Source organism: Polyangium sp. y55x31 (assembly GCF_029946505.1).
Classification (GTDB): Bacteria; Myxococcota_A; Polyangia; order Polyangiales; family Polyangiaceae; genus Polyangium.
In genome coordinates, this window is the sequence record NZ_JARZHG010000040.1 from 1 (window position 1) to 57,671 (window position 57,671).

Sequence of the window (57,671 nt, forward strand, 5' to 3'; positions counted from 1 at the left end):
GAAGGGGGCTGTCCGCCCCCTTCACCCCGGACCAGGCACGGCCTGGACCGAGGGCCGAGAAACCGCGCGATGCGCGGTTTCTCGGACGGCCCGTGGCAAGATCACGAGCGGCGTTGCCCATCGAGACAGCAGCGCTGCCGTCTCGGCGGGCCAGGCCTCGCCAGTCTTGCCGCGGCCTGTTCGATGAACTGCGCGTTGCGCAGTTCATCGACCCCGGGTCCAGCGCTTGCGCTGGTCCGGGTGCAGGGGCGGATAGCCCCTGCTCGGGTCCGGGGTGAAACCCCGGCGCTACGGCCTCCCTCAGGGGTGGAGCGGGCTGTTCTTGAACCGCTCGATCAGTGCGTCGAGCGCGGCTTGATCTCCTGGGCGAGCGCTGCGCTTCGCGGCTTCCACGAGTGCTGGCGTCGACGGGTGATCCACCATCAGTACGGCCTTCGTGATGACCGTGCGCGCCTCGCCTTCGTACCGCAGGTAGGACTCCACGAGCGCTTGGGCTGCGGTCCTGCGCACGGACTCTTCCTCGCCGCTCGCCGCGATGATTGGCGTCTTCCAGGCCCATGCGGAGCCCACGTCGCCGAGGGATCGCGCCACGAGGATCGCCGTCTCTGCGTTTGGGTGCGCGGAGAGCGCGGATGCGAGTGCCTCGGCTGCCACGAGCCTTCGGCAATCGCCCATCCCTGCGAGCACGCCCTTCTGCTTCGGGCCTTCCTTTTTCGCCAGCGCCACGAGCTTCTGCGCGGCTGCGTCCGTGCCGAGCTTGCCGAGTGCGGAGGCTGCGGCGCGCACGAGATCCGTGTCCATCTCCGTCACGTCGATGAGTGCGAAGAGCACGGGGGCTGCGCGACCGTCTCGCAGTGAGCCCACGGCTTCCACGAGGCCCACGCGCCATGCGTGCCACGCGTCGTCGTTCATGTCTCCGCGTGGCTTTGCGTCCACCGCGAGCTCGTTCAGCATCGGCAGCAGTGCGTCCTTGCCGAGCCCCTTCAGGATGGCTGCGACGGGCACGTACCGGCCTCGCTTCTGCGCGTCGAGCGCGGGCATGTCCTCGCGCAGCCGCGCGAGCGTGTCGAATGCCGCGGGGTTCTCCTTGCGTGCGACGCCGATCGCCTGGACGAGCGCCGCTCGATCCTGCGCGGTGATCCGATCCGGCCCGATCCACACGCCTTCGGCCGCGTTTGCTGCGCCTGTGAGCGCCGAGAGCAAGAGCCCCGCTGCGACGATGCCGATCCCCAAGACACGCTTCGCCTTCATAGAGCACCTTCCCACCAGGGGTTCGTTTCCGGCACGACCCGCGTCGTGTTCGACCCGCAATGCACCTCTCCGTCGTTGCGGTGGTAGAGGTTCCAGTTCTCGATGAAGCTCACGGTGATGCCGTAGGGCTTGAATGCCTCGACGAGCTGCGCCTCGAAGATGTCCTCTCCGTTGATGTTTGGACCGTGCGGCTTCGGCGCGCCGAAGACCGTGTCCGAGAGGTAGATCCCGTTCACCGTGCCTGGCTGGTAGGCGACCGAGTAGCCCTCCGCCGGCTGGTGCAGGAACGGGATGCGGATGATCTCGGCGTCCGTGATGCCCGTCTCCTGCTTCAGCACCTCGAGCTGCCCGGCGACCTCGACTGCCGCCGACGCGCTCTCGTTCATCACGTCGGGATCGTTCAGCACCTCGTCGATCGTGACCTCGGCGGGCGCGTTGCCCCACCAGTATTTGCCGACGAACATCGACACGTTGCCGTGCCCGGCCGCTTTTGCGTCCTCGAGCATCTGCTTTGCGAGCGCGGCGTCGTTCAGGCCGAGCGCCCAGCCGCGTGGCGTGTTTGCTTTGACGAACGTCGTCGTCTCGTCGACGTGACCGACCAGCAGCCACTCCGTGTCGATGTAGATGATGGGCTGCGCGCCTTGCGCGCTCACCATGCGATCGAAGCTCTTGTCCGGGTAGAACGAAGGCGTCGAGCCGCGCAGCACCCGTCCGTTCGGGTAGCTCTTGCCGTTGTGGGTGTAGGGCGGAACGGTCTCCAGGTTGCCGAACGAGTTCAGCGAATCCATCTCGTTCGAGTGCATCGGATCGAACTGCGCGAGACCTCCGACGTCCTTGCCGCGAAGCGCGAACACGATCCTTCCTGCGCTGCGCAGGCTGCCCGTGTGGTTCGCCGAGCGGAAGTTCACGTGCATCACGTGTTGCTTGCCGCCCGGGCCGGGCATCGACGTGTACGCGGTCTCGAAGTAGTCCTGCGTCCACTGATCCGAGCTCGCGTGCTCGTAGAGCGGCTCGGAGAGGCCCGCGGTCTGCATGGCCGCCTTCAGATCGTTGCGGAACGCCGTCGACGAGGACTCCCCCTGGACGTTCGCCGCGTAGATCGTGCGCGCCGGGTGCAGGTGGTGTCGGAAGAGCACCGGCGCCACGCGCAGCCGCACTGTGTCCTTCGCCTCCGGCATCGGCGCGCCCGAGGGATCGGTGCCCGTCACCGTCAGCGAGACGTCGACGAACCCGTCCCAGACCGCCGCGTCACGCACGATGTCGCGCGCCTCGATCGCGAGCTCCACGCCGGCCGCGAGATCCGCCTGGCCGAGCTTCGTCGCGGGATCGAAGCGCTCGAACGAGCCCGACGTCGTCTTCCGGAAGAGCTGCACTTGCTCCGGCGCGCTCACGGTGATCGTGCCCGAGGCGTCTGCGTACGCCTCCGGCCACGGCGCGGCCACGATCCGCGCGAGATCCGCGAGATCTTCCTCGCCGTTCACCACCGTGTCCGCGGCGTCGTTGCAGGCGACGAGCTGCGAATCGGGCTGACCGCTCCCGGGGCACTGGTCCTGATCGTCGTCGATGTTGGCGAGGAAAATCGCGCCGTGTGCGGCGTCCCAGGTGTCCTCGCCCTGATCTTCGCTGGGATCGTCGAGATCGATCGTGCCGTTGCGGTTCACGTCGGCGCGCAGATCGGCGGGGCCCTTTGGCCCTCCGCCGCCTTGCCCGGCCCCGCCCTGGCCCGCGCCGCCTTGTCCTGATCCGCCTTGTCCTGCGCCGCCCCCGACGCCTGGACCCGAACTGAGCCCGAGATCTTCGTCGGCCCCGCCGCATCCTGCCGCGAGCGCGGCTCCCGAGAGCGTCGCGGCCCACAGCCACGTCCATCGTCTACGCATTCGTTTCACCTCGAACGATTGTCGTCCCGCGTGAGGCCATCGATGTAGGCTGATCGAAAGCCTCGCCGCAACGGCCGAATCGTTGCGAAATGTGTGCGTTCACGTCAGGGGAGAATTGTTCGCCGCGTGTGCTCTCCGCGGGAAAAGGCAGGCTGCGGAGCTCACACCTCCGTTGCAGTCTGCGCGTCTTTTTCGTCGCTTCGGAAGTGCGCCTCGGCCTTCTTCGGATCGCAGATGAGGAGGAGCGGGATCGCGGCGACCTGGACGACAGCGGCGATGAGGATCGCGCGCCCGTAGCCGAGATGATCTGCCATCCATCCGCCGTACCGCGCGGTGAACGAGTAGCAGAGGTTCGTCATGGCCATGTAGGCCGTGAACTGCGTCGCTCCGACGGCGGGGTTCGTGAGCCTCATGAAAAACTTCAGCGCCGCCGCGCTGTAGAAGCAGATCCCGATCTGCAAGAGCGCCTGGTAGGCGACGAGAAACCCGTAGTTGGGCCAGTAGCCGGAGAGCGTCGCGAAGAGCGCCATCACGCCGCCGATCCAGGCCATGCCCGCGGCGATCGCCTTGTGCATGCCGAAGCGGTCCGCGAGCGCGCCGCCGACGAGCGAGCCCACGACGCCCGCGGGCGCATCGACGACGCTCAGCAGGAAGAGCGCCTCCTCGGAGAGCCCGAGGTCCTTGCGGTAGAGGCGCGTCGTGAACGTACCGACGAGCGCGAAGCCGGCCGGCGCGAGGAACGCGATGAGGAAGCCCGCGAGCGTCGGGGGGAACTTGAGCGTGCGGACGAGCTCCGGCACGTCGAGGCGCCTGCCCTCGCGCCCGAGGCGCGTGTCCTCGCTCGGCGGCCGCTCCCGCACGAGCAGCGGCACGACCATGATCAGCCACACCGGCAAGGTCATCGCGACGAACGTCGCCTGCCATCCGATGTGCTTCGCGATCACCGCGCCGCTCGATCCGAGCGTGACGCCGATCGTCTTGCCGGCCCACATGATGCTGTTGGCGCGGCCGGTCTCGTTCGCCGGCAGGATGTCCACCGCGAGCCCGTCCACGGCCAGATCCTGCAGCGCGGCGAACGTGTTGTGCGCGAACAGGAGCACGTTGATCAGGCCGAGCCGACCCGGATCCACCGCGGCGAGCGCGAGCAGCGGCAGGCCCATCATGATCTCGGCGAGGATGATGAACGGGCGCCGCCGGCCGAACCGGCCGCCGCGATACCGATCGAGCAGCGGCCCGTAGAAGACCTTGAAGCTCCAGGGCAGGTAGGCGATCCCCATGACCGTGCCGAGGTCCTCGTTGCTGAGGCCGCGATCGATCAGGAAGACGCGATAGCCGCCCGCGAGGAAGCCCCACGGGATGCCCTGCGCGAGGTAGAGCAGGCCGAAGAAGACGAAGCGGAGGATGCGGCTGTCCGCGAGCGTCGTGCCGCGTGGCTTCGGGGGATCACCTGCCGCGGGAGCCAGGTAGGGGTTCTCGGCCGGCTCGCTCATCGCGCCGAGGGTATCACGCCTCGTCGTCGCCCGAGATCTCCGGGCGGCGATCACGGAGCCTCGGGAAGAGCGTTGCGCGGATCGATGAAGCCGGCTCGCCGAAGAGGGCTTCGAGGCGCGTGTAGACGACACCCACGAGCCGGCCTTTGGGCGGGCGGAGCGTGGCGTGTACGAACGCGACGTCGACCTCGATGCCCGCGTGCGACGAGGCGTCCGCCGCGAGCTCGCTCGCCCGTTCGGCGCCGCGAGTGCGATCCTTCGTCGTGCGGATCCGGATGTGCAGGCCCGCGCGGAGCAGCGCGTGGTAGCTCGCCATCCACGCCATCCACGGCTCGATCTCGCCGCCCGCGACGACCGCTCGGATCGCGGCGAGGCGCGCGTCGACGACGTCGAGGGGCAAGGTGTCGAGCTCGTGCAGCGCGCCGGGGAAGCGCTCGGCGAGGGCCTTGAACACGGCGCGCTCGGGGATCGGCTCGCCGCGATCCCGCGCGCGCCGGAGCTCCGCGATCGCGGCGTATTTGCTCTCGAGCGCGAGGAGCGCCTCGTGGCTCGGCGCGGGCGGCTTCACAACCACGCGTACGGGAACGCCGTCACGTCGCCGATCGCGCGCGCCCCGAGGCCGAGCGTGACGAGCCGATCGATGCCGAGCGCATTGCCGGCCGCGGGCGGCATGCCCTCCGCGAGCGCCGCGAGGAAGCGCTCGTCGATCGGATAGACGGGTTTGCCCTCGGCGCGCCGCTGCGCCTGATCTCGCTCGAAGCGCGCGCGTTGCTCGATCGGATCCGTCAGCTCGCCGAAGCCGTTGCATACCTCCAGGCTGCCCACGTAGAGCTCGAAGCGCTCGGCGACACGTGGATCGCTCGGGCAGAGGCGCGCGAGCGAGGCGAACGGGGCAGGGTATTCGACGAGGAAAACAGGCCGGCCGAGGCGCGCGAGCTTCGGCTCGACCTCTTCGACGAGCAGCCGGAAGAAGCGGTCCTCGTCCGCGCTCGCCATCGTGATCGCCTCGTCCGCGCTCGTGCCCGCGTACCGCGCGAACGCCTCGCCGACCGAGACCCGCTCGAACGGCGCCGCGAGATCCACGCGCGTCCCTTCGACCTCGATCACGCTCGTCCCCGCGAGCTTCGAGACGACCGACCGCACGAGCTCCTCCGTGTCCGCGACGACCGCGTCCATCGGCGCGAAGGCGCGGTACCACTCGAGCATCGTGAACTCGGGGTTGTGGCGGCTGCCGATCTCACCGCGGCGATAACACCGCGCGAGCTGGAAACAACGCGGCACGCCGCCCGCGAGCAGGCGCTTCATTTGGTACTCGGGCGACGTGATGAGCCAGAGCGGGTGACCCTCGGGCGCACCCTCCACACCAAACGCATCGAGGTGCAGATCGAGGCCGGGGCAGGGGACCATCGAGGGTGTTTCGACCTCCAAGAAACCCCGGCGAACGAAGAACGATCGCACCTCGGCGAGCGCCTCCGCCCGCGCCCGGAGCGCGCCGCCCACGCCCCGAAACACGAGCCGCTCCGTCTCGGTCTTCGGTATCTCGCTCGCCGCGCCCGGCGAGACGTTCGGCGTGTTCGGCGCGCGCCGCTCGATCACGCGGCCCCGCGCGAGCTTGCCCGCGACGAACGAGGCCTCGACGACCGCGAGATCCGCGGGCACGAGTGATCCTTCGGCGAGCGTGATCGTCACGCGCGCGAACGCGTCCGCGAGGACGACCTCGTCGTCCACGACCTCGAGCACCCGACCTGCCATGCGGATCGGCCCGGGCGCGCCCGCCAGCGTGTCGAGATCACTCGGCGCGAACGGGAGCGAGAGAGGATCGGTCGACGTCGGCACGTGCTGGGCCTCAGCCCCCGCTGCCCCCGGTGCCGCCCATCCCACCGACCCCGCCCGTGCCTCCGGTGCCGGCTTCGCCTCCGGTGCCGCCCGTGCCCCCGGTGCCGCCCGTGCCTCCGGTGCCGCCCGTACCGCCTGCGCCGCCGACGCCGCCCGTGAGCGCCCCGGGCGTGCACGCGGGTTCGTCACTGCCCGTTGGTGGGCAGCAGATGTCCGAGACGCCGAGCAGCTCGGTCTTCGACACGCACACGAGGCCTTCCTCGCAGTCCGTGTTGTTGTTGTCGATGCTGCAGGCCTGACCCACGCCCTGGTTCGAACACGCGGCCAAGGCGAGGCCCGCGGCGAGCGCAACCAGGACGAACCCCGGGAAGATACGGCGTGAAATCACGCCGGCTCTCTTATCATTTTTCCCGCGCCTGCTCCGGTCCCTCGTACGCCGCCTTGTTCTTCGCGTCGATGGCGTCCACGAAGAGGCTCATGTACCGGCCCGCGCTCCACAACGAGAACACGAGCGACGTGTAGATGAGCAGCCGCCCCACGTGCACGAGGTCGACGACGCCGAAGTCGATGATGCCGATCGTGAACCAGTACGGGTAGCCGAGGATCAGGCACACGATCCCGATCATCTGCAGCGCGGTCTTCGTCTTCCCGCCCTCGCCCGCGGCGATGATGATGCCCTCGGACGAGGCGATCGAGCGCAGCGCCGTGATCGTGATCTCGCGCGAGATCAGGAGCACGACCGCCCACGCCGAGATCCGCCCCATCGGCACGAGCCACACGAGCGTGCCCGTGACGATGAGTTTGTCCGCGAGCGGATCGAGGAACTTGCCGAGCACGCTCACGAGGCCCTGCCGTCGCGCGAGCCAGCCGTCGAGCATGTCGGTGATCGCGGCGAGCGCGTAGACGGCCGCGGCCCAGAAGCAGTCGTGGGGGCTGCCGCGCCCGAGCAGGATCAGCACGATCGGGATCATGACGATCCGGGCGAACGTCAGGAGGTTCGGGACGTTCCGCGCGTCCTCCCAGAGCGTCTTCCGTCGCGCGGCCTTGATCTGCCGCAGCGACGCCTTGTCCACCTTCGAGCCGCTAGCGACCATGGAGCAGCACCGTGCCCTCGCCACTGAAGACGACAAAACTCTTGGCGCCGGCGGGCGCCTCGCTCGGGGGGAGCGCGCGCGGGATCACGCGGCCCATCCAGCCGAGGACGCTCGGCGCGTGCAGCGCGGAGCTCTTGCCCTCACGGACGTCGAGCGCGAGCATCGGCGCCTTGAGGCGCGCCACGAGCGTGCCCGGGCCACGGAGCTGCACCATCCCGACCGCCTCGCCATCGCCCACGGGCATACGGCCGTTCTCGTAGCTCATCGCCCCTTCGAAGCCACCGAGCAGATCCTCGCGCAGGTAGAGCGGCTCTTCTTCCAAGCTGATCGACACGAGCTCGTGCTCCGGCGGCGGCGCGAGGACGAGATCGCCCCGGCCTTCGAGCTCGACGATCACGTCGCCCTCGCCGCCGAGCGGCTCTTCGAGCGATTTTCCGCGCATCCTGCGCATCAGCGGCTTGTGACGGAGGCCGTTCGCGTACGCCATCGAGCGGACGAGCGAGGGCCGCACCGCAAACCCGTTCGTCGCCGCCACGAGCAGCACGCCGCCCGGGTGCGCCGCGATCTTCCCCTCCGCCGGGAACGTGAGCGTGTGGCGCCGGCCGAGATCGGTCGGCGAGAGCGGCCCACGCGGCGGCGAGTCGGACTTCGTCACGCCGTTCGTCGTCGTCGTCGTCGCGTTCGCGGTCGGCGTCGCGGCGCGTGCAGGCGGAGCGTCCGCCGCGGCGAGCAGCGCGTCCCAGCCCGCCGAGAGCGACTGCGGCAGCGCGCTCGAAGGGTTGAGATCCATCGTGCGATCGAGCTCCTGGAACGACCCCGGCGGCATCGAGGGCTTGCGCTGCCCGTTCAGCGTCACGCCGGTCGCGTCCATGATCCTCCGCGCCATCGCCTCGTGACCGCCGCGCGTGAACGCGTGGAGCGCGCGATCCGGATCGCCGAGCGCCTGGTGCGCGAGGCCGAGGTAGCCCCACGCGCGCTGGTGGTTCGCCTGCTGCGCGACCACCTTCTCGAGCTCCTGCCGCGCCCGCATGGGTTGCCCCGTCTTCAGCAAGCAGAGCGCGAGGTTCACGCGTGGCTCGAGGGACTCCGGGTACGCCTGGACGAGCTTGTCGTAGATCGCGACGGCGCGCGGGTAGAGGCCGAGCCGGAAGTAGGCGACGCCGAGCAGGTCCTGGCCCTTCGGATCCGCGGGCGAGAGCTCGAGCGCTCGTTCGAGCTCGACCCGCGCCTCCACGACGCGGTTGTCCTGCAGGAGCTCGCCGCCGCGGTAGAGGTGGAAGAGAAAGTCCTCCCCGGGATCACCCGGGGGAGGGCGCGGCGGGGATGCTCGATCGGCCACGGCGCGAAGGGTACACGATGATCGCCGCGGGAAAAGGGCAGGCGGGGCGTTTCGCGTACCGAACCGGGTGCGTCAGGGAACGGAAGCCGCCGCGGCGATCGCCTCTTCCAGCGTGAAAACGCGTTCATAGAGCGCGCGCCCCACGATCGCGGCGGCCACGCCCGGGACACGCGCGAGCGCGCGGAGGTGCTCGAGGGTGCCCACGCCGCCCGACGCGATCACGGAAAACCCTCCCTTCTCGGCGAGCGCCGCAGTCGCCGTGACGTTCGGCCCGGCCTGCGTGCCGTCCCGCGAAACGTCCGTGTAGAGGAGCGCCGCCACCGGCGCACCCGCGAGATCCCGCGCCACATCGAGCGCCGTCCGTGTGGACGTCTGCACCCACCCTTCCACCGCGACGAACCCGTCCTTCGCATCGAGCGCAACGACGACGCGCCCCGGGTGCGCCGTCGCCAGCGCGCGCACCATCGCGAGATCACGAATCGCCGCCGTGCCGAGCACGACCTTGTCGGCCCCGAGCGCGAGGTACGCCTCCGCAGTCTCGGCCGACCGCACCCCACCGCCGACCTCCACGCCCGGCCCGAACGCCTGCACGACCGTGCGGACGAGCTCCTTCTGCACAGGACGACCTTCCCGCGCGCCCTCCAGATCAACCACGTGCAGCGCCTCGACCTTGCCCCTGAGCGTCGCCGCGAGGCCCACAGGATCCGCGTCGTAGACGGTGACGGCATCGTACCGCCCCTGATGCAGGCGGACGGCCTTGCCTTCGAAGAGATCGATCGCGGGCAGGATCAGCATGACGAACCGTGGCCTACGATGGAACCGAGCCGAGGAAAAGCTAGGCTCTCGCCATCATGCGCGAACGTATCGCCGAGACCCTCGGGGACGTCCACTGGAGCGACCTCCGCGCGCACCTCGCGCGCGACGCCGTCATCATCGTCGACGACGCACTCGACCTGCTCGACGTCGGCGTAGCCCTCGCAAAGAACGACGTGCCCGTCGTCGACGCGTGGATCCGCGAAGGCAAACTCCTGAAGCCCACAGCCGAGGAGCTCACGCGCTGGTCGCTCGACGCAACGGCGCGCTTCCAAGCAGCCATCGTGCAGCCATTCGTGTTGATCCGACGGCCCGCCGCGAAGGTGTTGTCGTAGGGGAGCAGGGGAGCGTGGCGCCGGGGTTTCACCCCGGACCCGAGCAGGGGCTGTCCGCCCCTGCACCCGGACCAGGGCAAGCCCTGGACCGTTGGTGCATCGACCGCGATGCGGTCGATGCAAGGGGTCGCGCAGCAGTCCGTAGGCACGGCGCGGGTGGGTGAGGACCACCTTCGCCGGCAGTCGACCCCGAGCGAAGGTGGTCCAGCCTTACCTTCGCCGGTGGTCGACCCCGAGCGAAGGTGGTGCTCCCTTACCTTCGCCGGCGGTCAACCCCGAGCGAAGGTGGTCCTCACCCACCGGCGCCGCCCATGCCTCCGCCCATCCCGCCAGCGCCGCCCATGCCGCCCATGCCGCCCATGCCACCGGCGCCGCCCGAGCCCGGGCCCGCGTTCGGATCGAGGCTCTCGATCCAGAGCTTCACGCAGTTGATCTCGAGGTCGCTGAGCGATCCGCCGAGCGGCATCCTCAGCCCGCACGGCGGCGGATCCACGAGCTTCGCGTAGATCAGGCTGCCCGTCGGATCGATCGGGTTCGCGAGGATCACGCTCCCGCACGACTCGGTCCCAGCCACGCTCACGAGCCGCGACTCCAGGTTCGGCGACGCGAGGTCCACCGTCGTCGAGCCCGACGCATGGCAGTTCGCCGTGCCGCATTTCGCCGCGAGCATCGCAGGCACGTCCGGGCAGGCCCCGCCGCCCTGGAAGATCGCCTTCTCCTCCTCGGTCAACGTGCCCGGACAACCAGCCGCGAGCGCGACGACGAGAGGCGCGCCGAGCGCCGCGACGCAGATACGAAGGAAGCGCGCGTTCATCATCGTCTCCTCAATCCATGTAAGCCAGGCCGAGCCGGACGCCGAAGAACTGGTCGAGCGCGCCGCCCGCCACATACGCATCGCCGAGCACGGGATCGAAGTCCGAGAAGAACCGATCGTAGTGGCCCGTGAGCCGGATCTGGAGCCCCGACTCGAAGCGCACGGCAAGCCCCGCCGCCGCCGTGATCCCATGCACCTTCGCGCCCGAGAACCGCTCGTACACCGCGCCCGTCGTGAGCGGCTCGAGCCACTCGAACCCGAGGAGCACCGCAACCGGCCCGACAGGGATCCACCCGTCGACGCCCGCGCGGATCGCCAGGTAGTCCACGTTCGCCACCTGCGCGCCGAGGTCGCCGGGCGCGTCGATCTGGAACTGCTGCCAACGGACCCCGCCGAGCACGCCGATCACAGGCCCCATCGGCCGCGAGATCGGGATCCGGTACTTCAGCGCGGCCGTGATCCGCTGGTAGACCGTGTCCACCGGATCGCCGCCCTCCGTCGCGGATGCGAGCCCGAACGCGCGCGCATACCCCGCCGAGATCCCGAGGTCGCGCAGCACCGGGATCGTCGTCATCGCCGCCGGGAACACCTCGACCTGCACGGCCCCGACGGGCGCGCCGTACACGTCGTACCGCCGCAGGTTCCCCGAGATCCCGTCCGAGTACGTGAACACGCGCCCGCCGAGCTCGAAGCCGACCTCCGCCGACACGATCGACGAGCCCGCTTGATGCCGCACGCGGGCCGAAGACTCCTCCTCCTCCTTCGGCTTCGCCTCGCTCGGCGGAGGCGGCGTGTTCTCCTTCGGCTCGGGCGGCGGCGCCGGCGCGTACGCCTCCACCGCGCTCCCGATCGCCGTCGCGATCGCCTTCCTCCGCTCTTCCTCGGAGCCCTTCAACGACACCGCCTCGTCCACGGGCGTCGCGTCGTCCTCCGCGTTCACCCACACGAGGTGCACGCGTTTTTCTCCGCGCACCTTCTGCACGATGCCCACGAGCACCGCGCCCGCGCCGATGATCGACGCCGCTTGTTGCACGCGTGGCACGAGCCTGTCGCGTTGCTTCGCGTTCGTCATGCCGGCGCCGAGCGGCTTCGCCTGGCCCGCCTTCTTCAGCGCTGCGGAAAACTCCTTCGTCGTGGCCACGACGATCCGATCGGGCAGCGCGGCCTCGATGTCCCCGCGCACCACGTCTGCGTCCTGGCCCTCCACGTGCACGGCCAGCACCTTCTTCGCCGCTGGCTCCGCGGCCGCGGCCGAAGCCGGCGCGCTCGCCCAAACGAAGCCCAGGATCGGCGCCGCGAGGCGCGTCGAAAGCGTGAAGGCCCACGCCGCCGCGCGCGTGGCTCGCGAGCGATTCGCCGCTCTTCGCGGCACCGCGTTCATCGGAAGCACGGCGTGAGCCTACAGGGGCCCGTGCCCGGGGGTAAAGCCCCCGAGAGCACCGTCCTCGGCAGCAAAATCCCATGCGATTGCGAAATTCGTGTGTGCTCCAAGAGAATCGGCAGAACCTTGGATCGGAAGCCGTGATTGCGCGTTGACGCGCGTGGAGCACCGGCATACCACCGTGGTTGCCAAAGCCCTGGAGGTGGCCGGCATGGAGACTTTGAGCGCCCCTTCCTCCGTCATGCGCCGCATTCCGACGCTCCTACGCGCCGGAGCGATCGTCCTCGCTTGTCTCGTGCCCGCGTGCGTCGGGACGATCGGCGGCTCGTCGGATGATCAAGCAGCCGTTCAATCGATACCCGAGCGCAGCGCCTTCCCGCGCTTGACCCATGCGCAATGGGAAAACTCGGTGCGTGATGTATTGCGCCTCGAAGAGCGTCCCGGATTTTCGGCGTCGTTCACCGGAGACCCGCTCGGCGGCGTCTTCGACAACAACGAGGCCGTTCTTTCCGTCACGCCCAACCTGTGGGCCGATTATCAGCGCGCCGCCGAGGAGCTCGCGGCCCTGATCGTCGCGGATCCCGCGAAGGTCGCGGCGCTCGTGCCGGCCGACGAGGGACAAGGGAATGAGGCCCGCGCCCGCGCTTTCATCGAGAGCGTCGGCAAACGCGCGTACCGTCGGCCCCTCACGGCGCAAGAGATCGACACACACGTCGCGCTCTTCAACGAGGCCCCGTCTTTGATCGACGGCGATCCCTTCCTCGCCGGCGTCGAGCACGTCCTCTCGGCCTTCTTCCAGTCGCCGCATTTCATCTATCGCGTCGAGGGCACGCGCAAGCCGCGCACCGATGGCCTCATCCCGCTCGGCCCGTACGAGCTTGCGTCGAGGCTCTCGTACCTCCTCTGGAACACGATGCCGGACGACGTCCTCTTCGAGGCCGCCGCGACGGGCGAGCTCGACACGAAGGAGGGCCTGCGCGCCCACGCCGAGCGTATGCTCGCCGATCCGCAGGCGCGCGAGGTCATCCTCTCGTTCCACAGCCAGCTCTTCGACTGGAGGAAGTTCGGCGATCTCTACAAGGATCCGGCCGTCTTCCCCGAGTTCGTCCCCGAGGTGGGCCAGGACCTCATTCGCGAGGCCGAGCTCTTCGTCGAGGACGTGGTCTTCGAGCAAGAAGGCGGCTTCCACGAGCTGCTCACGTCGCGCACCGCGTTCTTGAACGACAGGCTCGCGCCCATCTACGACGTCGCCGCGCCGAACGGCGCCGAGTTCGGCAAGGTCGAGCTCGACGCGGAGAAACGCAGCGGCATCCTCACGCGCGCCGGCTTCCTCGCGGCGAACGGCACGGCCCGCGCCTCCGATCCGATCCACCGCGGCGTCTTCGTGAACCTGCGTGTCCTCTGCGCGCGTTTGCCGCCGCCGCCGAACAACGTCCCGCCGCTCCCGCCCGTGGAGGGCAAGACGACGCGCGAGATCGTCGCCGGCCACACCGGCAAGGGCACGTGCGGCGCCTCGTGCCACGGCACGCTCATCAACCCGGCCGGCTTCGCGTTCGAGAACTACGACGCGATCGGCCGCTACCGGGCCGAGGACAACGGCTTCCCGGTCAACGCCGCGGACGCGTATCCGCTCGGCGGCGGAATGGCGACGTTCAACGACGCCATCGAGTGGAGCCAGATGCTCGCGGAGAGCCGCGAGGCGAACGAGTGCTTCGCGAAGAACTGGCTCGAGTTCGCTTACGGCAGGGACGCCGAGGTCGAGGACAACGTGCTCATCACGAAGCTCGGCGAGGCCTCGCGCACCGGCATGTCCGTCAAGGATCTCCTGCTCGAGCTCATCTCCTCCGACGCCTTCTCGACCCGCCGCCCCGTGGAGGTCGCGCCATGAATCGCCGTCATTTTCTTCGAGGTCTCTTCGGCGTCTCCCTCGCGCTCCCGTTCCTGGAGAGCTTCTCGCCGCGCAAGGCCGAGGCCGGCCCAGGCGACGTGCCTCCGTTCGCGATCTTCATGCGCCAGGCGAACGGCGTCGTGCAGAAGACGGACGACGAGCCGGAGATGTTCTGGCCGAGCCAGACCGGCGCGCTCACGACCGACTCGATGAACGCCGAGAGTGATCGCGCGGTCAGCGAGCTCAGCGCGTACGCCTCGCGCCTCCTCCTGGTGAAGGGCATCAACTTCGCGTTCCCGGGCAACGGCTGCGGCCACTCCGGCGGCGGCAACCAGTGCCTCACGGCGCAGAAGGTCTCCACGGATCCGGTCGGCAACGAGTCGCTGGCGATGGGCGAGTCGATCGACAACCGCATCGCGCGCGAGCTCAATGCCGCCGGCGTCGAGCCTCTCACGCTTTATGCGGGCAAGAAGGCCGGCTACATCAACGAGGTGCTCTCGTACCGCGACGCGAAGGTCATCCGCGCGGCCGAGCACAACCCGATCAACGCCTACAAGGCGCTGTTCGGCCTCTCGAACCTCGACCCCGAGGTCCTGAAGAGGCTCGCCGCGCAACGCAAGAGCGTGAACGATCTCGTGCGCGAGCAGATGCAATCGCTGATGACGCGCAGCGATCTCGGCAAGGCCGACCGCGATCGATTGGAGCTTCATTTCCAGTCGATCCGGGACCTCGAGGTCGGGCTCCAGTGCGCGCTCACGACGGAAGAGGTCGCGGCGATGGAGGCGATGAGCCCGGACGCGCGCGCGAACGACAACCTGGAGAAGGTCGCGCGGATGCAGATGGATATCATCGCGCTCGCGATGGCGTGCGGCACGACGCGCGCCGCGACGATCCAGATCGGCGACGGCAACGACAGCACCGAGTACTACATCAACGGCGTCCGTCAGAAGAGCTTCCACAAGATCTCGCACCGCATCGACAGCGACGGCTCCGAGGGCCCGCCGATCGAGGGCGCGTACCTGCTCCACCACGAGATCGACCGCATCCACGCGCGGCTCTTCCGGTACCTGCTCGACAAACTCGCGGCCTACGATTTCGGCTCCGGATCGCTCCTCGATTTCGGCGTCGCGGTCTGGCTGAACGATCTTGCGAACAAGTACCACTCGTACAACGACGTCCCGTACGTCCTCGTGGGCGGCGCGAACGGCTACCTGAAGACGGGCCAGTACGTCGACGTGAACGGCGTGCACAACGGCCGCCTCCTCAGCACGATCGGCGCGGCCCTCGGCTGCAAGAACGCCGCGGGAGGCCCGCTCGACGATTTCGGCGACCCCGAGCTGCCCAAGGGCTTGCTCACCGAAATCATCGCATGAGTGCTAAAACGGGCAGCATGCCCACGCTGCCCGAGCGCATCCTCACGCTCTTCGCCACCTACCACATCCGCCGCGAGAAGGTCCTCGTGGACCTCGACGCGATCTACGCGCCCGACGTCCGCTTCGTCGACCCCTTCAACGACGTCACGGGCAAGGACCGCTTCCTCCGCATCAACGAGAACCTCTTCAAGCGCCTCCGGGAAATGCGCTTCGACGACCTCGCGCTCGTCGGTGACGAGCCCCATTTCATGCTCTCGTGGACCGCGACGATCGAGAGCCGCCTCGGCCTCACGATCACGGCCCCGGGCGTGAGCGAGTTCCGCTCGGAGAGCGGCGTCGTCGTCTACCACCGCGATCACTGGGACGTGCTCTCGGCCATGGCCGCGAGCATTCCCGGCGTCCGGAGGCTCTATCCGCGCCTCACGGCAATGCTCTTCGAGGGGTAATCGTTACGCCGCGACGAACGCCCCGAGCAGCGCGAGCCCTGCGCCCTGGCTCTTTTCGGGGTGGAATTGCACGGCCGTCACGTTGTCCCGCGCGACCGCCGCCGTGACCACGTTTGGCCCGTGCGTCACGGTCGCCACCACGATCGACGGATCCTCCGGCACCGCGTGATAGCTGTGCACGAAGTACACGTGCGGCGCCTCCGATCCCCAGGCGGCGAGCGCGCCTTCGGGCGCGCGCTTCATGTCCAGCCGATTCCACCCGATGTGCGGGATCTTCACCACGTCCGCGCCCGCGCCCGGATCGAGCCTCCGCACCGCGCCGCGAAACACGGCGAGCCCCGCGGCCCCCGGCGCCTCCTCGCTCGTCTCGAACAGCGCTTGTAGCCCCAGGCAAATGCCGAGATAAGGTGTTCCCCGACGAACCGCCTCCCGCAGCGCCTCTCCGAGCTCGCCCGCGAGCGCCGCCGCGCAATCGCGGAATGCGCCTTGCCCGGGCACCACGATCTTGTCCGCGCCGAGCACGTCCTCGGGCCGCCCGCTGCGCACGACCTCGCTCGCCAGCCCGCGATCTTCCGCCGCGCGCGTGATCGCCCGCTCCACGCTGCGCAGGTTCCCCATCCCGAGATCCACGACCACGACGCACGCCATGGCTAGAGGCTCCCCTTCGTCGACGGGACCCCGGCCACGCGTGGATCGATCCGCGTCGCGCGCATCAGCGCCTTGGCGAAGGCCTTGAAGCTGATCTCGATGATGTGATGCAGGTTCTCGCCCTCGTGCATTTTGAGGTGCAAGTTGCACTGCGCCGACCGGGCGAACGCCTCGAAAAACACCGGCACGAGCTCCACGTCGAACGTCCCGACCTTCGCCTTCGGGAGCGGCACGCGAAACACGAAATACGCTCGACCCGAGAGATCGAGCGCGCACGTCACGAGCGCCTCGTCCATCGGCAGCGTCGCCTCGCCGTACCGAGTGATCCCGGCCTTGTCCCCGAGCGCCTGCGCGACGGCCGAGCCGAGCACGATCCCGAGATCCTCGGTCGTGTGATGCCCATCGATCTCCACGTCGCCCTGCGCCTCGACGGTCAGGTCGAAGAGCCCGTGCCGGGCGATCTGATCGAGCATGTGCGAGAGGAACGGCAGCGGCGTCGAGATGCGGCTTTTTCCGGTCCCGTCCAGATCGATCTCGACGGCGATGCGGGTCTCGTGGGTGACTCGTTCGGCACGAGCAACACGCGGCATGGCGGGCATCCTAGCTCCTTTCGTCCGCAGATGTGTTATGCCCGCCTCGTGAAGCTCTCCGCCTGGCTCGTCGCCTTCGCGCTCCTCGGCGCCGCCTGCAGCCCGAGCACCCTCGTCCAGCAAGGGCCCAGCGACACGCTCCGCGCCTACGCACGCGCGCTCGAAGAAGGCCGCGTCGACGACGCCTATCGCCTCCTCTCCGACGACGCCAAGCGCTCGATGTCCCTCGAAGCGTTCCGCCGCGCGGTGAAGGAGAGCCCGGACGAGGTCATCGAGATCGCCCGCGCCGTCTCGCGCCCCGCGAGTGATCCGCTCGTCACGGCCACCGTGAGCCTGCCGAACGGCGACGAGCTTCTCCTCGTGTACGAGGATGGCAAATGGCGCATCGACGCCGCCGCGATCGACCTCTACAGCCAGGCCACGCCGCGCCAGGCGCTCGCGGGCTTTTTGCGAGCCTTCGAGCGCAAGCGGTACGACGTCATCCTCCGCTACGTCCCCGACGCGGAGAAAGAAGGCATCACGCTCGGCGAGGAACCCGCGCCCGCGGCGCCCGCCGAGAACGCGCCGGCCGGAAAGCCCGACGCCGCGGCGGCGAAGACGACCGGCACGGAGCTCACAGCGGAAAAGCTCCGCGCGGCCTGGGAAGGCCCGCAGAAGGACCAGATCAACCGGATTGTCCAGGCCATCCGCACGGCGCTGCCGACGGCCGTCATCGAGGAGACCGGGGACAGCGCTTCGATGTCCTACGGCGCCGGCGGCACGGTCGCTCTGATCCGTGAGCACGGGCTCTGGAAAATTCGCGACTTCTGACGCGACCCGCATCGGACCTGCGCGTTACGAGCAGGTCCGCAAAAAATGTACTAGGGTGTCGCGCGTATGGCCTCGAACGGCGCGCCCCCCTCTCGACCGCCCTCTTCCTCGGGTGAGGATAGCGTCCCGATCCTCCCGCTGCGGAACTCCGTTTTGTTTCCGATGTCGGTGGTCCCGATCAACGTCGGACGTCCTCGCAGCGTCCGGCTCGTCGAGGACCTCCTCGGCCGCGAGCGGGCCCTGGTCGGCGTGATCAGCCAGCGTTCGCCCGAGATCGACGAGCCCACGTTCAAGGAGCTCTACACGGTCGGAACCATCGCGCGTGTCGTGAAGGTGATCCGCCTCGGACCGAGCAACTACTCGGTCGTCCTGAACGGGCTCGGCCGGTTCCGCGTGAAGAACATCGTCGCGCTCGAGCCGTACATGCGCGCGAAGATCGAGCGCATCCCCGAGTCGCTCGTCCGTGATGTCGAGCTCGACGCGCTCGGCACGGGCCTGCGCGAGGCGACGCGCGAGGTCCTGCAGCTCATGCCGAACCTGCCGCGCGACACGGCGGGCATCCTCGACAACGTCCGCGAGCCCGGCGCGCTCGCCGACCTCATCGCCTCGAACTTCCCGCAGGCGCAGGCCTCCGTCGCCGACAAGCAGGAGATCCTCGAAGCCTTCGACGTGAAGGCCCGCGTGCGGCTCGTGCTCGCGATGGTCGGCCGTCAGCTCGAGGTGCTGCGCGTGAAGAAGGAGATCTCCTCCATGGTCCAGGAGGAGATGGGCAAGAGCCAGCGCGAGTACATCCTGCGCCAGCAGATGAAGAGCATCCGCGAGGAGCTCGGCGAGGCGGGCGAGGACGACGAGATCGAGGAGCTGCGCGAGCGCGTCCGCCGCGCGAAGGTGCCGCCCGAGGTCGAGAAGGTCGTGAAAAAGCAGCTCGGCCGCATGCGCTCGATGGCGCAGCAGTCGGCCGAGTACAACGTCACGCGGACGTACGTCGAGTGGATCGCGGATCTGCCGTGGTCGAAGACGACGGTCGATCGCATCAGCGTGCAGGAGGTGCGCCGTTGCCTCGACGAGGACCACATGGGCCTCGAGAAGGTGAAGAAGCGCATCGTCGAGTACGCCGCGATCCGGCAGCTCCGGGCCGACAAGAAGGGCCCGATCCTGCTCTTCATCGGTCCGCCCGGCGTCGGCAAGACCTCGCTCGGCCGCTCGATCGCCCGCGCGATGGGCCGCCAGTACGAGCGCATCGCGCTCGGCGGCGTGCGCGACGAGGCCGAGATCCGCGGCCATCGCCGCACGTACGTCGGCGCCTTGCCGGGCCGCATCCTGCAGGCCTTGAAGAAGGCCGGCACGAAGAACCCGGTGCTCGTGCTCGACGAGGTCGACAAGATGGGCGTCGATCTGCGCGGTGATCCGGCGGCGGCGCTGCTCGAGGTGCTCGATCCGGAGCAGAACTCGACGTTCCAGGACCATTACCTCGACATGCCGTTCGACCTGTCGCAGGTGATGTTCCTGGCCACGGCGAACAACCGCGACACGATCCCGCCTGCGCTCTTCGACCGCATGGAGGTCATCGAGGTCCCGGGCTACACGCGCACGGACAAACTCGGCATCGCGCGCGAGTTCCTCGTGCCGAAGCAGCTCTCGGCGCACGGCCTCACGGACGAGCGGCTCGAGTTCACCGAGCCCGGCATCGCGACGCTCATCGACCACTACACGCGCGAGGCCGGCGTGCGCGGACTCGAACGAGAGATCGCGGCGGTTTGTCGGGCCACGGCGGTCAAGCTCGCCGAGGGCAACGCGGTGCTCGAGGTCGTCTCGCCCGAGCACGTGGAGAAGGTCCTCGGCCCGCACAAGCACCGCCCCGAGATCGCGGAGCGCAACCTCGAACCGGGTGTCGCCACGGGCCTCGCGTGGACGCCGACGGGTGGCGAGATCCTCTTCATCGAGGCCACGAAGATGCCCGGCAAGGGCAACGTCGTGCTGACCGGCAACATGAAGAACGTGATGCAGGAGTCCGCCACCACGGCCGTCTCCTTCGTCCGCAGCAAGGCCGGCGAGCTGCACCTCGATCCCGAGTGGCTGAAGAACATCGACCTGCACGTGCACATCCCGAAGCACGGCACGCCGAAGGACGGTCCGAGCGCGGGCGTGACGATGTTCACCGCGGTCTGCTCGCTCCTGCTCGGCTGCCCGGTGCGCTCGGACGTCGCGATGACGGGCGAGATCTCGCTGCGCGGCCGCATCATGAGCGTGGGCGGCGTGAAGGAGAAGCTGCTCGCCGCGCACCGCGCCGGCATCAAGCACGTCATCATCCCGGCGAAGAACCGCAAGGACCTCGAAGACGTGCCGCAGGACATCCTCGACGAGGTCAAGGTGACGCTCGTCCACGCGATGGATGAGATCCTCCCGCTCGTGCTCGAACCCCCGCGACAAACGTCCCTGAGCACGCCGCCGCCGCCGCAGGCGTGAAACGCCACATCAAAGAATTGCTGAGCGCACGGCCGTCCTCGATCGGGATCGGGGCGGTCGTGCTGCTCGTGGGCGCGATCGGCTTCTTGCCGCTGTTCGACGGGCCCGGCTACGAGAGCGCGCTCGCCGCGGGCCTCGTCGTGCCGAGCGTCGCGGCGATCACGACGGCGCTCGAGACGAGCAAGGCACGGACGGCGCCGTTCGACGCGTTCGCCTCGGGGCTCGCGCGGGGCGCGCTCCTCGCGGGCGTCGCGTGGCTCGTCACGATCGTCCACGGCCTGCGCGCGGGGTTTTGTGATCCGCTCTCCGGCTCGGTCCTGTTCGCCCTCGGCCCCGGCGTCGGCGCGCTGCTCGCGGGCGCGTGGGGCGCGGCGGCGGGCGAGATCGCGGGGCGCGTGAAGCGAAGGCGTCTCGCGGCGGTGCTGCTCGCGCTCGCGGCGCCGCTCGGGTCCGTGGTCGTCTCGCTCGTCCGCTTCTACACGAGCCCGATGGTGTTCGCGTACGACCCGTTCGTCGGCTACTTCAGCGGCAGCCTCTACGACACGGTCATCGATGCGTCGGGCCTCCACGCATACCGCGTCGGATCGGCCGCGACGCTGCTCGCGGGCGCCGTGCTCGCGTCGCACCTCGTGCGCACGGACGACGGCAAGCTCGCGCGCCGCTCGATCAGCCGGCCGAGCGCGATCGTGCTCGGCGTGTTCGCGGCCGCGGCGAGCCTCGGGATGACGTTTTTCGGTCACCGCCTCGGGCACTGGCACACGCCCGCGAGCATCGCCGAGACGCTCGGCGGCAGGGTCGAGAGCGAGCGTTGCGATGTCGTCTACCCGCGCGGCATGCCCCGCGAGGACGCGCTCCGCTTCGCGCGCGATTGCACGGCGCACGTCGTCGCGCAGGAGGCGTGGCTGGAGACGAAGGGGCCCGCGAAGATCACCGCGTACCTCTTCGCCGATCCCACGCAAAAAGGCGCGCTCATGGGCGCGGCCGACACGTACATCGCCAAGCCCTGGCGAAACGAGGTCTACGTCCAGCAGAACGGCTACCCGCACCCCGTGCTCGGCCACGAGATCGCGCACGTGATGGCTGGATCCTTCGGCCGCGGGCCTTTCCGCATCGCCGGCAGCTTCGGCGGCCTCTTGCCGAACCCCGGCCTCATCGAGGGCATCGCCGTCGCGACCTCGCCGCACGAGGGCGCGCTCTCGGCCCGCGAGTGGGCCAAGGCCATGAAGGACCTCGGCAAGCTGCCCAAGCTCTCGCGCCTCTTCGCGCTCGGGTTTCTCGGGGAAAACTCCAGCGTCGCGTACACGGCGAGCGGCGCGTTCGTGGGGTTCGTCAAGGAACGTTACGGCGCGGCGGCGGTGCGCGCGTGGTACGGCGGCGGGTCGCTGCCGGAGATCACGGGCGCGAGCTGGGACGATCTCGAACGGGCGTTCCACGAAGATCTCGATCGCGTGGTGCTCCCCGAGGCCGCCGCGGCCCAGGCGCGCGCGCGCTTCGAGCGGCCCGGGATCTTCGGCCGGCGATGCCCGCATGTGGTCGACGCCTGCCGCAAGCGCGCCGAGGAAGAGAAGGCCCGCGGCGACGACGAGGGCGTGATCGAGGCGCTCCGCGAGGCCCTCGCGCTCGATCCCGGCGAGAGCGGCGCGCGCGTCTCCATCGCCCGCGCCCTCGTTCGCCTGGGCAAACCCGACGCCGGCAAGGCCGAGCTCCAGGCGATCGCCGACGACGCGCGCTTTCCGCGTCACGTCCGGGACCGCGCGCTGGAGGAGCTCGGCGACCTCGCGCTCGCGGAGGGCGATCACGAGCGCGCGATGGTGCATTATCGCGAGGTCATGTCCCGCACCGTCGAAGAGGATCAGCTCCGCACCCTCGACGTGAAGCTCGAAGCCACCCAGAACCCGCGCAGCAAGGACGCGATCGTCGCGCTGCTCGTGGGCACGAAGGGCCGCGGGCCCGACAAGGTGCGCGCCGCGGAGGAGCTCGGCGCCTGGGCCGCGAGCTCGCCGGACGACGGTTTGCCCGACTACCTCCTCGCGCGCGGGTACGTGGGCAGCGGCGACTTTGCGGAGGCCGCGTGGCGGCTCGATCGTGCGCTCGGGCGCCGCCTCGCGATTGGCCGGGTCGCGGCCGAGACCGAGCGCCTGCGCCTGGTCACGGCCTGCGCGCTCGAGGACCGTCCCACCGCCGAGCGGATGACGCTCGCGTACGTCGCGCGGAAAGACGTTCCACGCGCGCGCCGCGAGGCCGCGGCGAGCCTGTATGCTCGTTGCACGGGCGCAGCCGCGCCGGCCGTCCCCGAGGCCACGAAGGCCGGGGGCGCGCTTCCATGAGGGAGGGATCGGTGCCCGATCTGGACAAACTCGTCGTCCTCAACGCCGTGCTGCGCGTGGCGGCTCGTCACCCGAGCTTGCTCGCGCCGGCGGCGTTCGAGGACCTTTCGCGCGCGCTCGCGGCGCACATCGAGTTCGCCTCCGTCGCCGTGCTCATGCCGGACGACGAGGGCTACCAGCGCTTCTACACCGACAACGCCGATCCGAACCTGCCCGGCACCGTCCGCTTCGGCGCCCGCATCCCCTTCGATCCGAGCTTCTACCAGCGCATCTACGTCGAGGTTCGTCCGTACATCTGCGACGACACGCGCCTCGGCAACGAGATCGAGCGTTCGGTCGGCGAGGTCGGCTACCGGTCCTACGTGGCCGTGCCCGTGCGCTCGCCGGACGGCAAGCGCGTGCTCGCCTCATTCTCCGTGACCTTCGCGGAGCCGGGCGCCGCGCGCCATGCGCCCGTCGACATCATCGAGGAGATCGGGGACATCATCGGCGCGAGCATCGAGCGTTCGCTCCGATCCGCGCGGGAGCGAAGGCTCGCGATGATCCTCGACACCTCCGGGGACGCGATGATCGCCTGGGATCGGAGCGGCCGCGTGACCGACGCGAACGGCGCCGCGCTCGCGCTCACGGGCCATACGCGCGACGAGCTCATCGGCCGGAAGATCGGATCCCTCCTCGATCCCGAGCCCGATCCGGCCGTGGGTTTGCCGCAGCCCGACGCGCGCCTCGTGCTCGTCGCGCGCACGCCCGAAGGGCAAGCCCGACGTTTGCCCGTGGCCGCGACGATCACGGCCGTGGAGGACGATCCGCTCGTCGCATGCCACGCGCTTTTGCGTGATCTCTCGGCGTGGGAGGCGAGCGAGCGCGAGGTGGTCGCGCACCTCGCGCGTATCCGCGAGCTCGAAGAGCAGCATCGCACGCTGCTCGACAACGCCCCGCTCGTGATCTTCCGGCTCGATCCGAGGACGCTCGAGCTCGTGTACCTGAACCACTGCGCCGAGCGTCTTCTCGGCGTCCCGCTCGACGAGGCGCTCGCGACGCCGGGATTTTTGTGCGGGGTGCACGTCGATCAGGAGGGCGCGGCCGCGTACGACGAGGCCGTCCTCCGGGCCCGCGCGGGCATGCGCTCCTCGCCGTACGAGGCTCGCCTCGCGCGTCGCGGCGCGCATGCGATCACGGCGCGCGGCACGATCTACCCGCTCGTCGGCAAGGGCGGCGAAGTCGTCGCGATCGAGGGCCTCTTCATGGACGTGAGCGTCGAGCACGCCGCGCGCACGCGCCTCATCCAGGCCGATCGCCTCTCCACGCTGGGCACGCTCGCCGCCGGCGTCGCGCACGAGATCAACAACCCCGCCGCGTTCATCCTGCTCGGCCTCGACATGATGGCCCGCATGCTCGACGGCCCCGGCGTCGATCTCGGCCCCACCGTCTCCGAGCAGGTGCGCCACATGCTCGGCGAGCTGCGCGACTCCACGCGCCGCATCGTCGACATCGTCCGCGACCTCCGCATGTTCGCCCGCGCGCCGGCCGGCACGCGCCGCATCGCGGTCGACGTGAACCGCACGGTCGAGAGCGCCCTCTCGCTCACGCGCGGCCAGATCATCGAGCGCGCGCGGATCGTCCGCGATCTCGGCGACGTGCCGCCCGTCATCATCGACGAAGGCCGGCTCGGGCAGGTGCTCGTGAACCTGCTCGTCAACGCGGCGCAGGCGATCCCGCGCAACGCGCCCGGCGAGCCTGCGGTCACGGTCACGACGCGCAGCGAGGATCCACGCACGGTGGAGATCGACGTGCGGGATACGGGCGTGGGGATCTCGCCGGAGATCCTCGATCGCATCTGGGATCCGTTCTTCACCACGAAGGAGCCCGGCGCGGGCACGGGGCTCGGGCTCTCGATCAGCCGCGAGATCATCGAGCGCAGCGGCGGCCGCATCTACGTCGAGAGCCCGATCGAAGGCGAAGATCCGCCGCGCGGCGCGCGTTTCGTGATCGTTTTACCTGCCGCGGGGAGGGGCGACTCGTCGATCCCGCCGATGCCCTCGACGCCGCCGCGCTCGATCAAGAGCGGCGTGCGTGTGCTCGTGGTGGAGGACGAGGCGCCGCTCGCGCGCGCGCTCGCGGAGGAGATCGGCCGGGTGCACGAGGTCTCCGTGGCGGGCGGGGCGCAGGGCGCGCTGGAGGCGATTTCGGGGCAGCGGTTCGACGTGATCCTCTGCGATCTCCGGATGCCCGGCATGAGCGGCGAGGCGTTTTACGAGAAGGTCGCCGCAGACAAACCCGAGGTCGCGAAGCGTTTCGTATTCATGACGGGCGTCGGCTTCGGCGCCGACGTGGAGCGATTCCTCGCGGAGTCGGGGCGGCCGGTGCTGGAAAAGCCGTTCTCCGCGGAGGATGCGCTCGCGGTGATCCAGAAGGTGGTCACGCGGCACGGGCGGGCGCTTTTGCCGGGGCGGTGACGTCAGCCGTCGGAGATGGCTCCAGGCGTCGGGGCCTTTCCGGTCGGCTGCATCGCCTCGAGCGTGTCGATGTATCCGAACACCTTTGCTTCGAGGTCCCGGGGCAGCGCCGGGTTTTTCTTGATCTCGCGGACCAGATCGTCTCGCAGGCGCCCGAGCAATCCGACGGCTGACGAGCGGAGCTGAGCGGCCTGTTTTCGGGCTGCTTTGGGCACGTCGGCGCGATCGCTGAGCGTGAGATGGATCTGCTCGCCGGCTTCGAGGAAACCTTTGGCTGCTTCGAGCAACGTGCCGCCGTCCGCGAGGGGGAAACGTTCGAGGTCGGCTTTCATCGAGGCGAGCAGGGGTTTTCGTTCGAGGGCGCGCTCGGCCTGGACGGCATAGGACGCGCCGAGCTCGGCCATCTGGGGGATGAATGCGGCGCGGATCCGCTCGGCGGCGGCGACGGTCTGGGGGCTCGCGCCGGGCAATCGCAGATACACCTCGGTCGTGAAATAAATGGCGGCGCCGAATCCGTCGTGTGTGTCGTTGAGCGCATCCAGCGTCGCCGCGTGGGGCGCGCCGCCGGTGAGCGCGGGCGGGAGCGCTTCGATTGCGGCGATCTGCTCTTCGATTTGAGGCTCGTAATAAGCGCCGGCCTTCGACTGGATGAGGTCCGGTCGGCGCTTGTCGAGCAGGTCCCGGAGGCCGAGCTTGACGGAAGTGAGGGTCAACATGGGGCGGGAGTGTAAGCGAAGTGTGTGGGACGGACACCGGAAGATGAGGTCGACGGCGTGCTTGGTCGACCGGGGGTGATGTTGGGGTGCGGTCGACGGGATGGGGAGCGCGTTGGGGCAGGGGGCAGGCGCCGTCGACCGCGTGAGCGAGCGGGGCGGGGCAGGGGGAGGGGGCGGTCGACCGCGTAAGTGAGCGAGTCGGGGCAGGGGGCGGGGACGAGCGACGGCGCGGGGGAGCGGATCGGGGGTTGTCGTCAGGGGCGGCGTGGGGCGCAGGCGAGCGAGTCGAGGTGGCCTCGGAAGGTGGACGTCCTTGGATCGACCCGCTAGCGTTCGCGCACGGATCATGGAACAGCCCGACCTTCGTTCCGTGCAGAAAGCGCTCTTCCAGGCGCTGCGCGATCGCCCGCTCGATCTGCTCGACGAGGCGGACCGCAAGCTCTACGAGCCGCTGCACGACGACGATCACGATCCGGTCAAGCGCCTGTTCGATAACATCGAGTTCAGCGAGAACGAGAGTGTCCAGCTCGTCGCGGGTTTTCGCGGGACGGGCAAAACGACCGAGTTTTCGCGCCTGGAAAGGGACCTGTGGGAGCACGGGTATCTCGTGATCCGGGTCGACCTCGACGAGTACCTCGACATGCACTCGGCGATCGATATCCGTGACTTCCTGCTGATCATGGCGGGCGCGATCAGCGATAGGCTCACGGACGAGAGGTTGCTCGGCGTGAACGAGGGCCTGGAAAAAGGTTTTTGGGAGCGAGCACGTGATCTCATTCCCGGTGGGGTCGAGGCCCGGGAGTCCACGGTCAAGACGCCGGTGGGGGACTTGAAGCTCGCGTTCCGGAGCGATCCCTCCTTTCGCGAACGGGTCCGCAAGGCATTCGCCGGCCGCCTCGCCGAACTCGTCGAGCAGGTACGGGTACACCACGCCAACGTGCTGAAAGCCCTCGCGACGCGTGCGCGCAAAGCGGTGAAGCTCGTCGTCATCCTCGACTCCCTCGAACACCTTCGCGGGACCTTCGAGAAAGCCGAGGACGTCCGCCGCAGCGTGGAGGAGCTTTTCCTCACGCACGCGACCCATATCGGTTTGCCGAACACGCACATGGTGATGAGCGTGCCCGCGTTCCTGGTGCTCCAGGGGGACAACCTCGCGGCGCAATTCGTCAATGGCGCCGTCCAGGCCTGGCCGGCGTATCGTGTCGCGAACCGCGCCGGGGAACGTACGGCGGTGGTGGATCGGATGGTCTCGCTGGTAAGCAAGCGCGGTGATTGGCGCCGGCTCCTCCCGGACCAGCCGGCGCTCGAAAAACTCATCCTCGCCTCGGGCGGACACCTGCGCGATCTCCTCAATATGCTCATCGAGGCGATCCACCTCGCGGGGAAGGGCGTGAGCCCCGAAGCGGCCGAGAAGATCGTGAACATCGCGCGGCGCGCCTACATGCCGCTCTACAAGGACGAGATCGGCGTTCTGCGTCGTATCGCCGAGTCGCGGGACGTCCGGGAGATCAATACCGACGAGCAGGAGTATCTCCTGCGGTTCCTCGATTCGGGACTCGTGCTCTGTTACATGAACGACGACTTCTGGTACGACGTTCACCCGCTCGTGCGGGACGTCGTGCGTGCCCCATGAGCCCGGAAGAGGAGGAGGCGCGCGAGCGTCTCCTTTTCCACCTGGAGAACCAGACCGGGTTCTGGTTCGGATTGGTCGTGGGGGACGATCCGCGCCCGCGTGCGCGGATTCGGGCGGCGGCGGAGGCGTGGTGCAAGGAGCATGGCCGGGCGTTCGTGCTTCATGAGCCGGAGCCGGAGGGGCTCGTCAAGCTTGCGGTGGACCTGGCCCGTGGCGACAGCCCGGGGGTGCATTGGATCCTCGCGGACGGGGTGCAGGGGCTCGTGGACGCCTGGAATGCCGGCGCCACGCAAATGCTCATGGCGATGAACGAGCGCCGGGAAGCTTATCGCAAGCGTCTCGACGGGGGGATCGTCGTGGAGGGGCGATCGTCTCTCAAGCGTCTTCTGCGGGAGATGGCCCCGGATATGTTCTCGATCAGGGCGTTCATCGTCGAGCCGGGAGAGGATCCGAAGGCAGCCTCCAGCGAGCTTCCGGAATGGCAGTCCCCCTTTTCGTTGGCGTCGATGGTCTCCGCGGACGAGGTGGATCCCGAGCTTGCGCTCGCGAGGCTCGCTCGGCTCACGAGGCACCAAGGGCTGGCAACCAAGGAGGACTGGATCAATGCGGAGATCAGCGCGATGATCAGCCTCTTCAATACGGAGCGTTACGACGAAGCAGAGCGGCACGCGCGTGATCTCTTGTCGAGGCTCGAAGTCAATGCCGAAGTCGAATCGGATGCGTACGTGTTCCCGCGTGCGCAGGCGTGCGATGTTCTGGCGCATATTCGGATCACCCATGCCCACGATGCGAACGGGGCGCTCGCTCTCTGGTCAGAGGCCCTTGGGCATCTCGAGTCCGAGACTGCACTCGAACCGGATGACGAGTTCAAGTTCGCGATCCTGAACACGCAAATCGCCAAGGCAAGGGCCGGGCTGCTCATTCACATGGGTGAGCCTGACGCAGCCATCGAGGCGTTGGAGTCCTATGTCGAAGCATTTTCGACGGAGTCCGTGGTCGACATGCTGCCGGAACTGCAGACCGATCTGATGGACGCCTACATCAGGCTGGCCGCGCTGTTCGCGAAACAGAAGAATCTCGATTTGGCGGAGAGTACGCTCCGGAAGGCGGCGGTGATCATCGAGGCGTGTTCGTCCCGCCATCGGGAAGACCCACGATGGCAGTTCGAGCACCTGCGAAACGCCGCGATGTTGGGCGAGGTGCAACTCCGCAAAAAGGAGAGGAAAGCCGCAACCCAAACGCTGGTCGCCCTCGCAGGTCTTGCCGGGAAGCTGGAGTCCTATGGCGAGATGCGTGCCCCTTGGCGAAACGTACTCGACCGCTATTACTTCGATCTCGGCTTGGCGCTCTCGTTTCAGGCGAAGTATTCGGGGCCGGTGGACCGCGTTCGCCGATACGCTCTCTCCAGGCTGACGAGTCAGTTCGAGCGAACGCCGACCAACCTCAAGCTTGGCTGGCGGCTGGCCCAGTTGCACCTGAAGCGCGCCCTGCTCCTGGAGAAGGACGACGTGGAGGGGGCGAAGGACTCTGCCCAGCAAGCCATGGATCTCGTCGCGAGGCTGCCTGTGAAATCCGACGCGGAAGCGAATCTCAAAGGAAAGATCGAAGCCCTCCGCGCCTTCGTGCGGAAGCCCGGGGAGTAACGTTTCCCCAAGAAGCGCTGACTACCGAGCCTGAAGCTCCTCGAGCAGCGCCGCATCCCCCAGCTCCGCCCCTCGCTCCGCGTCCGCTCTCGCCTCGTCCGCGCGCCCCATCCGCAAAAGCGCCCGCCCTCGCCACACGAACCCCGTCGCGTATTCGGGATCCAGCGCAATCGATCGCTCCGCATCCGCAAGGCATTCCGCGTCGTTGCCCTGATCGAAATGGGCCTCCGCTCGATTCGACAGCACCCGCGCCGCCTCGGGCGCGAGCTCCAGCGACGCCGTGTAATCGGCGATCGCCCCCTCCACGTCCCCCGCGAGGTGCCGCGCGATCCCGCGCGTATCGAACGCGTCCGCGTCCGCCTCCAGGTAAATCGCCCACGACGCGTCCGTGATCGCGCGATCCAGCGCGCCCGCTTCGAGCCACGCCGTCGCGCTCGCTCGGTATGCCGCCGCGATTGCCGCCGCGTCCCGGACGCCCCACGTCCACGACCGCGCTTGCCGCGCGTCCGCGAGCGCGTCCGCGACCCGCTCCTCTTCCAGCGCTTGCAGCGCTGAATCTGCATACACGGTGATCTGCTCGATCCGCGTCGTTTCCGGCGCCGCGAGCACCGTCGATTCGAGACGGTTCATGAACCGCCGCGCCTCGCCGCCCTCGTCGAACTCGTAAAACACCGGCTCGTCCTCGACCGTGAACGCCGGCATGTCGTGCGCGACCGCGAACGCCAGCGCCGCGAGCCCGAAGCCGTGTGTCTCCGAAAGCGCGGCCCCGAGCTGCCCGAGACGCGTGTCCCGATCGAAGATCCGATCCAGAAGCTCGTCCGTCTCCTCTGCCTGCAAAAATTCGAGCGAGAGCGATGTCCCCTCGGGCAGCGCCGCCTGGATCGTCGCGAGCAGCGCGCCCCACTCTTCTTTGCGCAGCTCCCAGACGAAGGGGAGGGACCAACGCACGCGCGCGCCTGCGAGGCCTCCGCGGAGCGCGCGGATGTGTTCGTCCGCTTGGCGCAGCCGCGCGAGCAAGTGGCCGAGGACGAGGTCGAGGTCCGCGGTGGAGGGCAGGGTGACGAGGTCCTCGCCGTACGGCAAAAAGAGCTCCGGCGCGGATTCGCCGAGCTCCGCGAGGAACGCGTCCTCGTCGTCGAGAGGTTCGCCCTCCTCGTCGACGAGCTCGAAGCGCGGCGCGCAGAACATCCGCCCGACCCCGAGGACGTGCTCGAGGAGCGGGAACGTCGCGAAGCTCCGGTACTCGAAATCCTCGTCACCGATGAGATAATGGCCCATGCGCGCACGCACTATGCGCCGCCGGAAGGTGCGCGAGCAAGGGGGGCAGGCGCGCCGTCGCGGGCCTTTTGTCAAGGTGTCGGCCCTGACCAAGAGCCGCCCGGGTCGATCCAGAGGCGGCGCGAAGGGCCGCGAAATGACTTGGATGATCGCGCATCCGCCCGGATAGAATTCCGGGGCGATGTTGAAGCCAGGGATGCGGGTTGCCGCGCGCTTCGAGCTCGAAGATCACACGATTTCGGGCGGGATGGCCACGATCTACCGCGCGCGCGATCTGGAGACGGGCGCCGTGGTCGCGGTCAAGGTCCTCGGCGGACGCAACGTTCGCGAGATGGAGCGCTTCTCGGCCGAAGCCGTGCTCCTCGCCGAGCTCCGGCATCCAGGCATCGTCCGGTACGTGTCGCACGGATCGCTGCCCGAAGGAGAGCTGTTCCTCGTCATGGAGTGGCTCGAAGGCGAGGACCTCTCCGATCGCCTCGCGCGCGGCCGCCTGCCTCTCGACGAGGCGATCCGGCTCGCGCGGCGCGTGGCCGACGCGCTCGGCGCCGCGCACGCGCGCGGGATCGTTCATCGCGACGTGAAGCCGAGCAACGTGTTCCTGCCGCGCGGCGACGTCGACGAGGCGAAGCTCCTCGACTTCGGCATCGCGCGCCTCGGATACGGCCGGACGCTCGCGACACGCACGGGGACGCTGCTCGGGACACCCGGGTACATGGCGCCCGAGCAAGCACAAGGGCGCAAGGACGTCGACGCGCGCGCGGACGTGTTCTCCCTCGGCGCGATGCTCTTCGAGTGTTTGACCGGCAGGGCCGCGTTCGCCTCGGAGCAGCTCATGGCCACGCTCTCGCGCATCCTGTTCGAGGAGCCGCCGCGCGTGCGCACGATCCGCAGCGAGACGCCGGCCGCGCTCGATCTCCTGGTCTCGTCGATGCTCTGCAAGGATCCCTTGGGCAGACCGCGCGACGGATCGATGGTCGTCGCCGCACTCGACGCGCTCGGCCCTCTGCCCGGCGGGCCGCCGTCGAGCGAGCTCGTGCACTCGTCCGTGATGAGCCGGCCGGCGATCACGGTGCGCGAGCAGCAGCTCCTCTGCGTCGTGCTCGCGACGAGCACGTTCTCGAAGACGATCGCGGACGGAGACTCCACCGAGACGGACGTGACGCTGACGCCGGGGATGATGGCCGAGGCCATCATGCGGCGCAGCCTGCCGAGCTTGAACGGCGACGGGGTCAGCGCGACCGCGGGCACGCTCGACGATCTGAACGGCGCCGCAGCGGCGTACGGCGGCAAGCTCGAGCGGCTCGTCGATGGATCGCTGCTCGCGGTGTTCACGGGCGCCGCGGCCGCGATCGATCTCGCGGCGCGGGCCGCGCGCGCCGCGATGGCGATGCGCGAGCTTCTGCCGGGTGTTCCGATCGCGGTGGCGACGGGGCGTGGCCTCGTGGCGCAGCAGCTCCCGGTCGGCGAGGCCGCGGAGTCGGCCGCGCGTACGCTCTCGGCGGCGCGCCGTGACGGCGTGCGCATGGAGGGGCGGGTGTTCGTCGACGAGGTGACGGCGGGCCTGCTCGACGCGCGCTTCGACGTGCGGGAAGAGGATGGCGCGCGTGTGCTCGAAGCCGTGCGGGATCGCGCCGACGCGGCGCGCACGCTGCTCGGCAAGCCGAGCCCGTGCGTGGGGCGCGAGCGCGAGATCAGCACGCTCGTCGCGATCATGGAGGAGAGCATCGCGGAGCCGATCGCGCGCGTCTCGCTCGTGACGGGGCCCGCGGGCGTGGGCAAGTCGCGCGTCGCGACGGAGGTGCTGCGCAGGCTCGACGCGGCCGGGCACGATCTCGAAGTGTGGGTCGCGCGCGGCGATCCCATGGCCGCGGGCTCGACGTTCGGCATGCTCGCGCAGATCGTCCGCGCCGCCGCGGGCATCGAGGTCGGCGCGCTCGCGGCCGTGCAGGAGGAAAAACTCCTCGCGCGGGTCTCGTCGTGTGTCCCCGCCGAGGACGTCGTGCGCGTGACCGTCTTCCTCGGCGAGATCCTCGGCCTGCGTTTGCCCGCGGAGAGGAGCCACCTGCTCGCCGCGGCACGCGCGGACGCGATGCTGATGGGCGATCAGATGCGCCGCGCGTTCGAGGACTGGCTCTTCGCCGAGTGCACGACGAAGCCCGTGCTGCTTCTGCTCGACGATCTGCATTTCGGCGATCTGCCGACGGTGCGGCTCATCGACGCGGCGCTGCGGCACGCGCGGGAGAAGCCGCTCTGCGTGCTCGCGCTCGCGCGCACGGAGATCTCGCGGGTCTTCCCGCGCCTCTGGGAGGAGCGCGGCATGCAGGAGGTGCGCCTCGGCGAGCTCGGCCGGCGCGCGAGCGAGCAGCTCTGCAAGGTCTGGCTCGGCAGCAGCGTGACGTCCGAGCTCACGGCGCGCATCATCGAGCGCGCGGCGGGCAATCCGTTTTACCTCGAAGAGATCGTGCGCGCGGTGGCCTCGGGCCGCGGCGACGCGCTGCCCGGCACGGTGCTCGCGATGGTGCAAGCGCGCCTCGAAGAGCTCGAGCCCGTCGAGCGCCGCATCCTCCGCGCCGCCAGCGTGTTCGGCGACGTGTTCTGGCCGGCCGGCGTGGCCGCGCTCATCGGCGGCGAGAGAAAAGAGGCGTCGGTGCGTGATGCCCTCGGCACGCTCGTCGAGCGCGAGCTCGTCCTGCGCCGGACCTCGCGCAGGTTCCTCGATCAGGAGGATCACGCGTTCCGCAACGCGCTCGTGCGCGAGGCGGCGTACGCGACGCTCACGGACGCCGATCGCATGCTCGGCCATCGCCTCGCGGCCGCGTGGCTCGAATCGGTGGGCGAGACCGAGGCGATGGTGCTCGCGCAGCACCACGAGCGCGGCGGTGATCTGATCCGCGCGGCCTCGTGGTACGGGCGCGCGGCGGAGACGGCGCTCGAAGGCAGCGACTTCGAGGCCGTGATCGAGCGGAGCGAGCGGGCGATCACCTGCGGCGCGCAAGGCGAGGAGCTCGGTCGTCTGCGGCTGCGCCAGGCCGAGGCGTACCGCTGGCAAGGCAAGTTCACGGAGGCCGAGGAGCGAGGCCTCGAGGCGATCCACATCCTGCCCGCGGGCAGCGATCCGTGGCTCTTCGCGGTCGGCGAGATGGCGAGCGTGTTCGGCAAGCTCGGCAGCGTCGAGCGCGTCGAGGTCCTCGGCGACGCGCTGCTCACGGTCGCGTGCATGCAGGAGGCGCCGGCGAGCGACGGCCACATCGCGGCGCTCTCGCGCACCTCGACGTCGGCGCTCCTGCTCGGCAAGAACGAGCTCGCGGAGTCGCTGTTCAAGGAGCTCGAGCGGCTCGGGGGCGACTCGCAGAAGCCGCTCGCCCGCGGCTGGCTCGAGCGCGCGCGGGCGTTCCGCGCGCCGTTCGTCGGCGAGACGGGCGCCTCCGCGCGGTACTTCGCGCTCTCGGCCGAGGGGTTCGAGAAGGCCGGCGACGTGCGGAACGCGTGCCTGCAGCGCGCCAACTACGGCGCCTCGTGCCTCGAAGTCGGCGACTGGGTCGGCGCGGAGAAGGCGCTCGTGCCGGCGATCGTGGACGCCGAGCGCATGGGCGCGAAGCACATCGTCTCCTCGGCGCAACGTGACCTCGGGTATGCGCTCGCGCGGATGGGCCGGCTCGAAGAGGCGAAGACGCTCGAAGAGCAGGCCGTCGCGGAGTTCGCGGCGCACGGCGATCGCCGGCTCGAAGGCGTGGGGCGCGACGAGCTCGCGACGATCCACCTGATGATGGGCGACCTCGCGGAGGCGGAGGCCGAGGCGCGGCGCGCGGTGGATCGGCTCGCGGTCGCGCCGCCGTACCTCTGCCACGGACACGCGACGCTCGCGCGGGTGCTGCTCGCCGTGGGCAACGTGGAGGAGGCGCTCACGAACGCGCGCGCCTCGCGCAAGCTGCTCGCGGAGGTGGGCGCGCTCGAAGAAGGCGAGGGGCTCGTGCGGCTCATCCTGGCGCGCGCGCTCGATGCCGCGGGTCAGGTGGACGAGGCGCGCATGGTGCTCGCGGAGGCGCTGCAGGAGATCGATCGTCGCACCGCGACGATCGCGGATCCGGACGCGCGACGGACGTTCATCGTGATCCCCGAGCACGTGGAGACGCGCGAGATCGCGCAGGCCTGGGGGATCACGAGCTGAGCGCCTAGGGGGGCGAGATCGAAGTGGCGTTCCTTCTTCCGAACATCGAGCGCGACGACTGGAAGACGTTCCTGCTCCTCCAGCTCGTCCTCGATACGATCCCCGATCCCATCTTCGTCAAGGACCGCGCTCACCGCGTGATCGCCTGCAACCAGGGGTTTTGCCGCCTGATCGGTCAGCCGTACGAGGTGCTGATCGGCGCGAGTGATCCCGACTTCATGCCGAAGGAACAGGCCGAGGTCTTCTGGCACTTCGACGACGTCGTGTTCCGCAGCGGTCAGTCGAACGAGAACGAGGAGCTCGCCACGAGCTCGGACGGCATCACGCGCACCATCTGGACACGCAAGTTCCCGCTGCGGAACATCAGCGGCGACGTGGTCGGGCTCTGCGGGGTCGTGACGGACATCACGACCATGAAGGAGCGCCTGCAGCGGGCGGAGCGGCTCGAAGCGGAGAACCGCGAGCAACGCGCGGTCATCGAGGCGCAGACGGCGATGCTCGATCAGATGAGCATGCCGGTGCTCCACGTCGGGCAGGGCGTGCTCCTCTTGCCGCTGATCGGCGAGATCAGCGATCGGCGGGCGGAGCGCGCGCTGCAAACGTTGCTCGGCGTCATTCACGAGCGCGGCGCGGAGATCGTCATCTTCGACGTGACGGGCGTCCCGCGGTTCGATACGGCCGTCGCGGGGCACCTCGTGCGCGCCGTGCAAGCGACGGAGCTCCTCGGCTGCCAGAGCGTGCTCGTGGGCATCGGCCCGGAGATCGCGCGGACGCTGGTGGAGCTCCAGGTCGATTTCGGGCGCGTCGCGATCCGGGCCACGCTGCAGGACGGCATAACGTTTGCGATGAAGGCGCGCGACCGGCGCCTTCGTCTGCCGACCGGCCGCGCGTGAAGCTCGTCAGCGGCTTTTCGTCCAGAAGGGCGGGTGCTGCGTGTTGCCCTCGTTCTTCGCGAGCGTCGCTTGAGCGGGGGTTCCTGTGCGGAGGATCTTTTCGACCTCGCCGGTGACGCCGTCTGCCCATTTCGTGGCGGCCTCGATGCCGGCCGGGAAAAAGCCGTAATGCCAGCCGTCGCCGCCGTCGGGGTAGGACGAGAGCTTGCGGCTGTCGACGAGGTGGCAGGCGGGCGGAGCCTTCGGATCGTCCTCGGCGGCCTTGATGCCGGCGCGTAACATCGCGTAGACCTTGTCGCCGAAGGCCGGCGACCATTTTCGCATCGAGGGCGGCCCGATCCAGACGCAGACGGTATTCGGATGCGACTTGATTCGCCGGATCGTCTGCTCGACGTTCCCGGCTTGCAGCGACGGCTCCCCGGGCATGTTGCTGCCGAGCCCGACGAGCACGACTTGCTTTTCGTACGTGCCGGGCGGCGCGAGCAATTCATCGATCGCCGGCGCGCGCAGCTTGCGCTCGGGCAGCCGGGCCCGCGCGAGGATCGGCGCCTTGTCGCAGCTATGGTAATGGTAGCCGCGCAGCGATACCTTCGCGGTGATGAGCCACTCCGTGGACGCGCCGCCGAGCGTGTAGCTCTCGACCTCGGCCTCTTTTTGCGCGAGGAGCCAGCCGTCGAGCCGGTCGCCGAAGGCCGTGAGCCCGTGCGAATCGTAGACCGCGACGAATCGGACTCGCCCGCACGGCGCCGCCTGCGCCTCTTCCCGGGTCACGAGGAGCGAGGCGAGCGCAATCCCCAGGGTGAGCACGCGACGAAAAGCAAGCACACGCCTACGTTACCACGCCATTCGCCGCGCGGAAAGGCCCCGCGTGGCCGAGCTATTTGCTGAGCGTGATCGGGATGTAAGCGAGGCGCATCTTGGACATCGTCCCCTCGCGCGTATACCCCGCCAAACCGTAGAGGACGTTCCACCAGTGGCCGACGGGCGATTGCCCGTACGAAAAGAACGGGAAGAAGTGGAACTCCCATTCGGATCCGCCCGGGACCTTCTTCTCGCGATAGAACGTGTTCAAAGCGAGCTGCGAGACGCCGTCCTGGTCGGCGAATCGGAAGAAGCCCGGCAGCACGACGGTCGCGCGTGACGTCGGCGAGGCGAAATCCCACACGAACGGCGCGAGCACGAGGTGCGACGATTGATTCGTGCGCCCCATGTGGAAGATGGGGAAGAAATTCGCGGCCCAGCCCGTGGTGTCGGCGCGATAGCGGAAGAGCGGCGTGATCCAGGTCTCGTCGCTGAGGCCGTATCGCTGGAACCGGCCATAGAACGGGAAGATCGCGAGCTCCTTGCCGCGCGGCGACTCGCCCTTGTAGAAGAACGGCAAGAAGAGCTTCCGATCGAGGCCGATGTCGGGATCACGATAATGCCAGTAGAGCGGCGTGATCATCTCGAGCTCGGTGCGGCCCTGGTAATGGGCATAGCCCCAGGTCGCGAACGTCTTCTCGCCCTTCTCGCCGCGCTCCCACCAGAAGAGCGGCGTCACGAGCCGCGAGGCATTGCCCTCGTAGCCATAATGAAACAGCGGGAAGACCGTGAGGTGTTCCTTGTTCTTGCCCCAGGTATGCCAGTAGAACGGCACGACGTGGCGGCTGTCGCCGTCGCTGTCGTGGCGGCGGATGTACGGGCCCCAGACGTTGAGCCAGCTCTCGCCGATCTCGTTGTAACGATAATAATGGAGCAGCGGCGGGATGACCTCGTATTCGGTCGTCTCGTTCCGGCCGTAGAAATAGAGCGGCGCGACGCCGAGGTCGATGTCGTCGGCGGTGCGCGTGTCACACGCAGGGCCGCCCTTCCATTTGCAGAACATCGGGCCGACGATGTCGAGGCCGTCGTGATCCGTGTGCTGCGTGAACGTGAGCAGCGGCGGGATGTGCAGGTAACTCTTCGTGCCCGTCTTCCCCTCGAAGAAGAGCGGGGGCAGGAGGTTCATGTGGCTCGCCGGCTGCTTCGCCGTGGCCTCACGCTCCTGATGCACGTACGGGCCTACGACCGTCGTGCGGGTCTGGCCGTCACGGAGCCGCCAGAACAGCGGGAAAAGGACGTCGGCGTCGGCCTTGGGGCTCCGGCGATTGTAATAAAAGAGGCCGAAGAGGCTGGCGCGATCCTTCTCCTCGGGTTTCTTCCACTCGGCCCACAGGGGAAAAAGCGTGCGAAATTCGTATTTCGGGCTCTTCTCCGAATACCAGAGCCCATAAAAGCGGCGCTCGGTGGGCGAGAGGGGCGGCGTCGCTTCCAGGTCGGCGCTCGTTCCTAGGCGCTTCGCCACGGCCGGCGGGACCGAAAGCGGCTCCTGCGGCAGCGAAGGCTCCTGCGTCTGGAGCTGCGAGGTTTCGTCCGCGCCGGAGGCGGCGTGCGTCTGCGGCTGGTCCGACGGCGGCTGCTTCGGGCGCCCCTGAGACGGAGGAGGACCACCCCCAGGGCCACCCGGGCCCATGCCTCCCTGCGCGAGCGCAACCCCAGGGACCGCGACGAGCGCCGCGATCACGAGGGAGGCCAGCGAGGCGCCGCGCCTTCGGAGGACGCTCACCGCGCCTCGCCCGGCGGAGGAGACACCTCGGCCCGCGCCCGCGCCGCAAGGACGTCCGCCGCATCCGCGAGCGGTACCTCGTCCTGCTTGTGACCCGCGAGATCCTTGACCGACACGATGCCCCGTTCGAGCTCGCCGTCGCCGAGGATCACGCAGAGCTTCGCGCCGAGCGAGTCGGCGCGGCGGAGCATCGCCTTGAGGCGCCCGCCACGTCCGTCGACCTCGACACGCACGCCGCGCGCGCGGAGGTCACGGCCGAGGACGAGCGCGCGGCTCGTGCACGCCTCCGAGAGCGGCGCGACGTAGACCGCGGGGCGCTCACGCGAGGCCTCGCCGGGCATCAACGTGAGCAGCCGCTCGATGCCCATCGCGAAGCCGATCGCCGACACGCTCGGGCCGCCGAGACCTTCGATCATGTTGTCGTAACGGCCTCCGCCGACGACCGTGCTCTGCGCGCCGAGATCACCGCTGGTCGTGACGAACTCGAAGAGCGTGCGCGTGTAGTAGTCGAGTCCGCGCACGAGCGTCGGGTCGACGACGTACCGCACGTCGAGCGCATCGAGGTGGCGGCGCACGCCCGCGAAGTGCGCAGCGTCGGCCTCGTCGAGCAGCTCGAGGATCGAGGGCGCGCCCTTCGAGGCTTCGCGATCACGCGGGTCCTTCGAGTCGAGGATGCGCAGCGGGTTTTTCTCCAGCCGGCGCTGCGAGTCCTCGGAGAGTTTGTCCTTCATCGGCGTGAAGTACGAGACGAGCGCGTCGCGGTAGCGCGCACGCGTGCCCGACGCGCCGAGCGAGTTCAGCCGCACCTCGATGTTGCCGATGCCGAGCCCCGTGTTGAGCAGCGAGAGGATCATCTCGATCATCTCGGCGTCGGCGAGCGGTCCTGCATCACCGTAGAGCTCGCAGCCCGCCTGATAAAACTGGCGGTAGCGGCCCTTCGCCGGGCGTTCGCCGCGGAACATCGGGCCGAGGTAGTACCAGCGCGAGACGGGCTCCTTCGTGTGGATCTTGTGCTCGACGTACGCGCGCGCCGCGCCGGCCGTGCCCTCGGGGCGCACGGTGAGCTCGTCGCCGTGACGCGCGAACGAGTACATCTCCTTCTCCACGACGTCGGTCGTCTCGCCGATCTGCCGCGAGAAGAGCGCGGTGTGTTCGAGGATCGGCGTGCGCACCTCGTCGTAGCCGTACCGAGCGACGTGCTCGCGGAACGCCTGCTCGAGGCGCTGCCAGCGCGCCGCCTCGTCCGGCAGGATGTCGTTCATCCCCTTGACCGCGCGAAGTTCCATGTCCGCCGCGGCTTATGGTCGGAGAGCCGAGAAGGGTCAAGCTCTGCCGACCTCTTGACGTACGACGGGGTCTGTCCTCCCTTGTCCCGGGTATGGCAGAGCGTCCTGAGCGTCCCCGAACCTGTGCGCTCGACCTGGGCAAGGCCCGGGTCGGCGTGGCCATCGCCGACGAGCTCGGCTTGCTCGCGCACCCCCGGCCCCCGCTCGACGGGCGCGACAAAAAGGCGTTGATTCGCGCCCTTGGCGAGCTCGCCCGCGAGGAAGGGGTGGGGCTCTTCCTGGTCGGCCTGCCGCTCGACATGTCCGGCGCACACGGCCCGATGGCCACACGCGCCGCCGACCTCGCCCAGGAAATCAGCCAGGCCACGGGCGTGCCCGTGGAGATGTTCGACGAACGCTGGACGACCGTGGAGGCGGCCCGGAAGCTCCGGGAGGGCGGCACCTCGGCCAAGCGGCAAAAAGGCGTCATCGACGGGATGGCCGCCGCCGTGATGCTCCAGGCCTACCTCGACCGCACCCAGGGCCTCGGCAGCGTCGACACGCTGGCCATGCCGCCGCCGCCTCCGCGTGGCCGGGGCGGGAGACGCTAGAGCGCCTTCTTGTTCTCGCCGTCGAGCATCAGGTGCGCGATCAGCGCCGCGACGAGGGCGATGACGAGCAGGAGCACGTCCCACACGGGCCACGCCACGCCGACCGCGCGCCGGAGCAGCACGGACTCGATGAGCCGCACGAGCATCGAGCCAAACCCGTAGGCGCACAGGCCCACGACGACCGGGCGACGCAGCCGCCCGAGCAGCTCGATCGCCTTCACCGTGTTGCCCCAGACCGCCTTCCGCATGTGGCGGATGAACAGGATGATCGGCGTCGCGAGCGCGACCGGGATGAGCAAGAGGAGCAGGACGGACTCCGAGACGGTCAGGTTCGCCGTCGCACCGCCGCCGCGCGTGATGCGGAAGATGGAGGCCGCGGTCGTGATGAGGCCGCCGAGCGTGAAGAAGACGCCGAGCGCCGTCATGAGCACGAGCATCGGCCGCGCCATCGTGGCCTCTTGCTGCTGCTTGATGAAGAGCGCAGACGGGCGCGCCGCGGTCCCGGTCGCGGTCGCGTCGCCGATGGGGACCATCGCGGCGCTGGCAGGTTCTTCCGTGTCCCAGGGCGCGAGATCGGCGTCGAGTTCGGCCATGCTCTGGTGACGATCGTTCGGCTCCTTGGCCATCGCGCGCTGGATGACCATCTCCAGCGTCTCGGGGATGCTCGGCTCGAGCGCGCGTGGCCTTTGCGGATCCTCGGAGAGCACGGCCATGAGCGTCGCCGCAGGGTCGCCGTGATCGAAGGGGCGCTTGCCCGTGAGCGCGCAGTAGAGCATCGCGCCGACGGCGTAGATGTCGGCGCGGTGGTCGACGCGGTGACCACGAGCCTGCTCGGGCGCCATGTACGAGGGCGTGCCCATGATCATGCCCGTGCGCGTGAGCGCCTTGCCCGTCGCGTTGTCCTCGACCTTCGAGATGCCGAAGTCGATCACCTTCGCCGTCGGTCGGTTCAGGTCGCCGATGAGGAAGACGTTCTCCGGCTTCATGTCGCGATGCACGACGCCCTTCGCGTGCGCGGCGGCGAGCGCCTTGCAGACTTGCCGGACGATCCGCACGGCCTGCGGCACGGACATCTTGCCCATCTGCGTGAGCAGGTCGGCGAACTCCTTGCCGTCGAGCAGCTCGCTGATGATGAAGGGGCGACCGTCGGCGGTGCGATCGATGTCGTAGACATCGATGACGTGGGGGCTCTTGATCTGCGCCGCGGCCTCGGCTTCGCGCTGGAAGCGGGAGAGCACGTCGGGCTGACGCGCGTACTCCGGGTGCAGCATCTTGATGGCGAAGCGCTTCGAGCCGATGCGCGTGTGGCGCGCCTCGTAGACGCGGCCCATGCCGCCTTCGCCGATCACGCGGACGATGGTGTACGACTCGCGCAGGGTCTGGCCGACGAGCTCGTCCTGCGTCTCGTCTTGGAGCTCGGCGCCGTCCTTCGGGCAGACCTTGTACTCGCCCGGATAACGGCTGTTGCACGTCGGGCAGAGGCGCTGGGCGGCGGCGACGCCTGCGACGAACGAGTCGGCCGATCCGTACCCGGTGGCCGCGGAGCCAATCCCGGTCAGATTCGTCGTCGCGGGGCCCACGACGATCGACGGCTGCGGCGACGAGGACGCTGCCATGTGCGGAGAAGCCCCCGAATCGGGGGGCCGAACATTACCGGCCATCGCGACGCAGACTAGCGGAAGTCGGCTTCCCGGGGGTGACAATCCCGCGGCTCACCTCGTCTGTCCGGCCCCGAGGCGAGCCGTCCGTTGACCGAACGGACGAGATGCGTATACTGCGCGTCCGTTTTTCGTTCGGCCCGATCACGTGGGCACGCGCCGCTCCGGGCGCGCGCTCGCCGTCGGGCGTCACTTGGACGACCCGGCGCTCGGCAGCGCATGGGTACGCCGAGGAGTGTCAGAGCGATGCTTCATCCGATCCACAAGACCTCGATCATCGACAAGTTCCGCACGCACGAGGGCGACACCGGCTCTCCCGAGGTGCAGATCGCGCTCCTCAGCGAGCGGATCACGCAGCTCACGGAGCACTTCAAGACGCACAAGAAGGACCACCACTCGCGCCGTGGTCTCCTCAAGCTCGTCAGCCAGCGCCGCCGCCAGCTCGACTACTTGAAGCGGATCGACATCGAGCGCTACCGGTCGCTCATCAGCCGCCTCAACATCCGCAAGTAAGCGCACAGGCGCGAGCGACGAGAGGGTTCGTTCCCCGGAAAGGGAGCGAGCCCTCTTCGTTTTTGTGCGTTTTGTCCGGGCAACTTATCGAAGTGTTTCCGGAAGAACGGCTCGTTGGTCCGCCGAAAAAAGTGGCGGGTTCGGGCGGGAGGCTCTACACAGAGAGCCGAAATACGTCGGTTTGGACAATAGAACGGGGCGCGGGGGCGTTCCCCGAGGCCGTGAGCGCTACGGAGCGTCTTCGTCTTCGCTTCGTGCCCAGCAGCGCTGCTGCTCCTGGGCAGGAATCGAGGAAGAAGATCCGCCTTGCGCTCGGATGTCAGGGTCTTCGGGAGCGCGATCGCGCGCCGCGAGAGAGAGCGCAAGACACATGTACGTTCGTGAATCCGTCATGGTCGGCGGCCGAGCCCTCACGCTCGAGACCGGCCGTCTGGCCAAGCAAGCCCATGGATCCGTGCTCGTCACCTACGGCGAGACGATGGTCCTCGTGACCGCCGTGTCGCAGGACGAGCGGCCCGGGCTCGATTTCTTCCCCCTCACCTGCGAGTTCGTCGAGAAGACGTACGCCGCCGGCAAGATCCCGGGCGGCTTCTTCAAGCGCGAGGCGCGCCAGCGCGACGAGGAGATCCTCGCCTGCCGCATCATGGACCGCCCGCTTCGCCCGCTCTTCCCCGAGGGCTTCAAGAAGGACACGCAGATCATCGCGACCGTCCTTTCGAGCGACAAGCAGAACAAGGCCGACGTCCTCGCCCTCACGGGCGCGAGCGCGGCGCTGCACATCTCGGACATCCCGTGGAACGGGCCCGTCGTCGGCGTGCGCGTCGGCCGCAAGGCCGGCGAGTTCGTGGCGTACCCGACCGCGAGCGAGATCGAGGAGTGCGACATCGACCTCGTCGTCGCCTGCTCGCGCGACGCGATCGTGATGGTCGAGGGCGGCGCCGCCGAGGCGACCGAGAGCGACATCATCGACGCGCTCATGTTCGCGCACGAGACGGCCCAGCCCGTGATCGATCTCATCGAGCGCATCCGCCAGGCGGTGGGCAAGCCGAAGAAGGCGTTCCAGGCCCCGCAGCTCGAGGACACGATCAAGACGCGCGTCGCCGAGATCGTGGACAACGACCTCAAGTCGGCGACCCGCGTGACCGACAAGAAGGCGCGTTACGAGGGGTACTCGGCGCTCAAGAAGAAGCTCGGCGAGACGCTGCTCGCGGAGCTCGGCGCGGAGAAGTACCTCGCGAACGAGAAGCTCATCAAGGCGGAGTTCGAGGAGCGCAAGGCGCACGTCGTGCGGACCTACGTCCTCGACGAGGGCAAGCGCATCGACGGCCGCGACACGCGCACCATCCGGCCGATCATGTGCGAAGCGGGGCTGCTCCCGCGCGTGCACGGCAGTTCGCTCTTCCAGCGCGGCGAGACGCAGGCGATCGTGACGACGACGCTCGGCACCTCGACGGACGAGCAGAAGATCGACGGCTTGATGGGGGAGAGCTGGAAGCGCTTCTACCTCCACTACAACTTCCCGCCCTTCTCGACGGGCGAGACGAAGCCGATGCGCGGCCCGGGCCGTCGCGAGATCGGGCACGGCGCCCTCGCCGAGCGCGCTCTCTCCCGCATGATCCCCGCGCAGGAGCAGTTCCCCTACACGATCCGCATCGTGAGCGAGACGCTCGAGTCGAACGGCTCGTCGTCGATGGCGGCCGTCTGCGGCGGTTGCCTCTCGCTGATGGACGCGGGCGTGCCGATCAAGTCGCCCGTCGCCGGCATCGCGATGGGCCTCATCGCCGAGGGCAACAAGTACGCGATCCTGAGCGACATCCTCGGCGACGAGGACCACCTCGGCGACATGGACTTCAAGGTCTGCGGCACGGCGCGCGGCGTGACGGCGATCCAGATGGACATCAAGATCGCGGGCCTGTCGCGGGCGATCCTGGCGCAGGCGCTCGATCAGGCGCGCGAGGGTCGGCTGCACATCCTCGGCAAGATGCTGGAGGCGCTGCCCGCGCCGCGGCCGGAGCTCAGCCAGTACGCGCCGCGCATCACGACGATCAAGGTCAAGCCCGACCAGATCCGCCTGATCATCGGCCCCGGCGGCAAGACCATCAAGGGCATCGTCGATCAGACGGGCGTCGCGATCGACGTGGAGGACGACGGCACGGTAAACGTGGCGTCGCCGGACGCGGACGCCGTGAAGAAGGCGCTCGACATCATCAAGGGCCTCACGGCGGAGCCCGAGGTCGGCGCGGTCTACAAGGGCACGGTCAAGCGCATCACGGACTTCGGCGCGTTCGTCGAGATCCTCCCGGGCACCGACGGCCTCGTGCACATCTCGGAGCTCGCGCACACGCGGGTCGAGCGCGTCGAGGACGTGGTGAAGGAAGGCGACACGGTCGAGGTGAAGGTCGTGAGCGTCGACCGCGAGGGCAAGATCCGCCTGAGCCGTCGCGAAGTGCTGCCGCTGCCCGAGGGGCAAGCCGGCGTCGAGGCGAAGGCGCGTCTCGATCAGGCGCGCGAGCGCGACGCGGCCGGTGGTCCGCCGCCGCGCCGGAGCGAGCCGGGTCGTGACGGCCCCCGCGGCGATCGTCCGCCGCGCGGGGATCGTGGTGACCGCGGGGATCGTCCCCCGCGCGATCGCGGCGACCGTCCGCCGCGCGAGCGTCGCTGAACGAGGTGGATCGACATGATCAACGTCGTCGACGTTGATCATGTCGACATCGCCCAAACAAAGGGGGCGGCCCTCACGGGCTTGCCCCCTTCGTTTTTTTGTCAGCCGAAGAGGCGAGACACGGCCCAAGCCGCGGCGTCGCGCGAGTGATGGATCGTCGCCACGCGGCCGCCCACAAGGAAGATCTCCGTCGGCAGCCCGCGCCCGTTGTACTCGCTCGCCATCACGAAGCCGTACGCGCCGGCGTCGCGGAGGATCACGGCGCGCGGCAGCGGATCCGCGAAGGGATGCTCGCCGAAGTCGTCGGAGCTCTCGCAGACGGGACCCACGACGCGGTAGCCGGGCGCCGTGCCTGCGGCGGGCGGAGGCGCGTCGATCGGCTCGATGCGGTGCTTGGCGCCGTAAAGCGCGGGGCGGATGAGATCGTTCATGCCCGCGTCGATCATGAGCCACCGCCGCGCGGGCTCGCCACGCGAGCGCTTCGCCATCACCACGCTCGCGCAGAGCACGCCGTACGGCGCCACGAGCGCGCGCCCCGGCTCGACGACGATCCGCGTGCCGGCGAAGCCTCGCTCCGCGACGAGGCGTGTCGCCGCCCGCGCGAAATCCGCGGGCGAAACAGGGCACCCCGCGCCGTAGTCGATGCCGTAGCCGCCGCCGAGATCGAGGTACGCGAGGGGCCTGCCCGCGGCGCGGCGCTCGGCCGCGAGATCGAGCACCACGCGCGCGCCTTCGAGGTACTCGTCCGTGCGCGTGAGCTGCGAGCCGATGTGACAGCCGATACCCACGAGCTCGAGCGCGCCGTCCGCCGCGTCGACCGCTTCGTACGCCGCCGTAAGATCGGCGAGCGCGATGCCGAACTTCGCTTCGTCGTGGCCCGTCGCCACGTGCGCGTGCGTGTCGGCCTCGATGCTCGGGTTCACGCGGAACGCCACACGCGCCTTGCGCCCGAGCGCGCGGGCGCGGGCCGCGGCGCGCCCGATCTCCTCGACGCTCTCCATCTGCAGCGCGAGGATCCCGCGATCGCCGGCGCCGATCGCCTGATCGATCTCGCGCGCCGTCTTCGCGACGCCGCTGAACAGGATCGACTCCGCGGGGATGCCTGCGCCGAGCGCCACGGCGAGCTCGCCGCCGGAGACCACCTCGGCCCCGCAGCCGGCGGCCCCGAGCGCGCGCACGATGGGCCCCGCCGTGTTCGCTTTGACCGCGTAGGCGATCAAGTGCGGCGCGCCTTCGAACCCAGCGGAAAGATCCCGCGCTGCCTGCACGATCGCGTCTACGTCGTACACGTAGGCGGGGGTGCGCGGTCGTTCTGTGCTTTCTCCGGGCTCCGTCCCGAGGTCGAGGAGGTCCTCGAGGCGCAGACCGCCCATCGTGGCGGCCCCGCGCGCGTCGCGTTTCAGCATGGGCCTCGGGTAGCGCGGCGCGGGCAGGGGGTAAAGCCGGCATGGCGCGGGGCGTCGAGCGGGCTCGTCCCGTGCGACCCGGGAGGCCCCCCGTTCCACGTCGGACGGCTCACGGAGCTTCCTAGCGGAAGGCCCCTGTTAGCGGCGCGGACGTCATGCCATGCTGCGCCCGTGGTCGTACGTCGCGCGAAAATCGTCTGCACGATTGGCCCTGCATCCGAGCCTCAGCTCGAACAACTCATCCGTGCCGGAATGGATGTGGCGCGGCTAAATTTTTCCCACGGCACACACGACGAGCACGCACGCCGTTTCCACGCCGTTCGTGCCGCCGCTGAAGCCTGCGACAAACCCGTGGCGATCCTGCAGGACCTTTGTGGTCCCAAGATCCGCGCGGGCAAGTTCGAGGGCGGCACGATGGATGTGCCCACGGACGGTCAGGTCGTGCTCATCGAGGCCACGAAGGAGCAGCAGCACGGCGGGCCCGGCGAGATGCCGATCCTGTACGAAGGCCTCGCCGAGGATCTGCAGCCGGGCGACATCGTGCTCGTCGACGACGGACGCATGGTCCTCACGGTGACCAAGGTCGACGGCCGGCGTGTGCATGCCGTGGCCACGCAAGGCGGGCAGCTCCGCGATCGCGTGGGCGTGAGCTTGCCGGCGCGGCGCGTGCGCCTTGCGGCGCTCACCGAGAAGGACAAGGCCGACCTCTCGTTTGGCCTCTCGCTCGGCATCGACTACGTCGCGCTCTCCTTCGTGCGCAACTCGGACGACATCCGGCTCGTGCGCGACATCTGCGAGGCGTGGGGTCGGCCGACGCCCATCGTCGCGAAGATCGAGACGCCCGCGGCCGTGGAGAACCTCGAGTCGATCATCCAGGCGACCGACGCGGTCATGGTCGCGCGTGGTGATCTCGGCGTGGAGTTCAACCCGGAGCGCGTGCCCGTGATCCAGCGCGAGATCCTCGGCCTTGCGCGCGTGCATCAGAAGCCGGTCATCGTCGCGACCGAGATGCTGCAGTCGATGGTCACGAACTCGCGCCCGACGCGCGCGGAGGCGAGCGACGTGGCGACGGCGGTCTTCGAAGGGACGGACGCGGTGATGCTCTCGCAGGAGACGGCGACGGGCGCGCACCCGCCGCTCGTCGCGCGCGTGATGAGCCGCATCGTCATGGAGGCCGAGCAAAGCAAGTTCTTCCGGCCTCTCTCGAGCGAGACGCCCGGCGCGCGCGCGAACGTGCCCGAGGCCGTGGCGCGCAACGGCTGCGACATCGCGCGCGACATCGGCGCGCGGGTCATCGTCGCCTTCACGGAGAGCGGCTCCACGGCGCTCTACGCTTCGAAGCATCGGCCCGTCGTACCGATCATCGCGTTCTCGCCGAACGCGGCGACGCGCCGCAGGCTCGCGCTCCTCTGGGGCGTCGTGCCGTGGCCGATCGACAAGGTCACGAGCGCGGACGAGATGGTCGATCGCGCGAGCATGATCCTGCTCGCGAACGGCTTCGTCTCGCCGGGGGACAAGTTCGTCGCGATCTTCGGCGCGCCGATCGGCGTGCGCGGCTCGACGAACTCGATCCGCGTGAAGGTCGTGGAATGACGGAACCCTCCGCCCTGCCGGGGCTCCCCAGGCTCGCGAAGTACGAGCTCATCGAGGAGATCGGGCACGGTGGGATGGCGACGGTGTATCGCGCCCGGGACGTTCGTCTCGGCCGCGAGGTCGCCATCAAGCTCATCCACAAGCACCTGCGCGAGAACACCGAGGTCGCCGCGCGGTTCGTCGCCGAGGCGCGCGCGGCCGCGAAGCTCCGGCACCCGGGCATCGTCGAGGTGTACGACGTCTCCAGCGAGGAAGACGCCGAACGTTATCTCGTCGTCGAGCTCTGCCGCGGCACCACGCTGCGAAAGATCCTCCAGCGCCACCGCGACATGCCCGCCGAGATCGGCGCGTCGATCGTCTTCGTGCTCTGCGAAGCGCTCGAGCACGCGCATGCGTGCGGCATCGTGCATCGCGACGTGAAGCCGGAGAACGTGCTCGTCGAGCTGCCCGCCGATCGCACGAGCGAGTCTCGCGCGCGCGTCGACAAGGTCGACCTGACGCCCGTCCCCGACGGGCCGCGATCGACGCCGCGGCCCGTCCCCAGCCGCGCCGGTGATCTCGGCGTGCTCATCAAGCTCACGGACTTCGGCATCGCGAAGCTCCTCGACGCGCAGGGCGTGACGTCGACGGGGCAGGTGCTCGGATCGCCGGCGCACATGGCGCCCGAGCAGATCGAGGCGGGCGAGGTCGACGGGCGCACGGACGTGTTTGCCCTCGGCGTGCTCATGTACGAGTGCCTCGTGGGGCACCTGCCGTTCGAAGGGAAAAACCCGGCGCAGGTCCTGCGTCGCGTGCTCGAAGGCGACTATCAGCCCGCGGATCACGAGCGCCCCACGGTCGGCGGTCGCTTCGCGCGTATCATCGACGGCGCCCTCGCGCACGCCGCGGCCGATCGCATCGCCGGCCCCGGCAAGCTCGGCGAGCTCATCCGCGCCGAGCTCGAAGCTCTCGGCATCACCGACCCGCGTCGCGAGATCGAGGCTTATTTCGAGGACCCGGTCGGTTACGCCGAGGCCCTCACGGCGCGGCTCGTGCCGTGCCTCGTCGCTCGCGGCGAGACGGCGCGCAAGGCGGGGGATCGCACCGGCGCTGCCGCCGACTTCAACCGCGCCCACGCGCTCGCGCCGAACGACCTCGCAATCCTCAAGCGCGTGACGAGCCTCTCCGCGAGTGCCGAGCGACAGAGGCTCGTGCGCAGGGTGGCCGGCCTCGTCGCGGGCGCGCTCGTGCTCGGCGTCGGGGCCTTCGTCGTCGCGCGCATGCGCAAGCCCGCGCTCGCGATCGAGACCGATGCGGGCCCGAAGACCGAAGGCACGACGGCCTCCACGGAGCACCCGAAGAACCCGTCTGCGCCCGATGCATCTGCGGATCCGCGAGTTCCGAGCACGGCCCCGCCGTCCATCAACCTCGCCGATCCGCCGCGCAGCATCCGCATCAAGCTCCCGCTCAGCGCTCCGACGACCTCTGCCGCGACGGCTCCGCCTGCGCCTCCGGATCTGCGCAGGGTCGTCTTCCTCGTGAGCCCGCAGGGCGCGACGCTCGTCCTCGATGGCAAGGAAGAGAAGCATTTTTCGCGCGTCTTCACGCTCAAGCCCGGCGCCCATTCCGTCTCGGCTCGCGTGAAGGACTCGAAGTGTTGCGGCACGTTCGATGGCACTCTCCTCGTCGAGGCCCCGCCCGAGAACGATCCCGACGACGTCCAGCGCTTCCGTGTCCGGCTCACGCCGCTCCCGTCCACGGTTTCCCTCGGCCCTGCGCCTGCGAACGCGCAGGTGGTGTGCTCGGACATCAAGCTGACGCTTTTTCCAGGTGCTACCAAGAAGGTGCAGCTCGAGGAAATCACCTACGACAACAAGTGCCAGTTCACGACGCAGGGGGAGGAGCCGTTCCGGAGCAACGTGAGTTTGCGCGCCGGCGAGCACAACGTGGTGCCCTGGCCGGCACGGTGATGCAGGGGGCCTCGCTTCGCGGATAGCGGTCCCCACGATGCCCAAATTCCGGTAGAAGGGTCCCTCGGTTACTCGGTTACGGGGAATGACGGCGCGACCTTGTCTGCAGCGGGCTCTGCCCGGCGGGCTCCGGTTCGGGCGGGACCGCCGCGGCCCCAGGGCCAAAGGGTGCGTTTCGTTCGGGCCCTCGGTGCTCGCGGCGGCGACGGGCCTCGCGCTCGCCCTCGTGCCGCGCGCGGCGCACGCGGACGATTCGCAGCAGTTCGAGCTCGGCAAGACGCGCTTCGACGCGGCCGAGTACGACGAGGCGGCCTCGCGCTTCACGGCGATGCTCGATCCCGCGCAGAAGCCCTGCGAGTCTGTCCCGACGAGCGGCACCGCGCCGTGTCGACTGACGGACCCGGATCTCATCCAGCGGGCGCGCACGCTTCGCGCGGCCTCGCTCATCGCGCTCAAGCGTTACGACGAGGCCGACGCCGAGATCGCCACGATCCTTCGGCAAAACCCGAGGTATTCGCCCGACCCTGCCGTGTTCCCGCAGGAGGTCGTCGATCGTTTCACCGTCGTGCGCGGGCGTTTGCGCGAGGAGCTCGACGCGGCGGAGCAGAAGCGCGCCGAGGAGGAGCGGCAGCGGCGCATCGCCGAGCAGAAGGCGAAGGAAGAGGAAAAACGCTGGATCGAATCGCTCGTGAAGGCGGCGTCCGAGCGGCAGATCATCGTGCAGAACTCGCGCCTCGTCGCGGCGATGCCGTTTGGCATCGGCCAGTTCCAGAACGGCAGCAGGAAGCTCGGCTGGACCTTCGCCATCACGCAGGCGTTCACGGGGGCGACGACGATCGTCGCGTCGCAGGTCTTCAACTACTACGCGAGCTTCGATCAGACGCTCGCGATCAAGGCTGAGCGCGAGGAGCTCGTGCGTCGCCAGCAGATCACGCTGATCATCAATCAGGTCGCGTTTGGCCTCTGGGCTGGGCTCACGGTGGCGGGCATCGTGCAGGCGCAGATCGCGTACGTGCCGCAGAAGGTCACGATCGAAAAACGCCCCTTGCCGCCGCGCCCCGCGCTGCGCGTCGTGCCCACGGTGGCGGTCACGCCGGACGGGTTTGGCGTGGGCGTCATCGGCGCTTTCTGATGCGCCTTTGCATCGACCGCATCGCGGTCGATGCACCAAAGGTCCAGCGCTTGCGCTGGTCCGGGTGCAGGGGCGGACAGCCCCTGCTCGGGTCCGGGGTGAAACCCCGGCGCTACGCCACCCTCAGGTGCTGCGACTGCTCGTGGGCTTCACGCCTGGCGGGCCGTCGTTGTGCTCGCGGCAGCCGGTGCGCGACATCATCTTTGCGCGGAACGAGACGCGGCCGCACGTGTCGCAGACGCAGAGGTTCTGGTCGTACAGGTTGCGGTTCGAAAGGATGTCTGCGGCGAAGAGGCTGAGCACGATGTCGCTCAGCGAGTCTTCTTTTTGCGGCCGTGCGATCCACGAGACCTTCGAGCCGATGCCGAGCGGCTGCACGCGGCTCGACTTCGTGGCGATCTCCAGGAAGCCGTCTTCGGGCGGATCGGTGATGAGTCCGCGGAGGGTGAAGACCACGCGCGATCGTGCGCGGCCGAGGATCCGATCGAGGAGCGCCTTTGTTGCGGAGGGCGGCGCGCCCACGGTGTTCAGCGTGTCGAGCAGCAGCGTGCCTGCCATTGGCTCGGCGACTTGGACGGGGCGCTGCATGCGTCCGGCGCGCACGAGGTACTCCTCGATCCACGTCTTGAGTTCCCGCGCGCCCATGGCCCCGATGCCGACACCCTCGACGAACGCGAGTGCCCCGATGAGCGCGCCGCGGTCGTTGTCCGCGCCGGTGAGGAGGGTCGGGATCGAGCTCGTGGACGAAGGAGGCATCGCGGGTCCTTTCAGCGACGACGGGCGCTCGGAGGGGGCCCTGCAACGTGCAGTATCGCTCTGCTTCGCGGCGGGGCCAACATCGCCGCCGGGGGGCGGGCTTCCGCGATCGGGGCGAGCGGAACCTCGAAGGCCACGAGAAGCAAAAATATCAGTGATTTCCGACCGGAACAACAGGGACGAGGGCTGGCCGGTCAAAGCTTCTCGAGCGCGACGATCCAGAAACCGCCCAGGTGGCGGAGCGGGGAGTCGCAGAGCGCGTGCTCGGCGCGGATCAGCGCGTCGCGGACGAGCGGCACGCGCATCACGGCGGCTGCGGGCGTCACGATACGCACGCCGCGCGACGCGCGGACGCGCACGCCGGGTGGAAAAAGACGGGCGGCGCCCCACGGGCTCACGAAGCGCGTGTAGACGGCGTCCTCCTTGGTGCGCGCGCTGATGGCGCCGGCTGGCAGGAAGCGTTTCACGAAACCACGCAGGCTCACGGGGTTGTAGAGCTCGGCGAGGATGGTTCCGCCTGGACGAACCACGCGCACCATCTCGGCGATTGCGCGTTCGAGCTCGCGCACGTGCGGGAGCACCTTGAAGGCGCAGGCGACGTCGAAGCTTGCGTCGGGGAAGGGGAGTTCGGTCGCGCTGCCGACGGTCACGTCGAGGCCCCGCGCGCGGGCTTTTTCCAGCATGCCGGGCGAGAGATCGACGCCGCGGGCCGTGCGCGCGAAGTCAGCGATGCGCCGGAGCAAGAGGCCTGTGCCGCAGCCGACTTCGAGCACGTCGCGGCCCTCGCCGAAGCGGCGGAGGAAGTCGATTTCGAGGTCGTCGACGAGATCGTGGTAGCCCGAAGAGTCACGTCCGTCGCGGCGGTCTTCGTAGCGCTCGGCGAACTCGTCGTAGTACGCGCGCGTCGCCTGGAGGTGGTCGTCGTGCGGGAGCGATTCGCGAGGCGCTTCGTTCATCGGGGCCGGTTGTAGCCCAACGCGGGTGCGATCGCAGCACCGCTGCGCGTGTCGGGGCGTGACGCCGCGCGCTGCCGGCCCTATGGATCATTTGCTGCCCGAACGGGCGGCCGGACAGGAGGCGACCATGAAGCCCGGCGATCACCCTGACTTCTACAGACTCGCGCCCCCGCCGGGCACGTCGCGCGAGAGCACGATCGTGCTCGATCGCGAGGGTCGTTTCTGGCACGACGGCGCGCGCGTGGACCACCCCGCGCTCGAAGAGGCGCTGCATCGTTGGATTGCGCGGCACCCCGAGGACGGGCGGCTCATCCTCACGAATGGCTACGACTGGTGTTACTTCCGCGCCGAGGAGACGCCGTTCGTCGTGCGCTCCGTTCGTGTCGAGGACGAGGGACACCGTGCGTCGCTCGTCCTCTCGGACGGCACGGAGGAGCCGCTCGATCCACGCGTGCTCTCGGTGTCGCGTGACGGCGTCGTGTTCGCGCGGGTGAAGGCGGGCGCGGAGGACGCGCGTTTTTCGCGGCATGCGCAGGCTGGGCTCGCGCCGCTGCTCGTGTCGGCCGAGCCTCCGATCGTGCGCGTGGGCGACGTGTCGGCGGAGCTCGCGACGCGCGCCGCCTAGTAGCGGTACTGCCAGAACAGATCGAGGCCCGAGCTCGGCTGCTGGTTGATTCCTCCGAACCCGAACGATCCGCGCAGCGCCCAGTTGCGCTTGAAGCGCCAGTCGAGGTTCAGCTCCGTGCGGTTCTCCGAGCCCTGCGTCGTGCCCGTGGGGCTCTGGATGCCTTCGAGGCGGCTCGACGCGGGCGAACCTTCGTAACTCGCCTGCGCGGTCACGGTGTCGCCGAGCTCGTAGATCACGGTGGTGCGGAGCCGGCCGGCCTCGGTCGTCCCGACGCGCGTGGACAGACCTCGGAGCGGCGCGATCTGCGACAGGATCGCGTTGATCTGCGCGGATGCGATCTCGCCGCCCACCACGCCCGCCGCCACGTCCGTCGCGCGCGGCGACGCCTGCGCCGTCGCTTGTGATTGCGTGTCCTTGGACTCGGGCGATTCGCCGATCAGGATCATCGACAGGATCGCTTGCTGCGACATCGGCGGGCTCGAACGGAACTTGAGCTTTTGCTCGGTGATCGGCTTCAGATCTCCGACGTAGTCCACGAACACGCGTGTGCCGTCGGGCGCGTCCCAGCGCGCCGTCACGTTCACGTATGGGTTGCCCGCTTCTTCCGGCCGCAGGCGCACGAGGCCCCGCTCGATCTCAAACTTTTTTCCTACGATTTCGAACGATCCGCGGCTGATCTCCACGTCGCCCGAGAGCCGCGTCTCGTCCGTGAGCGCGACGCGCGGCGGCGTGCTGCCGCCCGTGAGCTCGAGATCCGCGCCCATGCCTTCGATCCGGATGTCGCCGAGCTCGAACGTGAACAGGTACGCGAGCGCGTCCTTCGGGCGCTCCTCCTTCGGCGGGCCGAGCGCGTGCGAGACCGCGACGTCGGGGTTCGGATCGAGCGACTGCACGCCACGCGTGCTCGACGCGGGCAGCGCGAGATGAAGCGCGGGCACGCTCACCGTGAGTGACACCTCGCGCCCCTCCTTCTCCGCCGCGAGCACGATCTTTCCGTGCGCGTGCCCGAGCGGTACGCCCTCGAACGTCACGGGCAGCTCCTCGTCGCGATCGATGCGCAGCTCGCCGTGCGCCTGCTGGAAGGCGAGGCCCTTCATCTGCACGACGGCAAACCCCTCGACGGCGCCGCTGATGCCCTCGGCGCGCAGATCGTCGAAGCGCAGCTCGCCCTTGTCGGTCGTGCGGATCGAGACGCGCGTGTTCTTGAACTCCTGGCCGATCTGCGGGACGTGGAAGACGCCGCCCCGCACCTCCATGTTCGCCTCGATGCGCCCGTCGTCCTCGCCGAAGCGATGCAGACCCACGCGCAGGTCACCGTCGAGCGAGCCGTCGAGCCGCGAGAGCGTCCCGGAGACGAGCGGCGTGAGGGCCGCGAGGCGGAACCGGTTCGCCTTGAGGAGCAGGTCCGCGGGCCGCGTCGCGTCGATGTGCGGGACGATGCCTTCCCAGTCGACGCCCGCGTAGCCCGTGGCGTCGATGCGCCCGCCGCCGCGGCCGACGAGCTCGAGCTGCGCCACGCCGCGCGCCGGGTTCTTCGCGCCGCCGGGGTTGCCGATCGAGAGCTCGAGCGTGGCGCGATCGAACGACGACTGGCTGCCGAGCTCGAGGCCCGACACCTCGATACGCGCCGCGGCCTCCGGATCCACGCCGCGCTGATCGAAGCGGAGCACGCCGCTCACGCGGCCCGCGATGTCGCGATCCGCGAAGAACGGGATGAGCTCCAGGGGCAAGTCTCGCAACGTGGCGCGCGCGCCGCCGCGGGGCTCGATGGCGCGACCTGCGCGCAGCGCGGCGAGGTCGACGTCGGCGTTCGCCTCGACCAGGGCGAGCTCGCGCGCCTCCTTGCGCACGGACGCGCGCAACGTCGCCTTGCTCGCGTCGTAGGTGGCGGTCGCGTCCACGTCGACGGGGAATGCCCACGGGCTCGGGCCGAGCGTACGCGCGTCGTGCGCGAGGCCGAACCCGCGCGCGTTCACGCGGATCGCCGGCTTTTCGAGCGTCCCGCTCGCCGAGGCCGAGAGCGCGATCGCGCCCCGGATCGGCGGGAGTGCGTCCCGAAGAACCGAGGGCAGCGTCTGGAGCGATCGCACCGTTCGCCGCGGGATCGTGAGCTCGGCCGTCCCGCGCGACGCGAGCAAGGACGCGCGCCGCTTCTTCGGATCGTCGACGAGCGTCGGCAGATCCAGATCCACGTGGGTCGCGAGCTCCACCATCGTCGCCGTGTCGAGCAAGGAGAGCGTGACGTCCGTCGCGCCCGTCGCTCCGTTCAGCGAACCCGTGACCGCGACGTCCATCGTGCGCGACTCCCACGCGGGTTTGTCCTCGCCGAACCCCACCGGCCCCGCGACCACGAGGCCGCGCGTGCGCACGTCGAGATCACGCACCGACACGAACCGCTGCCCTGCGGGCCGCTCGATCGCGAAGCTCGTGCCGAGGCGACCCGAGACCTCGCTGAGCACGAGCGCGACCGGCAGGCGCCGCGCGATGCATCGCAGATCCCAGTCGGGCGCATCCACGCGCGCCGAGCCCGTGAGCCGCGACCACGTCGCGGGATCGAGGAGCGGCCCTCGCAAATTTCCTTCGGCGCCGGAGATCCGCACCTCCGCGATCGAACCGTTGCACGCGTCCTCCGCGCCGGTCTTGTCGCGATCGATCAGGCGGAACGAGCCGTCCATCGTCGCGCGCGCGTCGTCGAACGTCGCCACGAGCGAGCCGCTCGCCCCCGTGATCGGAAGCCCTCCCGCGGAGAACGTCCCGTCCTCGACCTGCAGGTGCACGTGCCCCTTGCGCCCGTCCTTCGTGCGCGTCAGCGCGACGTCCACGTCCGCGAGGCCCCGCAGGTTCCGATCGAGATCGAGCAACCGACCGAGCCGCCCGAGGTCCACGCCCTCGCCCTTCAGCTTGCCCGTGAGCTCGCGCCCGTCCACCGCGAGCGTCCCTTCGACCGAGCCCACGCCCGGCCCCTCCGCCGTGAGCCCCTCGATCGCGAGCGCTCCGCCCTGCAGCGCGACGCGTCTTGCTTTGCCTTCGATCCGCTCGCCTTCACGCGAGAGCCGTAGCGCCACCTCGCGCGCGCTTTTCTCTTTCGTCTCGATGCGCGCCGACGCTTCGAGCTCGCCCACGTCGCCGCCTTCGAGCTTCGCTTCCACCTTCGGCGCCGTGACGGGCCCGCGCACGTGCGCCGTCACCTTGTCCGCGCTGCGCCCGCCCGCGATGAGTCCTTCGCCTTCGATCGCTGCCTCGACGTCGAGTTTTTCGAACGGCCCGCGGATGCGACCTTCCACGCGGCCTCGTTCGAGCGACACGCCGCCCTTCGCGTGGAGCTCGTGCACCGAGCCGACGGCACGCGCGTCGATCTTCCCCGCCTGGATCGCGCCCTGCACGTGAACGCGCGCGCTGCCCGTCGCGGGACCTCTGAGCCGCGGCGCCGCTTCGAGCGACGCGACGAACGTCTCCGCTTCGAACCGCACGGCGCCGCCCGGGCTCACGACGAACGATCCGGACGTCGGCGCGCCCTGTTCGTGCAACGTCACGCGGCCTTCGAGCTCGTCGTGATCGTAGACCAGGTGCACGTCAGCCGCGGGCACAGCCTGCTCTTGCACGACCATCGGCTCGGTCCTCGCCTCGGCCACGAGCCGCAGCGCGGGGTTCGTGTCGAGGACGAGCCGCGCGCTCATGTCCACGTTCGCCCCGGGCAAACCCTCCACGAACATGCGCGGATCCACGTCGTCCGCGGTGACGTCGAGCGCGAGCCGCGCCCCGCGCGACACGTCGAGCTTGCCCCGCAGCGCGACCGAGCCCGGCGATCGTTCCGTGGGTGAAACATCGAGCCGCCCCTCGACCTCGAACGAGGGCGCGTCTCCTTCGAGCGTGATCCTCGCGGAGACGCGCTCGCGCACGGGCAAACCCGGCGCGAGCAGCCGCAGATCCGCGGGCTCGGCGCGCGGCAGCTCGACCGCGGCTGTGACGTGCGCGCCTTCGAGCTTCGCGCGCGCCAGCACCTCGACCGGCCCTGCGCGCCCGGCGAAGCTGCTCCACATCCGCATCACCGCCGCCGGGCTCTCGGGGTCGGGCGCCGCGTTCGTCGTCGTCGCCTCGGGCGGCGTGTCGATGTGCAGGTGGTAATCGACCGTGCCCGTGAGCGGCACGTGCGCGAGCGTGCGCTCGCGGATGCCCGTCTGCTCCACGTCCACGGCTACCCCGCGCGGGCCCACGTGCACCGCCGCGAGCAGGCGCGTCACGTCCGCGTCGAGGGCGCGCGGCGGCGCCACCTGCCCGCGCACGTGCGCATGTCCGATCTCGATCCGCTCGAGCGCCACCGTCGTCGGCTGCTCGGCCGCTCGCTCCGCTTCGCCGGGCTTCTTGGGCTTCTTCGGTTTCTTCGGCGTCGGCC

The 57,671-nt window shown here is 69.3% G+C and carries 42 protein-coding genes (1 of these 42 running past the window's edge); 19 read left to right on the forward strand and 23 right to left on the reverse strand.

What is annotated here, in order from left to right:
* Positions 1-300: 300 nt before the first annotated feature.
* The 9 genes from QHF84_RS41175 to hisA all read right to left on the reverse strand — a co-directional run bounded on the left by QHF84_RS41175 (position 301) and on the right by hisA (position 9,682).
* Positions 301-1,251, reverse strand: a complete 951-nt coding sequence (locus QHF84_RS41175) for a HEAT repeat domain-containing protein (protein ID WP_281319064.1) — start codon at positions 1,249-1,251, stop codon at positions 301-303.
* The gene (locus tag QHF84_RS41180; protein WP_281319065.1) at positions 1,248-3,128 is read right to left on the reverse strand and encodes a protein-arginine deiminase family protein; all 1,881 of its coding nucleotides are present in this window, start codon (positions 3,126-3,128) and stop codon (positions 1,248-1,250) included. The genes QHF84_RS41175 and QHF84_RS41180 overlap by 4 nt, the downstream gene beginning before the upstream one ends.
* A 161-nt stretch (positions 3,129-3,289) precedes the next feature.
* Positions 3,290-4,618, reverse strand: a complete 1,329-nt coding sequence (locus QHF84_RS41185; RefSeq protein WP_281319066.1) for an MFS transporter — start codon at positions 4,616-4,618, stop codon at positions 3,290-3,292.
* Positions 4,619-4,631: 13 nt separating this feature from the next.
* On the reverse strand, positions 4,632-5,192 hold the full coding sequence (locus tag QHF84_RS41190; protein WP_281319067.1) for a hypothetical protein: 561 nt from the start codon (positions 5,190-5,192) through the stop codon (positions 4,632-4,634).
* On the reverse strand, positions 5,183-6,454 hold the full coding sequence (epmA, locus tag QHF84_RS41195) for an EF-P lysine aminoacylase EpmA (RefSeq protein ID WP_281319068.1): 1,272 nt from the start codon (positions 6,452-6,454) through the stop codon (positions 5,183-5,185). Before epmA ends, QHF84_RS41190 begins: the two co-directional genes overlap by 10 nt.
* Positions 6,455-6,464: 10 nt before the next feature.
* Entirely contained in the window at positions 6,465-6,842 is a 378-nt protein-coding gene (locus QHF84_RS41200; RefSeq protein ID WP_281319069.1) for a hypothetical protein, read from the reverse strand.
* A 13-nt stretch (positions 6,843-6,855) separates the two neighbouring features.
* Complete coding sequence (pgsA, locus tag QHF84_RS41205; protein ID WP_281319070.1) at positions 6,856-7,548, reverse strand: CDP-diacylglycerol--glycerol-3-phosphate 3-phosphatidyltransferase; 693 nt, start codon at positions 7,546-7,548, stop codon at positions 6,856-6,858.
* Positions 7,538-8,887 (reverse strand): tetratricopeptide repeat protein, encoded by a 1,350-nt coding sequence (locus QHF84_RS41210; RefSeq protein ID WP_281319071.1) that lies wholly within the window; start codon positions 8,885-8,887, stop codon positions 7,538-7,540. The genes pgsA and QHF84_RS41210 overlap by 11 nt, the downstream gene beginning before the upstream one ends.
* A gap of 72 nt (positions 8,888-8,959) precedes the next feature.
* A complete protein-coding gene (gene hisA, locus QHF84_RS41215; protein ID WP_281319072.1) occupies positions 8,960-9,682 on the reverse strand; it encodes a 1-(5-phosphoribosyl)-5-[(5-phosphoribosylamino)methylideneamino]imidazole-4-carboxamide isomerase in 723 nt (240 codons plus the stop codon).
* Between the two features lie 56 nt (positions 9,683-9,738).
* Here hisA and QHF84_RS41220 point away from each other — a divergent pair, with 56 nt between their 5' ends.
* Complete coding sequence (locus QHF84_RS41220) at positions 9,739-10,035, forward strand: DUF2288 domain-containing protein (RefSeq protein ID WP_281319073.1); 297 nt, start codon at positions 9,739-9,741, stop codon at positions 10,033-10,035.
* Between the two features lie 292 nt (positions 10,036-10,327).
* On the opposite strand, the gene QHF84_RS41225 is transcribed toward QHF84_RS41220, so the two are convergent.
* Both QHF84_RS41225 and QHF84_RS41230 read right to left on the reverse strand, forming a co-directional pair.
* A complete protein-coding gene (locus tag QHF84_RS41225; protein ID WP_281319074.1) occupies positions 10,328-10,852 on the reverse strand; it encodes a hypothetical protein in 525 nt (174 codons plus the stop codon).
* Positions 10,853-10,859: 7 nt separating this feature from the next.
* A complete protein-coding gene (locus QHF84_RS41230) occupies positions 10,860-12,239 on the reverse strand; it encodes a hypothetical protein (RefSeq protein WP_281319075.1) in 1,380 nt (459 codons plus the stop codon).
* 202 nt (positions 12,240-12,441) lie between these two features.
* Here QHF84_RS41230 and QHF84_RS41235 point away from each other — a divergent pair, with 202 nt between their 5' ends.
* From QHF84_RS41235 to QHF84_RS41245, 3 genes are read left to right on the forward strand one after another with little or no spacing between them, the layout of a single operon-like run.
* On the forward strand, positions 12,442-14,118 hold the full coding sequence (locus QHF84_RS41235; RefSeq protein ID WP_281319076.1) for a DUF1592 domain-containing protein: 1,677 nt from the start codon (positions 12,442-12,444) through the stop codon (positions 14,116-14,118).
* Positions 14,115-15,491: a DUF1552 domain-containing protein gene (locus QHF84_RS41240; RefSeq protein WP_281319077.1), complete on the forward strand. Its 1,377-nt coding sequence runs from the start codon at positions 14,115-14,117 to the stop codon at positions 15,489-15,491. Before QHF84_RS41235 ends, QHF84_RS41240 begins: the two co-directional genes overlap by 4 nt.
* A complete protein-coding gene (locus tag QHF84_RS41245; protein WP_281319078.1) occupies positions 15,488-15,937 on the forward strand; it encodes a nuclear transport factor 2 family protein in 450 nt (149 codons plus the stop codon). The genes QHF84_RS41240 and QHF84_RS41245 overlap by 4 nt, the downstream gene beginning before the upstream one ends.
* A 3-nt stretch (positions 15,938-15,940) precedes the next feature.
* On the opposite strand, the gene hisH is transcribed toward QHF84_RS41245, so the two are convergent.
* On the reverse strand, positions 15,941-16,585 hold the full coding sequence (gene hisH, locus QHF84_RS41250) for an imidazole glycerol phosphate synthase subunit HisH (RefSeq protein WP_281319079.1): 645 nt from the start codon (positions 16,583-16,585) through the stop codon (positions 15,941-15,943).
* 2 nt (positions 16,586-16,587) lie between these two features.
* Entirely contained in the window at positions 16,588-17,175 is a 588-nt protein-coding gene (hisB, locus tag QHF84_RS41255; RefSeq protein WP_281319080.1) for an imidazoleglycerol-phosphate dehydratase HisB, read from the reverse strand.
* A 48-nt stretch (positions 17,176-17,223) separates the two neighbouring features.
* Here hisB and QHF84_RS41260 point away from each other — a divergent pair, with 48 nt between their 5' ends.
* From QHF84_RS41260 to QHF84_RS41275, 4 genes are all read left to right on the forward strand, one after another.
* Complete coding sequence (locus tag QHF84_RS41260; RefSeq protein WP_281319081.1) at positions 17,224-17,985, forward strand: hypothetical protein; 762 nt, start codon at positions 17,224-17,226, stop codon at positions 17,983-17,985.
* Positions 17,986-18,051: 66 nt separating this feature from the next.
* Entirely contained in the window at positions 18,052-20,451 is a 2,400-nt protein-coding gene (gene lon / locus QHF84_RS41265; protein WP_281319082.1) for an endopeptidase La, read from the forward strand.
* Positions 20,448-22,778, forward strand: coding sequence for a hypothetical protein (locus QHF84_RS41270; protein ID WP_281319083.1), 2,331 nt, complete (start codon positions 20,448-20,450; stop codon positions 22,776-22,778). The genes lon and QHF84_RS41270 overlap by 4 nt, the downstream gene beginning before the upstream one ends.
* An 11-nt stretch (positions 22,779-22,789) precedes the next feature.
* Positions 22,790-25,234, forward strand: coding sequence for an ATP-binding protein (locus QHF84_RS41275; RefSeq protein ID WP_281319084.1), 2,445 nt, complete (start codon positions 22,790-22,792; stop codon positions 25,232-25,234).
* 2 nt (positions 25,235-25,236) lie between these two features.
* Here the strand turns inward: QHF84_RS41275 and QHF84_RS41280 are convergent, their stop codons facing one another.
* Positions 25,237-25,950, reverse strand: a complete 714-nt coding sequence (locus QHF84_RS41280) for a hypothetical protein (RefSeq protein ID WP_281319085.1) — start codon at positions 25,948-25,950, stop codon at positions 25,237-25,239.
* 346 nt (positions 25,951-26,296) lie between these two features.
* Between QHF84_RS41280 and QHF84_RS41285 the strand changes: the two genes are divergently transcribed.
* Positions 26,297-27,583, forward strand: coding sequence for a hypothetical protein (locus QHF84_RS41285; RefSeq protein WP_281319086.1), 1,287 nt, complete (start codon positions 26,297-26,299; stop codon positions 27,581-27,583).
* Positions 27,580-29,226 (forward strand): hypothetical protein, encoded by a 1,647-nt coding sequence (locus QHF84_RS41290; protein ID WP_281319087.1) that lies wholly within the window; start codon positions 27,580-27,582, stop codon positions 29,224-29,226. The genes QHF84_RS41285 and QHF84_RS41290 overlap by 4 nt, the downstream gene beginning before the upstream one ends.
* Positions 29,227-29,247: 21 nt before the next feature.
* Here QHF84_RS41290 and QHF84_RS41295 read toward each other — a convergent pair whose 3' ends face one another.
* On the reverse strand, positions 29,248-30,504 hold the full coding sequence (locus tag QHF84_RS41295; RefSeq protein WP_281319088.1) for a hypothetical protein: 1,257 nt from the start codon (positions 30,502-30,504) through the stop codon (positions 29,248-29,250).
* 181 nt (positions 30,505-30,685) lie between these two features.
* On the opposite strand from QHF84_RS41295, the gene QHF84_RS41300 reads away from it, so the two are divergent.
* Both QHF84_RS41300 and QHF84_RS41305 read left to right on the forward strand, forming a co-directional pair.
* Positions 30,686-34,672 (forward strand): protein kinase, encoded by a 3,987-nt coding sequence (locus QHF84_RS41300; RefSeq protein WP_281319089.1) that lies wholly within the window; start codon positions 30,686-30,688, stop codon positions 34,670-34,672.
* A 23-nt stretch (positions 34,673-34,695) separates the two neighbouring features.
* Entirely contained in the window at positions 34,696-35,565 is an 870-nt protein-coding gene (locus QHF84_RS41305) for a PAS domain-containing protein (RefSeq protein WP_281319090.1), read from the forward strand.
* Between the two features lie 6 nt (positions 35,566-35,571).
* Here QHF84_RS41305 and QHF84_RS41310 read toward each other — a convergent pair whose 3' ends face one another.
* Genes QHF84_RS41310 through hisS form a run of 3 tightly spaced genes read right to left on the reverse strand, consistent with a single transcriptional unit; the run spans position 35,572 to position 39,435 of the window.
* A complete protein-coding gene (locus QHF84_RS41310) occupies positions 35,572-36,390 on the reverse strand; it encodes a hypothetical protein (RefSeq protein WP_281319091.1) in 819 nt (272 codons plus the stop codon).
* Positions 36,391-36,442: 52 nt separating this feature from the next.
* Positions 36,443-38,149: a hypothetical protein gene (locus QHF84_RS41315; protein ID WP_281319092.1), complete on the reverse strand. Its 1,707-nt coding sequence runs from the start codon at positions 38,147-38,149 to the stop codon at positions 36,443-36,445.
* Positions 38,146-39,435 (reverse strand): histidine--tRNA ligase, encoded by a 1,290-nt coding sequence (hisS, locus tag QHF84_RS41320; RefSeq protein WP_281319093.1) that lies wholly within the window; start codon positions 39,433-39,435, stop codon positions 38,146-38,148. The genes QHF84_RS41315 and hisS overlap by 4 nt, the downstream gene beginning before the upstream one ends.
* A 92-nt stretch (positions 39,436-39,527) precedes the next feature.
* Here hisS and ruvX point away from each other — a divergent pair, with 92 nt between their 5' ends.
* Positions 39,528-40,025, forward strand: a complete 498-nt coding sequence (gene ruvX, locus QHF84_RS41325) for a Holliday junction resolvase RuvX (protein ID WP_281319094.1) — start codon at positions 39,528-39,530, stop codon at positions 40,023-40,025.
* Here the strand turns inward: ruvX and QHF84_RS41330 are convergent.
* A complete protein-coding gene (locus QHF84_RS41330; protein ID WP_281319095.1) occupies positions 40,022-41,641 on the reverse strand; it encodes a serine/threonine-protein kinase in 1,620 nt (539 codons plus the stop codon). The two genes, ruvX and QHF84_RS41330, sit on opposite strands and share 4 nt — an antisense overlap.
* Positions 41,642-41,929: 288 nt before the next feature.
* On the opposite strand from QHF84_RS41330, the gene rpsO reads away from it, so the two are divergent.
* Positions 41,930-42,196: a 30S ribosomal protein S15 gene (rpsO, locus tag QHF84_RS41335; RefSeq protein WP_281319096.1), complete on the forward strand. Its 267-nt coding sequence runs from the start codon at positions 41,930-41,932 to the stop codon at positions 42,194-42,196.
* A gap of 370 nt (positions 42,197-42,566) precedes the next feature.
* The gene (pnp, locus tag QHF84_RS41340) at positions 42,567-44,858 is read left to right on the forward strand and encodes a polyribonucleotide nucleotidyltransferase (protein WP_281319097.1); all 2,292 of its coding nucleotides are present in this window, start codon (positions 42,567-42,569) and stop codon (positions 44,856-44,858) included.
* A gap of 101 nt (positions 44,859-44,959) precedes the next feature.
* Here the strand turns inward: pnp and lysA are convergent, their stop codons facing one another.
* On the reverse strand, positions 44,960-46,264 hold the full coding sequence (gene lysA, locus QHF84_RS41345; RefSeq protein ID WP_281319098.1) for a diaminopimelate decarboxylase: 1,305 nt from the start codon (positions 46,262-46,264) through the stop codon (positions 44,960-44,962).
* A 171-nt stretch (positions 46,265-46,435) separates the two neighbouring features.
* On the opposite strand from lysA, the gene pyk reads away from it, so the two are divergent.
* The 3 genes from pyk to QHF84_RS41360 all read left to right on the forward strand — a co-directional run bounded on the left by pyk (position 46,436) and on the right by QHF84_RS41360 (position 50,938).
* On the forward strand, positions 46,436-47,857 hold the full coding sequence (gene pyk, locus QHF84_RS41350) for a pyruvate kinase (protein WP_281319099.1): 1,422 nt from the start codon (positions 46,436-46,438) through the stop codon (positions 47,855-47,857).
* The gene (locus QHF84_RS41355; RefSeq protein ID WP_281319100.1) at positions 47,854-49,806 is read left to right on the forward strand and encodes a serine/threonine-protein kinase; all 1,953 of its coding nucleotides are present in this window, start codon (positions 47,854-47,856) and stop codon (positions 49,804-49,806) included. The genes pyk and QHF84_RS41355 overlap by 4 nt, the downstream gene beginning before the upstream one ends.
* 85 nt (positions 49,807-49,891) lie before the next feature.
* Positions 49,892-50,938: a hypothetical protein gene (locus QHF84_RS41360; RefSeq protein ID WP_281319101.1), complete on the forward strand. Its 1,047-nt coding sequence runs from the start codon at positions 49,892-49,894 to the stop codon at positions 50,936-50,938.
* A gap of 123 nt (positions 50,939-51,061) precedes the next feature.
* On the opposite strand, the gene QHF84_RS41365 is transcribed toward QHF84_RS41360, so the two are convergent.
* Both QHF84_RS41365 and QHF84_RS41370 read right to left on the reverse strand, forming a co-directional pair.
* On the reverse strand, positions 51,062-51,694 hold the full coding sequence (locus tag QHF84_RS41365; RefSeq protein WP_281319102.1) for a hypothetical protein: 633 nt from the start codon (positions 51,692-51,694) through the stop codon (positions 51,062-51,064).
* Between the two features lie 194 nt (positions 51,695-51,888).
* Positions 51,889-52,650 (reverse strand): class I SAM-dependent methyltransferase, encoded by a 762-nt coding sequence (locus QHF84_RS41370; RefSeq protein ID WP_281319103.1) that lies wholly within the window; start codon positions 52,648-52,650, stop codon positions 51,889-51,891.
* Between the two features lie 127 nt (positions 52,651-52,777).
* Between QHF84_RS41370 and QHF84_RS41375 the strand changes: the two genes are divergently transcribed.
* Positions 52,778-53,275 carry a hypothetical protein gene (locus QHF84_RS41375; protein ID WP_281319104.1) on the forward strand — a complete coding sequence of 166 codons (498 nt, stop codon included), beginning with the start codon at positions 52,778-52,780 and terminating at the stop codon, positions 53,273-53,275.
* Here the strand turns inward: QHF84_RS41375 and QHF84_RS41380 are convergent.
* A protein-coding gene (locus QHF84_RS41380; protein ID WP_281319105.1) for a translocation/assembly module TamB domain-containing protein crosses the window boundary here: on the reverse strand, positions 53,272-57,671 show its 3' portion. Its footprint extends 493 nt past the window's final position; only the last 4,400 of its 4,893 coding nucleotides appear in the window; the start codon falls outside the window, past its right edge; the stop codon is at positions 53,272-53,274. The genes QHF84_RS41375 and QHF84_RS41380 overlap by 4 nt on opposite strands.

Bases quoted from the DNA above. Each gene is read 5' to 3' on its own strand.
- QHF84_RS41175 (WP_281319064.1), bottom strand. From the start codon at position 1,251: ATGAAGGCGAAGCGTGTCTTGGGGATCGGCATCGTCGCAGCGGGGCTC.
- QHF84_RS41180 (WP_281319065.1), bottom strand. From the start codon at position 3,128: ATGCGTAGACGATGGACGTGGCTGTGGGCCGCGACGCTCTCGGGAGCC.
- QHF84_RS41185 (WP_281319066.1), bottom strand. From the start codon at position 4,618: ATGAGCGAGCCGGCCGAGAACCCCTACCTGGCTCCCGCGGCAGGTGAT.
- pgsA (WP_281319070.1), bottom strand. From the start codon at position 7,548: ATGGTCGCTAGCGGCTCGAAGGTGGACAAGGCGTCGCTGCGGCAGATC.
- hisA (WP_281319072.1), bottom strand. From the start codon at position 9,682: ATGCTGATCCTGCCCGCGATCGATCTCTTCGAAGGCAAGGCCGTCCGC.
- QHF84_RS41220 (WP_281319073.1), top strand. From the start codon at position 9,739: ATGCGCGAACGTATCGCCGAGACCCTCGGGGACGTCCACTGGAGCGAC.
- QHF84_RS41225 (WP_281319074.1), bottom strand. From the start codon at position 10,852: ATGATGAACGCGCGCTTCCTTCGTATCTGCGTCGCGGCGCTCGGCGCG.
- QHF84_RS41235 (WP_281319076.1), top strand. From the start codon at position 12,442: ATGGAGACTTTGAGCGCCCCTTCCTCCGTCATGCGCCGCATTCCGACG.
- QHF84_RS41240 (WP_281319077.1), top strand. From the start codon at position 14,115: ATGAATCGCCGTCATTTTCTTCGAGGTCTCTTCGGCGTCTCCCTCGCG.
- QHF84_RS41245 (WP_281319078.1), top strand. From the start codon at position 15,488: ATGAGTGCTAAAACGGGCAGCATGCCCACGCTGCCCGAGCGCATCCTC.
- hisH (WP_281319079.1), bottom strand. From the start codon at position 16,585: ATGGCGTGCGTCGTGGTCGTGGATCTCGGGATGGGGAACCTGCGCAGC.
- hisB (WP_281319080.1), bottom strand. From the start codon at position 17,175: ATGCCGCGTGTTGCTCGTGCCGAACGAGTCACCCACGAGACCCGCATC.
- lon (WP_281319082.1), top strand. From the start codon at position 18,052: ATGGCCTCGAACGGCGCGCCCCCCTCTCGACCGCCCTCTTCCTCGGGT.
- QHF84_RS41280 (WP_281319085.1), bottom strand. From the start codon at position 25,950: ATGTTGACCCTCACTTCCGTCAAGCTCGGCCTCCGGGACCTGCTCGAC.
- QHF84_RS41285 (WP_281319086.1), top strand. From the start codon at position 26,297: ATGGAACAGCCCGACCTTCGTTCCGTGCAGAAAGCGCTCTTCCAGGCG.
- QHF84_RS41290 (WP_281319087.1), top strand. From the start codon at position 27,580: ATGAGCCCGGAAGAGGAGGAGGCGCGCGAGCGTCTCCTTTTCCACCTG.
- QHF84_RS41295 (WP_281319088.1), bottom strand. From the start codon at position 30,504: ATGGGCCATTATCTCATCGGTGACGAGGATTTCGAGTACCGGAGCTTC.
- QHF84_RS41300 (WP_281319089.1), top strand. From the start codon at position 30,686: ATGTTGAAGCCAGGGATGCGGGTTGCCGCGCGCTTCGAGCTCGAAGAT.
- hisS (WP_281319093.1), bottom strand. From the start codon at position 39,435: ATGGAACTTCGCGCGGTCAAGGGGATGAACGACATCCTGCCGGACGAG.
- ruvX (WP_281319094.1), top strand. From the start codon at position 39,528: ATGGCAGAGCGTCCTGAGCGTCCCCGAACCTGTGCGCTCGACCTGGGC.
- QHF84_RS41330 (WP_281319095.1), bottom strand. From the start codon at position 41,641: ATGGCAGCGTCCTCGTCGCCGCAGCCGTCGATCGTCGTGGGCCCCGCG.
- rpsO (WP_281319096.1), top strand. From the start codon at position 41,930: ATGCTTCATCCGATCCACAAGACCTCGATCATCGACAAGTTCCGCACG.
- pnp (WP_281319097.1), top strand. From the start codon at position 42,567: ATGTACGTTCGTGAATCCGTCATGGTCGGCGGCCGAGCCCTCACGCTC.
- lysA (WP_281319098.1), bottom strand. From the start codon at position 46,264: ATGCTGAAACGCGACGCGCGCGGGGCCGCCACGATGGGCGGTCTGCGC.
- QHF84_RS41355 (WP_281319100.1), top strand. From the start codon at position 47,854: ATGACGGAACCCTCCGCCCTGCCGGGGCTCCCCAGGCTCGCGAAGTAC.
- QHF84_RS41360 (WP_281319101.1), top strand. From the start codon at position 49,892: ATGACGGCGCGACCTTGTCTGCAGCGGGCTCTGCCCGGCGGGCTCCGG.
- QHF84_RS41365 (WP_281319102.1), bottom strand. From the start codon at position 51,694: ATGCCTCCTTCGTCCACGAGCTCGATCCCGACCCTCCTCACCGGCGCG.
- QHF84_RS41370 (WP_281319103.1), bottom strand. From the start codon at position 52,650: ATGAACGAAGCGCCTCGCGAATCGCTCCCGCACGACGACCACCTCCAG.
- QHF84_RS41375 (WP_281319104.1), top strand. From the start codon at position 52,778: ATGAAGCCCGGCGATCACCCTGACTTCTACAGACTCGCGCCCCCGCCG.